The sequence below is a fragment of the Paenibacillus sp. genome (genome assembly GCF_035645195.1).
Classification (GTDB): Bacteria; Bacillota; Bacilli; order Paenibacillales; family YIM-B00363; genus Paenibacillus_AE.
Map to the genome: position 1 here is coordinate 57672 of NZ_DASQNA010000027.1, position 57671 is coordinate 115342.

Consider the following 57671-nt stretch of genomic DNA (forward strand, 5'->3'; position numbering starts at 1 on the left):
CGCGAGATCGACGAACGCGTCGCCGACCCGGACGAGGGGCTTGAACAATTCGGTCGTATGATTGAGAATGATTTCTCCCACTTGGCCGTTCGTGAGCACCGCCGTTTTGCCGATAAAGTTCGGGATCATGCGGCGGATGAACGTTTGCGCGATGAGCGGATCCAGCTCGGTGAAGCTCAGATCGTACAATTCCTTCAGCACGACGAACAAATCTTGCTTCGCTTTGTAGACGCGCGAGGAAATCATGGCGCTGTAAATGTCGGCGACCGCGACGATTTTGGACACCGGATGAACCCATTCGTACGTGATGCCGAACGGATACCCTTTGCCGTTGGCGCGTTCGTGATGCTGGAGCGCGGCGTAGGCGGCCACGCGGTCCTGAATGCTGTTCATGACGATTTCGTAGCCGTATTCGGTATGCTTTTTGATTTCGTTGTATTCTTCTTCGGTGAGGCGGCCCGGCTTCTGCAAAATCGTACGATGGATTTTGCTTTTGCCGATATCGTGCAAAAATCCGGCTTTACCGATCGCGTACGCTTCTTCGTCCGAATGGTTCAGCCATTTGGCGATATAGAAAGACAGCATGCCGACTTGGATGCAGTGCTCGTACGTATAATCGTCGTTCGAGTTCAGCGTCAGCAGCAAGTTGACGACGTCGGTTTGCTCCTGCATGGACGCGATCAAGGGATCGTACGTTCGGTCGATCGTCTCCGGCGTCACGAAGCCGAGCTGATATGCTTGGTCGAACATCGACTTCATCCCCTTGACCGCCTCGTCGTACGGCTTCTGGAACGGAGGCTCCGGCGCGGCCTGCGCTTTCGCGGCGAGCGGGCGCGCGTCGTCGACTTCGACGTATTCGATTTGGTGGCGCAGCAAGAGGCCGATATGGATGTCGTTGACCACGGTGCCCGGGGCCACGATATGCAAACCGCTCGGCGTGAACACATGCTCGCGGATCGTGTCGCCCGCTTGCAGTTTCGTGATGTGCAGCCTCATGATGGGAAGCACCTCGAATTGGAATTGTCGCCCATCTATGATATAGCACTTTCGGAGTATTGTCGATCGAAAGTTGGGGAACTGGTGAAACGATTTGCGCCGATGGTCGTAGGTCCGGACGACTCCCCTTTTTTACGGCAAATGAACGACTGATAAACGAGCAGTTTCGGGGTACGCTATGTTCGAAACGAGAGGAAACGGAGGGATCGCGATGGACGTCAACCGCGCGCAGGAAATCATCAACAGTCCGAAGCAGTACGAAGTGGAACTGGACGGCAAAAGCGTGTGGCTCGACAGCGTCGATTCGACGACGAAGACGGCGACCGTGCACGAGCAGGAAGGGCAATATCAGCGCTCGATGACGGTGCGCGTCGACCAGTTGAAGGAAATCGGCGAAGTCGAAGCGAGAATGTAAAGCGGGAAAGGGCGCCGGAAGGCGTCCTTTTTTTGCTTTTTTCGGGGAAAGCTTTTGAATTGTATGCGGCCGACGGATAAAGTAGAGTTGTACATATCGAAGGACGGAGAAGGAGGGGGACGATGAACGCGGCTAAGACAGCGGGATGGACGCTGCAGCGTAAAATCGCTAGCTTCACCGTGCTGCTCGTCGTTCTCATTTTGCTCCAAATCGCGCTGCTGACGTTCTACTCGATCTCGCGCATCGTCGAACGGCAAATCGGCGACCGCGCCCTCCATATCGCGGAACAGGTCGCCGCCGCGCCCGAAATCGCGCAAGGGTTCTCGTCGGAACACCCGAGCGCCGTCATTCAGCCGTTCGCCGAACGCATCCGCGTGTTGACCGGCGCGGAATTTATCGTCGTCGGCAACGCGGAAGGCATCCGCTACTCCCACCCGCTTCCGGAGCGGATCGGACAGGAGATGGTCGGGGGCGACAATGACAGGGCGCTGGCGCAGGGGGAGTCGTACGTCTCGAAAGCGAGGGGCTCGCTCGGGCTGTCTCTCCGGGGGAAAGCGCCGATCCGGAACGAACAAGGCGACATTATCGGGATCGTGTCCGTGGGGTTTTTGTTGGAAGACATCCAGCAGATCCTTGTCGGGTACGGGCAGGCGATCGCGGGCGTCGCCGTCTCGGGCCTCGCCGTCGGCGCCGCCGGGGCGGTCGTGCTGGCGAGGAGCATCAAGCGGACGATGTTCGGCTTAGAACCCGAAGAAATTTCGTCTCTGTACCACATCCGGGACGCGGTCATTCAATCGATTCGCGAAGGCATTCTCGTGGTCGATCGGGAGGGCGCGATCGCTCTATTGAATCAAACGGCGCGCGACATTTTGCAGGTGCCGGAAGGCGAAGAGCCGATCGGGCGCCCCGTCACTCGTTACTTGCCGAACGGAGAATTGCTTGAGGTACTGCGGTCGGGGGATCGGCAGCTGGACGTCGAAACCGTCGTCGCCGGGAAGCCGGTCATCGCGAACCGCATCCCGGTGCGGTCGAACGGCGAAACGATCGGCGTCGTCTCGAGCTTCCGGCTGAAATCGGAGATCGACCAGCTGACGGAGGAGCTGTCGCAGGTGCGCCGGTATACGGAAGCGCTGCGCGCCCAAACCCACGAGTACAACAATTTCCTATATACGATTTCCGGTCTGCTGCAGCTCGGCGCGCACGAGGAGGCGCTGGAGCTCATCCACAGGGAATCGTCCGCGGCGCGGGACGCGATCCAGCTCATTTCCGAGCGCATTCGCGATCCGTCGCTCGGCGGCATCCTGCTCGGCTTCATGAACCGCGCGCGCGAGCTGAAGGTCGATTTGACGCTGGACCCGGAAAGCTCGGTCGGGCGGCTGCCCGACCGCATTCCTCCGGAAGCCGTCATTTCCGTGCTCGGCAACCTGGTGACGAACGCGTTCGAGGCGGTGGCGAGGAACGACGAGGCGGACCGGCGCGTCCGCATCTTTCTGCTCGATATCGGGGACGATCTGCTGCTCGAAGTCGAGGATTCGGGGCCGGGCGTCGACGAGGCGGAGGCGCCGCGATTGTTCGAGCTCGGCTACACGACGAAGGACGCGGGAAACGGCAAGCGGGGGTACGGCCTCGCGAAGGTGAGGGAGACGGCGGCGCGGCTCGGCGGCGACGTCGCCGTCGAGCGGGGCGAGCTCGGGGGCGCGCTGTTCATCGTGGCGATCCCGAAGGAAGGGAGGACGCAGGACGGATGGAATCGGTGATCGATGTATTGATCGTAGAGGACGAGCCGCGCATCGCGGACATCCACCGGCGGTTCGCGGAGAAGCTGGAGGGCTTCCGCGTCGTCGGGACCGCCGCGACGGGCGAGGAAGCGAAGGAATGGCTGAGCGCGTGCCGGCCGCATTTGGTGCTGCTCGACGTGTATTTGCCGGATATGCGCGGCGTCGAACTGGTGGCGTTCCTTCGCGGGGAGGGGATCGACGCCGACGTCATCATGATCACGGCGGCGTCGGAGACGGACGTCGTCCGGCAGGCGCTGCAAGGCGGCGCGTTCGATTATATCGTGAAGCCGCTCACGTTCGAGCGGTTCAAGAGCAGCCTCGAGAGATATAAGCGAGCGCGGGATCGGCTTCGCGGGGAGGGGCGGCTCACGCCGGAGCAGATCGAGGAGCTGTGGCCGGGCGGCGCGGTCCGTTCCGCCGAGGAGGAGGCCGTGCCCGGCGACGCGCCGAAAGGGATCGATCCGCTGACGCTGGAGCGGGTGCTCGAGCATATTCGACGCGGCGGGGAAGACGGCGTCACGGCGGAAGCGCTCGGCGCCGCGGCCGGTCTCAGCCGTTCGACGGCCCGGCGGTACCTCGAGTATCTCGTGTCGGCGCGGCGGCTCGCCGTGCGGTTGAACTATGGAACGATCGGCCGGCCGGAGCGGCGATACGTCGTCAAGACGCAGCCGTAACCCCCTGTTCGCCGGCCGCCGAACCGGCGCGTGACCAAAATGAACAAAATGAAAAAAACGAACTCAATGCGACTTATGACCGCAAACTAGGTGCGGTCATTTTTATTTGGTACATTGAGATAGCGCTTACAATAAAGCGCATACATCCGATGAAAACGGGGGATTTACTCATGAAGACACTACGGTTCGGCAAAATGCCGGCATTGATTCTTGCAAGCGCTTTGACGTTAACGCTCGCGGCGTGTTCCGGCTCGGCGGGCGGCGGGGCCGCGTCGTCGTATCCGGAGCGGGCGATCACGATGGTCGCGCCGTCGGGCGCGGGCGGCGGCTGGGACAAGACGGCGCGCTCGATCGCCAAGGCGCTGGGCGAAACGAAGCTCGTCGAGCAGTCGATCACCGTCGAGAACAAGCCGGGCGGCGGCGGGGCCGTCTTCATGGCCGAGTACGCGACGGCGGACGTTAAGAACGACTACAAGCTGTTCGTCAATTCGCCGCCGATTTTGATCAACCACAACAAGAAAGAAGGCAACAGCCCGTACGGGTACAAGGACACGACGCCGCTCGCGCAGCTGACGGAGGATTTCGGGGCGATCGTCGTCGGAGCGGACTCGGCGTTCGACGATTTAGCGGAGCTGCTTGCAGCGATCAAGAACGACCCGTCGTCCGTCACCGTCGCAGGCGGTTCGGCGCCGGGCTCGATGGACCATCTGATCGCCGTTCTGCCGGCATTCAAGTACGGCATCGACCCGAAAGCCGTGAAATATGTGTCGTACGACGGCGGCGGCGAAGCGGTGGCGGCGCTGCTCGGCGGTTCGGCCGACGTGATCGCGACCGACGTTTCGGGCGTCGGGGAGTACTTGAAAGCGGGCAAGGTGAAGGTGCTCGGCATCAGCTCGGCGGAGCGGCTCGGCGGCGAGCTGAGCGAATTGAAGACGTTCAAAGAGCAGGGCGTGGACGCGGAATTCGTCATTTGGCGCGGCGTGTTCGGTCCGAAGAACATGTCGGAAGGCGCGAAGGCGTACTGGACGGAAAAGCTGCAGGCGCTGTCGGCAAGCGACGCGTGGAAGGCGGAGCTCGCGGCCAACGGCTGGGCGAGCGAGTACAAAAACGCGGACGATTTCGCGGCGTTCCTCGGGGAGCAGGACGTCTTGATCCAAGAGCTGCTCGGCGCTCTCGGCATGGCGAAGTAAAGGGGCGAGAAAATCATGAACCATACGTTCAGCCGCATCGCCGGCGCCGCCTTGTTCGTTCTGGGCGCGGCGTTCGTGTACGAGAGCCGCGGCATCTCGGAAAGCGCCTACGGCAGCAGCGTCGGGCCGAATTTGTTTCCGACGGGGCTCGGCATCGTGCTGATGCTGCTGTGCGCGCGCCTCATCTACGAAACGTTCCGCGAGCCGAAGCAGGCGAAGACGTCGGGGGGCGACGCGCCGCCTCCCGATTATAAGCGGTTCTCGCTCGTCTTGGGCTCGGCGCTGCTCTATGCGGTGCTGCTGCAGCCGATCGGCTATTTGATCACCACCTTCTTGTTCTTGACGTTTTGTTTTCAAGTGATGGAGAAAGGGAAGCTGTGGATGAGCGTCTTGATCTCCGGAGCGTTTACGCTCGGCGTCTACTATTTATTCGTCGAAGTGCTGCAAGGCTCGCTGCCCGGTCTCCCGGTCTGGTTCCGGTAACGCGCGGCCGCGCCGCTAGAGCATGAACGCGGAAGGGAGTTTCGCATGAATACATTTCAATTTTTGATGCAGGGCTTCGCGGAGGCGCTGCAGTGGCATAATCTCGTCTTCGCCTTCGTCGGCGTCCTGATCGGGACGGCGGTCGGCGTGCTGCCGGGCATCGGGCCGATGAGCGGCGTGGCGCTGCTCATTCCGGTGACCGCCTCGCTCACCGCGGGCCAGGACCCCGAGTCGGCGGCGGCGAGCGCCATCATTTTGCTGGCGGGCGTCTACTACGGCGCCATGTACGGCGGCTCGACGACGTCGATCCTGCTGAACACGCCGGGGGAATCGTCCTCCGTCGTCACCGCGCTGGACGGGTACCAGATGGCTCGCCAAGGGCGCGCCGGCGCGGCGCTCGCGATCGCGGCGATCGGCTCGTTCGCCGCCGGCATCGTCGCCTTGATCGGGCTCGTCGCGCTCGCGCAGCCGCTGTCGGCCGTCGCGCTGAAGTTCGGGCCGGCCGAATATTTCTCGCTCATGATTCTCGGTTTGTGCGCGGTCAGCGGCCTCGCCGGCAAATCGATGACGAAGGCGCTGATCATGACCGTGCTCGGGCTGCTGCTCGCGACGATCGGCATCGACAACGTGTCGGGCGTGGCGCGGTTCACGTACGGCGTTCCGGTGCTCTACTCGGGTCTCGAGTTTCTGACGGTCGCCGTCGGCTTGTTCGCTCTCGGCGAGGTGTTCAAGACGATCCTCGAGCGGGACGGCGGCGGCGGCGCCGCAGTCGCGCGCGTCGGGCGGATTTTGCCGACGAAGCGGGATTTGAAGGACAGCGCCGGCCCGATCATGCGCGGATCGCTGCTCGGCTTTTTCATCGGCATCCTGCCGGGCGCCGGCGCGACGCTGGCGTCGTTCTTCTCCTACATTCTGGAGAAGAAGCTCAGCAAAAACCCCAAGGCTTTCGGCCATGGCACGATCGCCGGCGTCGCGGCGCCGGAGTCGGCGAACAACGGCGCGTCGGGCGGCGCGCTCATCCCGCTGCTGACGCTCGGCATTCCGGGCTCCGGCACGACGGCGATTCTCATGGGCGCGCTCATCATGTACAACGTTCAGCCGGGACCGCTGCTGTTTTCGGACCACCCGACGATCGCCTGGGGGCTGATCGCCAGCATGTTTATCGGCAATCTGATGCTGCTGCTTTTGAACATGCCGCTCGTCAAAGTGTTCGCGAAAATCATCGAAACGCCGGCGAAATATTTGCTGCCGATCATTATCGCGATTTCGATTTTCGGCGTCTACGCGGTGCAGTTCACGACGTTCGACTTGGTGCTCTTGATCGGCTGCGGCGTCGCCGGCTACGCGCTGTCGAAGCATGATTTTCCGATCGCGCCGCTCGTCCTCGGCCTCGTGCTCGGACCGATGATCGAGAACAACCTTCGCCGCGCGCTCACGATCTCGAACGGGGATTTTCTTATTTTCGTGCAAAAGCCGGTGTCTCTCGCCTTTCTCGCGATCGCGGCGCTGTGGATGCTGATCCCGCTGCTGCTGAAACGCCGGGGGCGCAACGTCATCGTTAACGAGGAAGCATGAACGTCCTGCCGCTGATTTTGCTCGAGGTGATGCTGCCGTTCCTGTTGCTGGCGGGGCTCGGCGCGCTGCTGCAGCGGAGGCTTCGGTTCGACATGCGCACGCTCTCGAAAATCGTCAACGTGTATTTGCTGCCGGCGGTCTGCTTCGCGAAGCTGTACGAAAGTCCGATCGACGCTTCGGCCGCGTTCGTCGCGGTCGGGTTTTGGCTGCTGCTGAACGGGACGCTGACGGCGCTCGGCGCCGGGGCGGCGAAGCTGTGGCGCATCCGAGAGGACGACCGCCCGGTCGTGCGCAACGGCTTCGTCCTCAGCAACCAAGGGAATTACGGGCTGCCGGTGAGCGAGCTCGTGTTCGCGCACAGCCCGCTTGCGATGTCGGTGCAGGCGCTGCTGTCCGTCGTCCAGAACGTCTATACCTACACGTTCGGGACGGCGCAGTTCGCGAAACGGGGGAGAGGCGCGGCATTGTTGGCGCTGTCGACGGCGGCGCGAATGCCGGTGATGTACGCGCTGGCGGCGGCGCTGCTCTGCCGAACGTTCGGCTGGCGGCTGCCGGAACCGGTCTGGGAGCCGATCGCCGGCGTGGCGGACGCGTTCTTCGCGATCGCGATCTTGACGCTGGGAGCGCAGCTCGCGGACGCGAAAGCGCTCCGCTTGGGGCGCTCGCTGTGGGTCGCCGCGGCGGGGAGGCTGCTGCTGGCGCCCGCGGCCGCGCTGCTGCTCATCTGGTGCTTCCGCATGGACGGCCCGCTCGCGCAGGCGCTGTTCGCGGCCAGCTCGTACCCGATCTCGCGGAACAGCTCGCTTATTGCGCTAGAATACGGGAAAAGTCCGGACCTCGCCGCGCAGCTCGTCGTCGCGACGACGCTGCTCAGCGGCGTCACGGTGACGGCGGTTATCGCCGCGTCGCAGCTGTTGTGGTGATTTATTTTGAAGGGATGGGATTCTTATGGCAATTCCGGCGAACGCCAGCACGACGATCGTGCTTCGTCTTGAAATCGAGAAAGAGAAAGCTTCGTTCGGCCACATCGCGACCGCCATCGGGGAAGCCGGCGGCGACATCGTCGCGGTCGACGTCAATCGGCCGGGCAAAACGACGACCGTCCGCGACATTACGGTGAACGTCGCGGACGCGCTGCAGACGAAGGCGATCGTAGAGGTGCTGCGCGCTCTGGACGGCGTCACCGTGCTGCAGGTGTCCGACCAGACGTTCCTGCTTCATCTCGGCGGCAAAATCGAGGTGACGCCCAAAATCGCGATCAAGACGCGCGACGATTTGTCCCGCGTTTATACGCCGGGGGTGGCGCGCATTTGCACAGCCATCCACGAGGAGCCGAGCCGCGCCCACTCGCTGACGATCAAGCGGAATACGATCGCGGTCGTCTCGGACGGCTCCGCGGTGCTCGGCCTCGGCAACATCGGGCCGCTCGCGGCGATGCCCGTCATGGAGGGCAAGGCGATGCTGTTCAAGCAGATCGCGGGCGTCGACGCGTTCCCGATCTGTCTCGACACGCAGGACACCGAGGAAATCATCCGCACGATCAAGCTGATCGCGCCGGCGTTCGGCGGCATCAACCTCGAGGATATATCGTCGCCGCGCTGCTTCGAAATCGAAGAGCGGCTGACGGAGGAGCTCGACATTCCCGTGTTCCACGACGACCAGCACGGGACGGCGGTCGTGCTGCTGGCCGGGCTGTACAACGCGGTGCAGGTCGTGCGCAAGCGGCTCGAGGATTGCAAAATCGTCCTGTGCGGCGTCGGCGCGGCCGGCATCGCGTGCACGAAAATTTTGCTCGCGGCGGGCGCGACGAACATTATCGGCGTCGATCGCGGCGGCGCGCTCGTCCGGGGGCAGACGTACGGCCACGACGCCTGGAATTGGTACGCCGAGCATACGAACCCGAACCGGGAAGCCGGCACGCTGTCCGACGTCATCGCCGGCGCCGACATTTTCATCGGCGTATCGGGGCCGGGCGTGCTGACCCGCGAGGACGTGCGGCGCATGGCGAGGGACCCGATCGTGTTCGCGATGGCGAATCCGACGCCGGAAATTTCGCCGGAGGAAGCCGAAGGCGTCGTGCGCGTCATGGCGACCGGCCGGTCGGACTATCCGAACCAAATCAACAACGTGCTCTGCTTCCCGGGGCTGTTCCGCGGCGTGCTGAACTGCCGGGCGTCGCGGGTGACGGAGCGGATGAAGCTGGCGGCGGCGCGCGCGATCGCTTCGGTCGTCACGGACGAGGAGCGGAACGAGCACTATATCATCCCGAGCGTGTTCAACCAGTCGGTGGCGGATCGGGTGCGGGACGCGGTCATCGAGGCGGCGATCGAGGACGGCGTCGCGCGCCGCAGGCCGCGCTGATCGCCGCGCCGCCGATTTACCCGCTGCTAATTGATGCGCTGATTTACGGCTAATTCGGTATTCGGACGAGGGAACGGGGGGAGCGCGGTGAGCGGCATCGGCGCGAGCGCGATCGTGAGCATTAACCAGACGGCGAACCGGTTCCAATCCAGCATCGTGCTGCGATGGAAGGGGAAGGCGATCGACGTCAAAAGCATTCTTGGTCTCAGCCTGACGCTGCTGAGCTCGCAGGAGTATACGCTGGAGGTGCATGGGCCCGACGAAGCGGAGGCGAAAGCCGCGATGATCGCGGCGTTCGAGAAGCACGGGCTGCGGGTGATCGCGGGATAACGAGAAGGGCGCCGATGTTCGGCGCCCTTCTTTTTTGGTTCGGTTACGGGGAACGATTGGAATGCGGTATGTTGCGGCTTGTTGCGGCGCGGCTTATTGCGGTGACGCTTCGACGATGCTCCACGGCGTCGGCGTCGGCACGACCCGGTTCAAGCGGAAGCCCGCCCGCTCCAGCAGCGTCTTGTATTCCGCTTCCGTTCGTTCCTTCCCGGACGTGATCGCCAGCATCTCGAGATCGATCCACTTCGCGGGATGCGGCGCGTCGCCCGGCGGCACGACCGTCTCGATAAGCAGCAGCTTGGCGTCCGGGAGCATCGCGCGCCGGCAATTCGTTAAGATGAGCGCCGCTTCCGCGTCGTCCCAATCGTGGATGACGGCTTTGAGGACGTAAGCATCTCCGCCGCTCGGCACCGAAACGAAGAAGTCGCCCGCGACGCAGCGGCACCGCTCCGCGAGCCCTTGCGCCGCCGCGATGGCCGACGCGTCCGCGGCGACGGGCGCAAGGTCGTACAGGGTGCCTTGCGCGGCAGGGTGGGCTTTCAGAATTTCCGCCAGCAGTCCCCCTTGGCCGCCGCCGACGTCCACGATATGGCGGAACGGGGCGAAATCGTAGGCGGCGACGAGCGCCGCTTGAGAGCCGGTTAGGCTCGTCATCGCCCGCTGGAAGACGCCCGCGGCTTCCGCGTCGCCCGCGAGAAATTCGAACAGCGGCTTCCCGTGGACGCGCGCGAAGGCCGTCTCGCCGGTGCGCACGCTGTGCAGCAGCGACGTCCACGCGTCGCGGTGCCACGGCTCCCCGAACATGACGGCCGTATCGCGCAGCGATGCGGGATGGTCGCTTCGCAGGTAGGTGCCGAGCGGCCCGAGCTCGAATGCGTCCGCCTCGTTGCGGCGGACGATGCCCGCGCTCGCCGCCGCCCGCAGGACGCGGTACAGGCTTGGCGCGTGCGCCGCGGTCGCCTCCGCGAGCTCCTCCGCCGTCCGCGGGCCGTCCCGCAGCAGATCGGGAATGCCGAGCTTGGCGACGACATACAGCCCCTGCTGCACCATGCCGCCCATGATCATTTGATACAGCTGCCCGATCTCGTGGGCCGCTTGCTCTTGCGCCTTCCTTTGCGATTGCACTTGCGTTTGCTCTTGCGTTTGCGCGTTATCGTTCGACAATGTCCTCGCCCTCCGTTTTCGTCCCGGCCTTCGCCGCGATGAGTTTGCCGATTTCCCGTTCGATGTCGTCCCAGCTGTAGGAATAGTTATAAAATCCGAGGAATTTCCGCGTCGCCTCCGCGTCGGCGCCGACGAGCGCGTATGCCGCCTCCTGCTCCGGCGCGATCGGCGTATTTTTCGTCAGCTGGCAGCCCAGGAGGAAGTGCGCCATAAGCCGCTCCTCCATCGTTCGTTGGTATGCGGCCGCCATTGCTTCCCAGCTGCCGGTCCATTCATTAGGAGTCATGGAGGCGAGCAGTTCGGCGAGCGTTCTCGCCCCGAACAAGGCATCGTGCAGCCCGGTGCCGACCGTCGGGTCCTTGAACGTCAGCGCGTCGCCGACGAGCGCCCAGCCGGCGCCCATGCCTTGGTGCCAGTCGTTGTCGTAACCGACGAGCCCGCGCACCGGTGCGTCGAAGCGGGCGGCGCGCAGCCGCCGCGGCAGCGTCGTGGCGGCGAAGCCTTCGTCCACGAGCGCCCGTACGGCGGCCTCCGGATCGCGCTTCATCCGCTCGGCCCATTCCTTGTCCGTCAGCGGGAACATGACGCCGAGCGCGTATTGGCCGTCGCTCGTCGGGAAGGCGATCGCGTATTTATCGCCTTGGCGGTACAGCTCCGCGTGAAGCGGCCCGTCTTGCGTAAACCCGCTGACGTAAGCGACATAAGAGGCGAAGTCGGAAGGGACGTTCCGGAGGCGGGCGCTGCCCGCTAGCTTCCGCACGGTCGAGAGCCGGCCGTCGGCCCCGACGACCAGCTTCGCGGCGAACGCGGCGTTGCCGCGGCTGCCGCGGCGCTGACCGACGACGCCGGATACTTCGTCGCCGCGCTTCGTCAGCTCGGCGACGCGGAAGTTCTCGAGCGCCGTCACGTTCGGATGCGATTTCGCCCGCTCGAAGAAGATGCGGTCCAAGTGCGTGCGGCGGATGCACAAGCAATCGGCGTAGCCGCCGACGGCCGGGACGACGCCGTCGATGACCGCGCCGCCGAACTGGATGCGCAGTCGATTGTAGGTCGGGGTGTTCGTCGCGAGCAGCTCGTCGAGCACGCCGAGCTCCTGCAGCATGGCGAGGGAATTATTGAAAAAATTGTGCGTGGACAAGATGTCGCTGGGGAACGAGCCGCGGTCGCACAGCAACACGTCGAAACCGCGGCGGGCCAAATGACAGGCGAGCGCCGACCCGGCGACCCGGGCCCCAACGATAATGACGTCGTATTCCGTTTTCAAGCGATACGCCTCCGCTCTTCATTCCCGCGCGCCGAGGCGCGGGTACGTTCCAGTATATCGAGACGATGAGGAGATCTTCGTGATGCGCGATACGAAAATTATGAAGAACCGGCGAAGATTATTCGAAGAAAAACCCGGCTTCGCCGGAGCGGGGCGGGTGCCGATCGCCGACGCACGCGTGGGCGCAGGGGGCACTATGGGAAGGAAGTATGCAAAAGAAGAGGAGGGTGTTGTCTTCTTATGCATACGTGGTCCCCATAATGGGTTTGGATGCGGACGTTCGCGTGGACGCAGGAGGCACTATGGGAAGGAAGTATGCAAAAGAAGGGAATGGTGTTGTCTTCTAATGCATACGTGGTTCCCATAATAGGTTCGAATGCGGACGTTCGAGGGAACGCGGGAGGCACTATGGGAAGGGAGTATGCAAAAGAAGGGAATGGTGTTGTCTTCTTTTGCATACGTGGTTCCCATAATAGGTTCGATTCGTCAAGCTCCGCGGAAAGCCGAGGCGTGATGATGGCAATGCTAGGAATATCGGTTCCGCCGCTTACGGGTCGATGCGCTTTTCGCACACCGTGACTTGGAACACGGGCTTCATTCCCGCCTTCTCGTAAAGACGGTACGCGCCCGTCGGGTTGTCGGCGTCGACGCCGAGGGACACGACCGGCTGTCCCGCGCGGTACGAAGCCGCGAACGCTTGCCGGAGCAGCGCGAGGGCGAGACCGCGCCCGCGGTGCGGCCGGCGGACGCCGATGTGGTCGATGTAGAGCGTGTCGTCGTGCATGCGTCCGAGCGCGAAGCCGGCGACGCCGCCGTCGCCGCCGCGGGCGATCAGCCACCAGGCGGGCGAGAAGGACGGCCGGCGTGTCCGCTCGACCCAATCGTCGAAGGCCGGCCGCGCGAAATCCCAATGGTCCGCGAACGCCTCGGTGAAGGCTTCGTACACTTCGCGCTCGTCGCGGCCGGGGACGAACGCACGGACGACGACGCCTTCGGGCAAAGACGGCTCGGCCGGCGGCGCGTCCAGCTCGATGCGCATCCGGCGGAAATAGCGCGCCGGCGCGAAGCCTCGCGCGCGGAGCAGCGCCTGCGCGTCCTCGCGGGGCGTCGGGATGACGTTCTGCAGCCGTTGCGCCGCGCCGCTGTCCGCCGCGATCGCCGCCGCGCGCGCCTCGAGCAGCGACAGCAGCAGCGCGCCGACGCCTCGGCCCCGCGCCTCCGGCAGCACGAAGCCGTAGCTGGACAGCTTGTCGCCGCCGTCCTCCTCCAGGAAGGCGTAGCCGACGAGGCGGCCGTCGCCCGCGGCTTCAATGAGCCAAACGTTGTTGTTCAGGTCGAATTCCGACCACATGTCGAGCACGTCCTGCAGCACGATGTCGGGCGCGCCGACGTCTTCGAGGTCGCAGGCGGCGACGAGGTCGCATACCGCTTGCGCGTCTTCCGGCGTCGGCCGGCGCACGCGCCATTCGTCGTTCGTCGTCAAAGGCTTCGTCTCCTCGCATTTTCGAATCGTGACGTCTTCGACGCGGGGACGCGCTTCTCCTGCCGCTACGGCGCTTGCTTGCTTGCGGCGGCCCGCAGTCGCTATAATGTAGGGAAAGTTTGTCGGAAGCGGGCGGTGGCGGTGGACGAGTTTGCGTTAATCCGGCGGTTGACGGGCGGTCGCACGGGAGCGGAAGGGCCGCGCGGCGAGCGCGTCGTCGTCGGGATCGGCGACGATGCGGCGGTCGTCGCGCCGACGCCCGGGAAGCATATGGTTTTGACGGTCGACGCGATGGTGGAGATCGTCGATTTTCTCCCTTGGACGATGGACGACGAATCGATCGGCTGGAAGGCGATGGCGCAGAACGTCAGCGATTTGGCGGCGATGGGCGCGGAGCCGCGGTACGCGCTGGTCGCGCTCGCGGCGCCGAAGGGCTTCCCGCCGGAGCGGCTCGCGCGCTTGTACGCAGGCTTGTACGCCTGCGCGGACTTCTACGGCGTCGCGGTCGTCGGCGGCGATATGTCGACGTCTCCGGAGCGGGTGAGCGTCACGATTACGGCGGTCGGCGAAGTCGAGCCGGGCCGGGCGCTGCTGCGTTCGGGCGCGCGTCCCGGCGACGCCGTGTTCGTGACGGGGCCGCTCGGTCTCTCCGCCGCCGGGCTCGATTGGCTGCTGCGGCGCGAAGCGCCGGCGGAAGCGTGGGCGCCGCTCGTAGCGGCGCATCAGCGGCCGCGGCCGCGCCCGGAAGCGGGCCGCGCGCTCGTCGGGCTCGCGAACGCGCTCAACGACGTGAGCGACGGCCTCGCGAGCGAAGCGGGCGAAATCGCCGAAGCGTCGGGCGCGCGAGTCGTGCTGGACCTCGCAGCGATCCCGGTCGCTCCGGCTCTAGCCGACTACGCGGCGTTCGCGGGGCGCGACCCGCTCGATTTTATTTTGAGCGGCGGGGAAGATTACGAGCTCGTCGGCACGGTCGCGCCGGAGCGCGCGGAGGAGCTGCTTGCGGCGCTGCGCGAGGCGGGGGCGGAGCCCGCGATCATCGGCTTCGTCGAAGCGGGCGAGCCGGGCGCGGCGCTGCGCCGTCCGGACGGGAACATAGAGCCGCTCGGGAAGCGGGGGTACAACCATTTCGGTTGATCTTTCGCCGGAGTCGGGGTTGACGCTCGCAGGCTGCGTTCCGCGGGAACATTTTCATCATAAAAGGGGTTGTCGGTGTTGACGGAGTATCGATTCGAGGCGCGGGACGAGGCGGATACGGAACGGCTGGCGGCGCGGCTTGCGGCTCGGCTCGGTCCGGGCTCGGTGCTGGCGCTCGACGGCGATCTCGGGGCGGGGAAGACGCGGTTTTCCCAGGCGCTCGCGAAGGCGCTCGGCGTGAAGGAGCCGGTCAATTCGCCGACGTTCACGATCATTAAGGAGTATGAGGGGCGCGAGCTGCCCTTTTATCATATGGACGTGTATCGCATTTCGCAGGAAGAAGCGGAGGAGCTCGGTCTGGAGGAATATTTTTTCGGGTCCGGGGTGTGCGCGGTCGAGTGGGCGAGCTTGATCCCGGATGTGCTGCCGGCGGATTATTTGGAACTATACATCGGCACGGCGGGGGCGACGGAGCGGTCGTTCCTCGTGCGGCCGCACGGCGAGCCGTATGCCGCATGGTGCGCGGCGCTGGCGGACGAGGGGGTGCTTACGCGTGAGTGAGGAGCGAATGACGGCGGTTCCGGAAGGGCCGATGCTGGCGATCGATACGTCGACGGCGGCGCTGACGATGGCGCTCGTCGACGGGGAAACGGCGCTGGCCGAACGGACGGTGCAGGCCGAGCGCAACCATTCGGTGCGGCTGCTGCCGGAACTGGACGAGCTGCTGCGGTCGGCGGGGATGACGCCGCGCGATTTGCGGTCGATCGCGGTCGGCTGCGGACCCGGCTCGTACACGGGCGTGCGCATCGGCGTGACGATGGCGAAGACGTTCGCGTGGGCGCTCGGCTTGCCGGTGTACGGCGTATCGTCGCTGGCGGCGCTCGCGCTCGGCGGCTGGCGCGACGCGCTGGCGGGCACGGCGTCGGTGGACGCGCCCGCTTGGGTGGTGCCGGCGCTCGACGCGCGGCGCGGCCAGGCGTATACGGCGCTGTTCGCGGCGGACGACGCCGAAGGGCGCGCGCTGCGGCGGCTTCATGCGGACGCGGTGCTGCCGTTTCGCGAGCACGCTGCGGCATGGCTGCGGTCGGCGGAGCGGCCGGGGACGGTCGTGTTCGTCGGCGACGTAGAGGGCGGCTTCGCCGACATGCTCGACGCCGAAGCGGCGGGCTCCGGCGCGGTCGTGCTGCGGCGGGCGTGGACGATGTCGGCGCGGGACGTCGCCGCGGTCGCGCGGCAGCTCGGCGCGGCGGCTTTCGTACGCGATCCGCACGCGCTTGCGCCGAATTACGCGCAGCTGGCGGAAGCGGAAGTGAAGCTGATCGAAGCGGCCGCGGCGGCGGCGAAGGAGCGGGAACAGCTGTAGGCGGCGCCGGCTGGCTGCCTTCGAATCCGGCAGTCGTACGGCTGCAACGGATCGGATTGGGACGGTTTCGGAGAAAGGGGCGACGGCATGACTGCGGCGAAGGCGCCGGACGTGACGTTTCGGATGATGCGGTACGAGGATATACCGGAGGTGTGCGCGATCGAGATCGAGTCGTTCGCGACGCCGTGGTCGGAGCAGGCGTTCATGAACGAGCTGACGCATAATCAGTTCGCTCATTACGTCGTCATGGAGCACGAAGGGCGCTTGATCGGCTACGGCGGCATGTGGGTCATCATCGACGAGGCGCACGTGACCAACATTGCGGTGACGGGGGAGTTTCGCGGACGCAAGCTCGGCGAACGAATGCTGGCCGAGCTGGGCGATCGGGCCCGCCGTCTCGGCGCGAACCGAATTACCCTCGAGGTGCGGCCCAGCAACGTCGTCGCGAGACGGTTGTACGAGAAGTTCGGCTTCGAGGCGGTCGGCATTCGCCCGGGCTACTATTCCGACAACGGCGAAGACGCCATCATCATGTGGGCGGAGCTTCCGTTCGGGAACCACACGTAACGCCGCTTCCGGTCCGCTAGGATCGGGGGCGTTCTTGCTTCTATAGGAGGAATGGAAACCATGCAATCGAACGCGCGTAAGCGTGAGCTGATTTTGGCGGTGGAGACGAGCTGCGACGAGACGTCGGCGGCCGTCGTGGAGAACGGGACGACGATTTTGTCGAACGTCATCTCGAGCCAAATCGAAACGCACAAAAAATTCGGCGGCGTCGTCCCCGAAATCGCGTCCCGCAAACATGTGGAGACGATTACCCGCATTCTGGAGGAAGCGGTGCGCGAAGCCGGCGTGGAACTGCGGGACGTCGGCGCCGTCGCCGTGACGCAGGGCCCCGGCCTCGTCGGCTCGCTGCTCGTCGGCGTCATCGCCGCGAAATCGCTCGCGTACGCGCTCGGCGTGCCGCTCATCGGGGTGCATCATATCGCGGGACACATTTACGCGAACGCGCTCGTGCAGCCGCTGGAGTACCCGCTGACCGCGCTCGTCGTGTCGGGCGGCCATACCGAGCTCGTGCAGGTGGAGCGGGAGGGCGCGTTCCGCATCATCGGCCGGACGCGGGACGACGCGGTCGGGGAGGCGTACGACAAAGTCGCGCGCGCGATGGGGCTGCCGTACCCCGGCGGGCCGCACGTGGACAAGCTTGCGCAGCAGGCGGACGAGGAAATCGAGCTGCCGCGCGCCTGGCTTGAGGAAGATTCGTACGACTTCAGCTTCAGCGGCATCAAGTCGGCGGTGCTCGCGCAAGTGAACCAAGCGAAAATGAAAGGCGACGTCGTCAATAAGGCGGGCCTCTCGCTCGGCTTCCAGCGCTCCGCGATCGACGTGCTCGTCACGAAGGCGATGCGGGCGGTGCGGGAGCACGGCTCGCGGCAGCTGCTGCTGTGCGGCGGCGTGGCCGCCAACCAAGGCTTGCGTAAGGCGCTTGCCGAGGCGTGCGGGCAGGCGGGCGTGCCGCTCGCCGTGCCGCCGCTGTCGCTGTGCACGGACAACGCCGCGATGATCGCCGCCGCGGGCTATTTGAAGTGGAAGCGCGGCGAGTACGCCGCGCTCGACATGAAGGCGGAGCCGCTGTTTTCGCTCGAGGACTGGTCGGTTTCGGAGGGGTAAAAAGCGGCGCGTCACTGGGTAGTCGGCACTGGATAGCCGTTCCAAATTTCCCGTTGACGGGCCTTACGACCCATGCTACATTTAAATTAATCGAATCAACGCACGGAGCGAAAGCATCGCCCGGTTACTGCTTAGGAATAAGCGGTAGCTGGGCGTTTTTTGTTTTCGGCGTCCGGGAACCACGGGCTGTCAAGACGGAGGAGAGAGGCATGAGGAGATGGAGCGCGACGGGGCTGGGGCTGCTGCTGATGGCCGCCTCGGTGTTCGGTTTCAACCGGTACGCGGAACGGGTGGAACGGCAGGCGGCGACGGTAGAGGCGATCATGCCGACCCGGTTGATCGCGAGCGGGGAGACGGTGGACGCTTCGCTGCTGCGCCGCGTGCGCATCCCGAAGGAGGCGCTGCCGGACGACGCGCTTCGAGATGAAGGAAGCATCGTCGGCCGCACGGCGGTCGCGCCGATCGGCCCGAACGAGACGTTCGCCGCTTGGAAGCTGGCGAATCGGCAGCTGACGCCGAAGCCGGGAGAGCGGTACGTCAGCTTCCCGACGACGGACGTCACGAACGTCGGCAATATGCTGAGGCGCGGCGACCGCGTCGACGTGTGGGTCGAATTCGAGTCGCCCGTCATGCTGGGCGGAGCGGCGAAGGGCGCGCTGAAGGTGGCCGAGGGGGTGCGCGTCGCCAGCGTTCGGACCTCGGAAGGCGCGGAGGTCGGGGATACGTACGGGTACGACGCGCCGTTCCAGTCCGCTTCGACGCAGCGAGAGCGGGTGAGGGCGAGCGCGAACGGGAAGCCCGGCATGAATACGTTCATCATGACCGAACCGATTTACGAGGCGTTCGCGCTCGCGTCGCTCGTCGGCACGATCAAGCTGGCGCTGCCCGAGCCTTCGCTCGAGAGCGAAGCCGACGCGCGGGTCACCGACGAATTCGAAGCATATCGGAATCAATTGATGGCGGGGGAGGAGCCGACATGAGCCTATTGATCGGAATGAAGGAAGGCGAGGAGCTGGACCGGCTGCTCGAGGCGCTGCCGGCGGGGGCGGACCGGCGGACGGTCGCCCGTTCGAAGGAGTCGTTCTGGCGCGCGGCGGAGCAGCGGTTCGACGCCGTCCTGCTCCATGCGGAGCTCGTCGCGGACATGTATCCGTGGGAGTGGGCGGCGCGGCTGCGGGAGCGGCAGCCTTACGCGAAGATCGTTGTGTTTTTATGCGAAGAAGTGTACGACTCGCTATGGCTTGAGGTGGTTGAGCGGCTGTCGACGGAAGCGGGATTCGTCGCGACGCCGGTCGGGTGCGGTATGGAAGAACGGCGAGGCATCGCGCTGCAGACGCTGCTCGGGGAAGCGCCGCCGGCGGACGTCTCCCGAACGGGCGTCGTCGCCGCGGTGTGGTCCGCCGCCTGCAAGGACGGGGCGACGACGGTCGCCGCGAACGCGGCGTTGACGCTGGCCAGGGAAGCGCCCGGGCTCAGCGTCGGGCTGCTCGATTTGAACTTGAAAAATCCGGAGCTGCGGCTGCTGCTCGGCCATGCGGACGCCGGGCGGTCGAACGCGTCGCTGCGGCCGAAGCTGCAGACCGGGTCGCTGACGACCGCGGAGCTGCTCGCCGCGACGGCGCCGTTCCGCAGAACGCCGAATTTGCGGCTGCTGTGCGGCACGCACCGGCGCGACACGGCGGGGGACGTGAGCGCCGATATGATGGGCACGCTGCTGGCCGTGTGCCGCCGGACGTTCGACGTGACGGTCGTCGACGTCTCCTCGTACCCGGACAACGCCGCTACCGTCTGCGCCGTACGCGGAGCGGACGCGCGTTGGCTTGTGGCGTCCAATCGGCCGAGCTCTTACCTCTGGAGCTGGGGCGAATGGTACGAGTGCTACTGGAAGCACTGCGGGATCTCTCCCGCGGACGCGGAGCTCGTCTGCAACCGGTACGACCCGGCGGGCGATCCGCCGGAGAAGGCGGCCGCGGCGATCGGCATGAAGCTCGCGGCCGTGCTGCCGAACGTGCCGGGCGGCGCGGGACTCCGGCTGTCGGAGCTCGGGAAGCCGCTGGCGGACGCGCCGCAGGCGGAGCCGTTCGCGGCGGAAATGTACCGGCTCGCGAGCCGGCTGCACGTGCTGGCGGGCAAGGCGCCGCTCCCGGAGCGGCGGTCGGCGCGCCGGCGCTACGGCTTCATGTCGATGATTTCAAGCTTATTTTAAGGAGGCGGGAACATGACAGGGTTGTCGATGCGGCCGAGGGCCCGGTTCGATCCCGCCAAATATCGGCGCGAGCTGCTTCAGGCGGAACGGTCCGCTCCCGGCGGCGAAGCGCAGCGCACGGTGTCGCTGCAGGAGGCGTCCCGCATCGTATATGAGCGCCTGACCGAACGATCGAAACGAGACGAGAGCTTGTATAACGATATTTTGAACGCCGGACTCGGCGAGCCGGGGGCGCAGGCGCGAATGAAGGCGACGATCGATACGCTGTTGTCCGAATTTCGGCTGGAAATCGACCCGAGCACGATGATCGACGATTTGTCGCCGACAGACTGCGTGTTCGCCACCGCCTGCGGCGCCGGCTTGATCGAAGATTTGAAGCAGCAGCCGGACGTGGAGGAGGTGCAGGTGATCGGCCGATCCATCTACGTCATTCGGGAAGGGAGGCAGACGCTGCACCATCGGACGTTCTCGAGCCTCGAGGAGGTGCGGCTTGTCCAAGACCGGTTGGCGCTTTGCGGCAAGAAACCGATCAGCGAACGTCAGCCGTTCGTACAGTCGTACTTATGGAACCGGTCCCGGCTGGTTATGACGAGGGAGCCGTATACGGACGTGCCGAGCATTCATATCCGCAACTTTATCGTGAAGGACGTCACGCTCGCCAAGCTGGTCGAGCTCGGCACGATCGATGCGCGAACCGCGGAACTGCTGGCGCTGCTCGTTCGTTACCACGCCAGCTTTCTGATCGGAGGCGGGACGAACACGGGGAAGACGACGTTCTTGTATGCGCTGGCTTCGGAAATTCCGGAGGAAGAGCGGATTCGGACGCTGGAGAAAGAGTTCGAAATCGCGCTGCGGGAGCGGCTCGGCGGCCGGAGGAACATTTTGGCCGCGCGCGAGACGCTCGAAGCGGATCTGCCCATGGAGGAAGCCTTCAAACCGCTGCTCGTCATGAGCCCCGAGTGGGTCATCGTCGGCGAGGCGAAAGGGGCGGAAGTCGCGCAGATGGTGCAAGGCGCGCTGCGGGGGCACGACGTGATGGGGACGATGCATACGAAGTACAGGGAGTCGTTCCTCTCCGACGTCGTCGACATGTTGAAGCAGGACGGGAGAAGCCACGATACGCTAGATGCGAAACGGCGAATCGCGCGAGCGTTCAATATCCTGATCTTTCTGCGCCTCGTGAAGGACGGCGAACGAATGCGGCGGGTCGCGACCGAGGTGACGGAGCTGCACGTCGACGAAGACGGGAAGCCGGCCGCCAAACCGCTAGTGCTGTGGGACTACGAACGCAAAACGTGGACCTTCACCGGGACCTCGCTCAGCGCGCCGCTGCGAAATCACTTGCTATCTCGCGGAGCCGACCCGGAGCCGTTCCGCAGACTGGGGGTATGGCCGTGACCGAGATGTGGATCGCCAGGGCCGCGTTCACGGCGATGTGGCTGGCCGGTTCCGGCGTCGCCGTCGTCGTTTGGGTGTCTTGGCTGTCGATGCGTTGGAGGGATTGGCGGCTCCGTACATCGTTATTGGGACCGGTGCGACGGCAGACGGGCGGCTCGTTTCGCGAAATGGCGTTCGTGCGCAAGCTGGCCGACGATATGGAAATCGCCGGGGTGCGGCTCCCGCCGGAGGCGGCGATCGGAATGATGCTGTTGATCGGCGCGATCGGCTGGTTCGCCGTCGACGGCGCGATCGACGGCATGCAGCGGAGGTACGCGCTGGATGCCGATCGGCTGACGCCGGTCAACTCCTGGCTGCTCAATTCGGCGTCGGCGGGGCTGGCAGGGTCTCTCCCGTATTTTTACGTCAAATTCCGTCTCCAGCGCAAACGGCATCGGATCGCGCTCGATATGATCAAGCTCGTCCAAAATGTCGTCGGCCACTACTCGGACAAGCGTACGGTGCAGGAGCTGATCAGCCGTTCGGCGAACTCCATGCCCGAGTACGTCCGCGACGAATGGAAGCGGCTCGAGCTCCGCTCGCATATGGGCGCTTCCTTGGAGGAGGCGCTGTACGAGTTCGCGAGGCGGGCCGACAACGAGTGGGCGGAAGATATAGCCGATATTTTGCTCATTAAGCATAAGTACGGCAATGACGTCATCGACGCGCTTCATAAGCTGATCGTCGACATGCAGCGAGCCCGTAAGAACGAGGAGCGCCGGCTCGCGATGGTGACGGTGTACCGCATCGGCACGGCGGTCATGGTGGCGTTCGCGTTCGGCATCGTGTACTTCAACGTGTACGCGGACGGCTCGAACTACCGCCATTATTTCGTCAACCCGACCGGGCAATGGATCATGCTGGGTTCGGCTGCCGTGCTGTTCGCGTCGATGGTGCTCGTCGTCAAATCGGGCCGACGCACATTCTGATTTGCGGGAGGTGATGCATGTGAAGTGGGTGTGGCTGACGCTGTTCGGCGTCGGGGCGTTCGCCGCAAGTTATTCGGCGCTGCAGCCGCTCGCGCGGATGCGGACGAACGCCGTGCATGCGCTGCTGGAGCGGATTTGGAAGCGCGATTCGCAGGACGAGCTGGCGCTTCCCGAGCTGTCTTCGGCCGAGCGGCAGTTTCTCGAGCGGGCACGTCTCGCCGGCGTGAGCTGGTCGTACAGAAACTATACGTGGGGCTGCCGGGGAGCGGCGCTGGCCGGCGTGTATTTGTGGTCGGCGGCGATGCTGCCGAATGCGGCAGGTTGGGCGGAGGCGGTCCGTTTCGCCTTCGGCGCCGTCTTGTCGGCGGCGATTTGCCGCCTGCTGCCCCCTGCAGCGATCGCGCTGCTGGCGGCTAGACGCCGCATGCTGATGTTAAGCGAAATTTCGAAGTTCGCGCATCGTCTGTCGATTTGCATGACGGAGCAAACCGATATGCGGGAGCTCATTCTTCGCGCCGGGAGGCCGCTGAGGTTATTGAAGCCGCCATTGCAGCAGCTGGCCGCGCAGTGGGGTAACGACCAGCGGGAGGCGATTCTCGCATTCAAGGACGCCGTCGGCATATCAGAGGTGTACCCGCTCGTCAACGCGTTCGCCGCCGTCAGCCGCGCGAAGCCGTCGGACGTCAGGAGGCTACTCGTCGAACATTCGAAAGCGATCGACGCGACGTTGGAGGCGGAAATTACCAAACGAATCGAAAACGCGCCCGTTTGGATCAGTTTCTATATCATGATCCCGTTCCTAGTGTGTTTGGTGCTATTCGTGTACCCGTGGATGCTTACCGTGCTGGAGCAGATGGCCGTAAGCTTCTCGTCGCCGGGGTAACGGCGGGGTACGCAGGGGAGGGAGATCGGCAACGGTTCGCTGATCCGGCTGGGGCGGGAACTTGGTAGGAAACGGCACGGCAGCCGGGGTGGATCGGCGTCATATCCTTTAGGCGCGGCGGAAGCGGGAGGGGGGATTGAACGATGGGAAAGCTGGTAACGGCGCTGGCATTGACCGTGCTTGTGTTGGGCGCTGCGTTGTACACGTTCGGCGAAGTCATCTTGCCTGCGGCAGGGGAGGCGGGACGATCGACGGCGGCGCAAATCGAAGCTTCTTTTTGACGACGATGTCGAGTCCGTATTCATTATCCATTTAAAATATAGGAGGAATGGTTCATGAGTAAAATCGGGGTAGCTTTGGCGTTGTGCGTGCTGTTGTTAGGAGCGGTGCTGGTCATCGGCAACGGGGTGGCGACCCAAGCGGTCGACCGCGGCAACGATATCGGCGCGTCGCTGTCGGATGCGAACTTGGGCGTGAACCAAACGAGCGGCGCGATCACGATCGACACGCCGTAACGTCATGTCGAAGCTGCTGGTTTCGTTGTCGCTGCTGGTGCTCGTGTTCGGCATCGCCCTGTACATCTTTCAAGGAGGCGCCGGCGTGAACGACGCCGTGCGGGAGGGTCACGCCTCCGTGTTGGACGCGGCGCGCGGCTTCGATTACGTTTCGAATTGATGTTTGCGATACGGGGGGAAATTAGGTGCGATTGCGGAACGAACGGGGAGGAGCCGATACGATGCTGGTCACGCTGTTCGTGTTCCCCCTGCTTTTGTTTGCATGCTTTGCGGGCGTCCCGTTCTTCGTATACTTGATGAAAGGGACCCATGTGAACGTCGCGGCCAACCATGCGCTGAAGGAAGCAGAAACCGTCGGGTACGTCAGTCCGGAGGTAGCGGATCGGACCGTCGCGAGACTGGCCTCCCTCGGCATAGAGCCGATTACGCTCAATGGCGTGACGTATCCGTCGTTCGCGGGCAGCACGATGCAGAAGGTGCTGCGTGACGACGCCGACGCGGTCGTCACCGTCGTACTCACGTACCCTGCGCCGAACGTAGCTGCACTGCTCGGTCTCGTCGGAGGCGGCGGAGGAGGCGGGGAGACCGAGGGATTTTACCGGGTCGTTCTCCATGGGAAAAGCGAAGCGTATGAGTAAGCGGGGGGCGCTGCTCGCCAACGAACGCGGCTCGGCGCATGTGCTGCTGTTCGCGCTGCTTGCGGCGGTATTCGGCGTGCTGCTGTTCGTCACGTCGATCGAATGGATGCTTCAGTCCGCGAACAAGACGAAGTCGAAGCTGGCGCTGGACCGCGCCGCGCATGCTGCGGCGGTACACGTCGATTTGACGGAAGCCGCCTTCGGACGATTGGCTTGGGACGAGGACGCCGGACGCGCCGAATTCGATCGGTTCATGAGGTTGAATTTCGGGCTCGGCGCGGACGGTCGGCCGACGGACGGCAGCTGGCTGGAATTTCCGCCCGTCGTCCATCGGCTCGAGTTCGTCGAAGCTCCCGCGTATCCGGCGACGATTCGCCGAACCGTCGTGACGCACGAGGGAGAGCGGACCGAAACGACGCGGCATGTCGACGTTACCGTATACGGTCCTTCCGTTGTGGCGATCGTAGAGGTGCACCAACGCGTGCGCGGAGAGCCGGAGCCGATCGTGCTCTCCAGCGTCGCCAGCGTGCGCTTTCGATGAAGAAAGGCTTCGCGATTCGATGGTCGCGAAGCCCTTCATTTTTTGTCGAACTATCCACAATGACAACTATGCATTTAACGCCGTAAAGAATCGGTTACCCACATTATCCACAGCCAGTTACCCCAATATTGTGGATAAGTGGTGCGGATAAAGCTGCAGTATTAAGATCATGCGTTACTGCATCAACCGTTCCCACTCTTCATACCATGCGCCGACTTGCGCCTTGCGCGCCTCGATGTCCGCTTGCAGCTGCTGTACGGCGACGTAGTCGTTGTAAACGGCCGGATCGGCTAATCGTTCCTCCATTTGCGCGATATCGGCTTCCGCCGCTGCGATGTCCGCTTCAAGCTGCTCCAACCGCCGCTGCCGGTTACGTTCTTCCCGTTTGGACTGTTTTTCCGCTTCGTAGGAGGATGCCGGCGAGTCGCCAGACGCCTGAGCGGTACCAACGCTTTGTTTCGCTGACGGAGCGTCCTTCGGACGGTTGCCGTCGGAGTTGAAGCGCTGGTTCCCTGCGGCGGAGGCTCCGGCGTTTATTTCCGCCAGTTCCTGCTGTTTTTCGAGAAACTCGTCGTAATTTCCCAGGAAATGTCGAATGCCGTCAGGGTGCAGTTCCAAAATTTGCTCCGCCATGCGATTCAAGAAGTACCGGTCGTGCGAGATGAACAGCAGTGTGCCTTCGTAATCGAGCAGGGCCGATTCCAGCACTTCTTTGCTGACGAGGTCCAAATGGTTCGTCGGCTCGTCCAAAATGAGCATGTTCGCGTTTTTCAACATCAGCTTCGCCAGCGCTACGCGCGCTTTCTCGCCGCCGCTCAGCGACGATATTTTCTTCGTGACGTCTTCTCCGCTGAACAGGAAGTTGCCGAGCACGGTTCGGATGCGTACCTCTTCCAGGTGGGGGTATTCATTCCAAAGCTCGTCCAGCACGGTGTTCGTTGGCGTCAGTCCGGTTTGCTCCTGATCGTAATAACCGATGGTCACGTTCGTGCCCCAGTCGATGCTTCCGGCGACCGGCTGCATTTGTCCGACCAACGCCTTCAGCAGCGTCGATTTGCCGATGCCGTTCGGACCGATCAACGCCACGGCGTCGCCGCGGCGGAGGTGGAAGCCGGCGTTCCGGAACAGCGGCGTTTTCCCGCTGTCGTACGACATGCTCAGATTGCGAACCTCGAGCACCTCTTGTCCGGACATGCGTTCTACTTCAAAGCTGAAGGACGCCCGCTTCAGCTCGCCGCCGGGGCGGTCGATGCGCTCCATGCGTTCGAGCATTTTGCGGCGGCTTTGCGCCCGCTTCGTCGTCGTGGCCCGAACGATGTTGCGTCGAATGAAATCTTCGATCCGCGCGATTTCGTCCTGCTGCTTTTCGTACAGCTTCAAGTTGCGCTCATAATCGGCGGCTTTTTGTTCCATGAACTTCGTGTAATTGCCGACGTACCGCTTGGCCGACGTTCGTTCGATTTCGTACACGGTGTCGACGAGCGCGTCCAGGAAGTACCGGTCGTGGGAAACGACGAGTACGGCTCCCGGATAGCTCTTCAAGTACGACTCCAGCCAAGTGAGCGTTTCGATGTCGAGATAGTTCGTCGGCTCGTCCAGCATGAGCAGATCCGGCTTTTGGAGCAGCAGCCGGGCGAGCGCGAGGCGCGTTTTTTGACCGCCGCTGAGCGTCGAGACGATCGTCTCCGGCGCCATGTCCCCGAAGCCCATCCCGTGCAGGACGCCGCGGATCGTCGCTTCGATCGCGTAGCCGCCTCGCTCGCGGAACGTTTCGGACAGCGTCGCGTATTTCGAGAGCACTTGCTCGTAGGCGGACTCGTTCTCTGCGAGGCGCGGATCCGCCATCCTCGCTTCGAGCTCTCGCAGCTCGTTCTCCATGGCGAACAGGTCGGCGAAGACGGCGCGCATTTCGTGTATGATCGATCGATCGGACTGGAGCCCGCTGTTTTGGGCGAGATAGCCGATCGTAGTGCCTTTCGCGAGGAACAGCTGCCCTTCGTCGTAAGACGTTTCGCCCGCGAGGATGCGGAGCAGCGTCGATTTGCCCGCGCCGTTGGCGCCGACGAGCCCGATTCGTTCGCGTTCGCCCACTTGCAGATGAATATTGGAAAGAATGACGGTCGCTCCGTACTGTTTGCCGATCCCGGATGCTTGCAGCAGCATGAAAGTTCCCTCCGCGTCTTGCGTAAATCGCTGTTTCCAGTGTATCGGAATCGACGGCGGCGCGCCAGTCGCGGATTCGGCGCAACTCCCCGCGTCTCGTTGCAGCCTGCGTCCCACAATATGTTACAATAAGGACAACATCACTGTCGGGGAAACCGAACGCTGGGGGGCGTCCACGAATGAACGAGGCGAAGCGGGAGCTGCGCGCGCGCATGGCCGCGGCGCGGAACGCGATCGCGCCGGAGGCGCGGGCGGCGCGTTCCGAGGCAATCGCCCGGCATGCAATCGCCGCTTGGGAGGCGGGCGCGTTCGCCTGGGGCGCCGCGCCGGAGGGCGAGCGGCCGCTGCGGCTCGCCTGCTACATCCCGATCCGCTCGGAAGCGGATCCGCTGCCGCTCGCGCGCTGGTGCTGGTCGCGCGGCATCCCCGTGGCGGCGCCGCGAGTCGACGCCGCCGCGCGGACCATGACCCTGCACGACATTGCAGGGGAAGCGGAGCTGCGGCCTGGCGCGTACGGCATCCGGGAACCGGATGCCTCATCGCCCGAGGCCGCGCTCGCGCCGGGGACGCTCGTGCTCGTCCCCGGCCTCGCCTTCGACGCCCGCGGCGGGCGTCTCGGATACGGCGGAGGCTACTACGATCGCCTCCTCGCGCGCCACCGCGCCGCCATCGACGCCGGCGCGGTGCAGCTCGCCGCGCCGGCGTTCGCGGCGCAGGTCGTCGACGCGGTGCCCGTCGAACCGCATGACGTGCGCGTCCGTTTCGTCATAACGGAGAACGGCTTGATCGATTGCAGCAAGGGAGTATAGGGGAGGAGATGCGCATGGAATCATTGACGCATTTTAACGAACAGGGCAGGGCCAGAATGGTCGATATTTCCGACAAAGCCGAAACGACGCGCACGGCGGTCGCGACGAGCGCCGTCGTCATGCGGCCGGAGACGCTGCAGGCGATCAAGGCCGGCACGGCCGCCAAGGGCGACGTGCTCGCGGTCGCGCAAGTAGCAGGCATCATGGCGGCGAAGAAGACGTCGGACCTCATCCCGATGTGCCATCCGATCCGCATCACCGGCGTCGACATCGCCTTCGAGGACAACGGCGCCGACACGCTGCGCATCGCCGCGACCGTCCGCACGACCGGCGGCACCGGCGTCGAAATGGAGGCGCTCACCGCCGCGTCCGTCGCCGCGTTGACCGTGTACGACATGTGCAAGGCGATGGACAAGGCGATGACGATCGGGCCGACGCAGCTGGAGAGGAAAACGGGCGGCAAGAGCGGGGACTTCATCCGCATATAAAAGGCGCCGGCCGACAAGAGAAGGAGAGGGGAGAGAAATGATGCGGTGGAAGGTAGCGATATTGACGACCAGCGATCGCGGCGCCCGAGGAGAGCGGGAATCCACGAGCGCGCTCGTCATCAGGGAGCTCGTCGAGGAGGAGCTGCACGGGGACATCGTCGAAGACCGCGTCGTGCCTGATGAAATCGACGACGTCATGGCGGCGCTCATCGAAATGTCCGAATACCACGAAGCCCACCTGATCTTAACGACCGGCGGGTCCGGGCTCGGCGCCCGCGACATTACGCCGGAGGCGACGCGCCAAGTGATCGACCGCGAAATTCCGGGGTTTCCCGAGCTGATTCGCGCCAGCCAAGCGGCCCGGAACATCCGTCCCGCGCTGTTTCGCGGCACGGCGGGACAGCGCGGCCGCACGTTGATCGTCAATCTTCCGGGGCGTCCGAAGGGCGTCAGTACGGCGATGATGGCGATCATAGCGGACTTGGAGGCGGCGATGCGGAAGCTGTCGGGCAAGGAGGATGATTTCGAGGAATGAAGGATCAACCTTTTTTAAAGGAAGTTCCGGTTCGGGAGGCCGTGGGCTTGCGACTCGGGCATGATCTCACCCGCATCGTGCCCGGCGAATTCAAAGGGCGGGCGTTCCGCAAAGGTCACGTCATTGCGGCCGAGGATATTCCGCTCTTGCTCGACATCGGCAAGGAGCATATTTACATCATGGACCTGCCCGAAGGCTGGGTGCATGAGGAAGACGCGGCGCTGCGCATGGCGCGGGCCGCGGCCGGCGACAACGTCGAGCTGTCCGAGCCGAGCGAAGGCAAGGTCATGCTGAAGGCGGCCATCCCGGGGCTTGCGAAAATCGACGAAACGTTCGTCCATCTCGCGAACGACATCGAGCACGTCGTGTTTAGCACGATCAAAACCGACGCCGTCGTCCGAGCGGGCGCTTCGCTCGCGGCCGCCCGCGTCGTTCCTCTCGTCGTCGAAGAAGAGATCGTCGCCCGGTTCGAAACGACCGCGCAGCAGCACCGCTACAGGACGAACGCGGCGCCGATCGTCGCGGTGAAGCCGTTCCGCGCGCTGAAGGCCGGCGTCGTCACGACCGGCGGGGAAGTGTTCTCCGGCCGCATCGAGGACAAGTTCGGTCCCGTCCTGCGGGACAAGCTCGCCGCGCTCGGCTCCGAAATCGTCGAGCAGCGCTTTTCGGCCGACAACACGGAAAGCATCGCCGAACAGATCCGCTATTTCCAAGGGAAGAACGTCGATTTGATCCTCGTGACCGGCGGCATGTCCGTCGACCCCGACGACCGAACGCCCGGCGCGATCAAGCAGGCGGGCGCCGACATCGTCTCCTACGGAACGCCGATGCTGCCCGGCTCGATGATGCTGTTCGGCTATTTGCCGGGCGGCGTGCCGATCTTCGGATTGCCCGGCGCCGTCATTTACGAAAACTTTACATCCTTCGATGTGCTCCTGCCGCGCGTTTGCGCCGGAGAACGTATCGAACGAGCCGATATCGTGAAGCTGGGATACGGCGGATTGTTGAAATAATCGCTTAAAGGAGGCAACAACGCCATGCAAAGCATCGGTGTCCCGGGATTAATCCTCATCCTGCTGGTAGCGCTCATCCTGTTCGGCCCGAAAAAGCTGCCCGAGCTCGGCCGCGCGTTCGGCCGCACGCTGCGTGAATTCAAAGAAGGCACACGGGAGCTATTGAAAGAAGAAGACGACGACGACAAGCCGAAGCCGAACGCGTCAGCCGCCGCGCCTTCCGCCGTCGTCGAAGCCGAACGCGTCGAGCCGAAGAAAGACGACAAGCGGCTGCCGGAATAACCGGCGACGAACGCATCGAACGAGATGCGTTTTTTGTTGCGTCTAGCAGGATAAACCGTTCCTGCGAAGGCAACAATGGGTGAGGTGACAAATCACGGAAAATTTTTTTACCTGTCCCCTTGAAATCGGAAATCAAAATGAGTAAAATTTGAATCGTGAGTGTTAGCACTAACCACTGTCGAGTGCTAACAGAAGGTAAATTATTGAAGACCCATTTTGAAGGAGGCCATTTAGTCATGATCAAGCCTTTGGGAGACCGCGTAGTCATCGAAGCCATCGCCAAGGAGGAAACGACGGCAAGCGGGATCGTTCTGCCGGAGACGGCGAAGGAGAAGCCGCAAGAAGGCAAAGTCGTAGCCGTCGGCGCTGGCGTTTACAAAGACGGCGCTCGCGTGCCGCTGGACGTGAAAGAAGGCGATCGCGTCATTTTCTCGAAATACGCGGGCACGGAAGTGAAATTCGAAGGCCGCGAACTGTTGATCATGCGGGAGAGCGACATCCTCGCCATCCTCGGCTGATCCGGATTACACATACGCACGAACCTTTTTCCGATCTAACAATCTAGGAGGTAGAGTTTACGATGGCTAAGGAAATCAAGTTCAGTGAAGACGCCCGCCGCGCGATGCTCCGCGGGGTCGACGCTCTTGCGAACGCAGTGAAAGTTACGCTCGGTCCGAAAGGCCGCAACGTCGTCCTTGAGAAGAAGTTCGGCAGCCCGCTCATCACGAACGACGGCGTTACGATCGCGAAAGAAATCGAACTCGAAGACGCATTCGAGAACATGGGCGCTCAGCTCGTGAAAGAAGTCGCTACGAAGACGAACGACGTCGCCGGCGACGGTACGACGACGGCGACGGTTCTCGCGCAAGCGATGATCCGCGAAGGCCTCAAGAACGTAACGGCAGGCGCTAACCCGATGGTCGTCCGCAAGGGCATCGAGAAAGCGGTCCGCGCCGCTGTCGAAGAGCTCAAGAAAATCTCCAAGCCGGTCGAAGGCAAGCAATCGATCGCGCAAGTCGCTGCGATTTCCGCCGCTGACGAAGAAGTCGGCCAGCTGATCGCGGACGCGATGGAGAAAGTCGGCAACGACGGCGTCATCACGGTCGAAGAATCCAAAGGCTTCACGACGGAGCTCGAAGTGGTTGAAGGTATGCAGTTCGACCGCGGCTACGTTTCGCCGTACATGATCACGGATACGGACAAGATGGAATCCGTTCTCGACAACCCGTACATCTTGATCACGGACAAGAAAATCTCCAACATCCAAGAAATTCTTCCGGTGCTCGAGAAAGTCGTTCAATCCGGCAAGCAATTGCTCATCATCGCGGAAGACGTCGAAGGCGAAGCGCAAGCGACGCTCATCGTGAACAAGCTCCGCGGCACGTTCACTTGCGTAGCCGTTAAAGCTCCTGGCTTCGGCGACCGCCGCAAGGCAATGCTGCAAGACATCGCGGCTCTTACGGGCGCGCAAGTCATCACGGAAGAGCTCGGCCTCGACCTCAAATCCACTCGCGTGGATCAGCTCGGTTCCGCTCGCCAAGTTCGCGTTTCGAAAGAAAACACGATCATCGTCGACGGCGCCGGCGACAAGGCCGACATCCAAGCTCGCGTCAACCAAATCCGCGCGCAGCTCGAAGAGACGACTTCCGAATTCGACAAAGAGAAGCTCCAAGAGCGTCTCGCGAAGCTCGCCGGCGGTGTAGCCGTCATCAAAGTCGGCGCAGCGACCGAAACCGAACTGAAAGAGCGTAAGCTCCGCATCGAAGACGCCCTGAACTCCACGCGCGCAGCTGTGGAAGAAGGTATCGTTTCCGGCGGCGGTACGGCGCTCGTGAACGTATACAACGCTGTTGCAGCGGTCAAAGGCGAGAACGACGACGAGCAAACGGGCATCAACATCGTCCTCCGCTCCTTGGAAGAGCCGGTTCGCACGATCGCGTTCAACGCTGGTCTCGAAGGCTCCGTCGTTGTCGACCGTCTCAAGAAGGAAGACATCGGCATCGGCTTCAACGCAGCGACGGGCGAGTGGGTGAACATGTTCAACGCAGGCATCGTCGACCCGGCGAAGGTTACGCGTTCCGCGCTGCAGCACGCTGCATCCGTTGCGGCAATGTTCCTGACGACCGAAGCGGTCATCGCCGACAAGCCGGAGCCGAAAGGCGCAGCTGGCGGCGGCATGCCTGACATGGGCGGCATGGGCGGCATGATGTAATAAGGGATTAAACCCTTATTATATGAATGTCTAACCAAATAAAAAGTTAACCATACAAGAAGGTCCCTCATCAGTTGACGCAACTGTTGGGGGCCTTTTTTTGTATATTGGCGGGGAAGCGGCGAAAATTTGTTTTTGCCAGGGGGTTTGCTAAGATGGTAAGGAAATATTTTTAATCGATAGTGAATTGGGGGTTTCCTGTTGTTGTCCGTTCAAACCAAAATGGAGCAATTGCGATCGCTTGCCGAAAGAACTTTACTGTTTCGGATTCTTTTCTTGAGCTTCTTGCCGGTGGCATTGTATATAGATTCTGTTACTCATAAACCGATGAGTGCCTTTTATATCATTCTCATGATTTTTGCAGGCTTTTCTTTCCGCCACATCGGATTTTTAATAATGCTCAGCGGAATGGTGACCTTCTTTCGGTTTTACCTTGAGTCAACGGTAGTTCTGGAATGGGATACATTCGTATACCAGTGGATTTCTTTTTTCTTCATTTCTTTTTCCATTAAGACGCTGCAGCAAAAATATATGAATCAAAAGACCAATGTCGTCCAACTCACTACTGTGTTGGCGAAGGCGTTAGACTCAAGGGATCCTTACACTGCAAATCACTCGGAGAATGTAGCGCGCTACTCGAAAATGATCGCAGAGGAAATGGGTATTCCAAGTACTCAATTAGAGGATCTGTATTATGGCGGACTTCTGCACGACATCGGAAAAATTGGAATATCGGAATCCGTTTTGACCTAACCTGCGCGTTTGACGGATGCGGAGTTCGAGCAAATCAAAAAACATCCCGCGATCGGATACAACATTATAAAAGCGGTACCCACGTTTAGGGAAAAGGGGATATTAGACATTGTCCTGTACCATCATGAGAGAGTGGACGGCAAAGGATATCCGAAAGGATTAAAAGGCGAAGAAATACCTCTTCCTGCCCGGATTGTATCCCTTGCCGATGCGTTCGATGCGATGACGACAAGACGCACCTATAGAGATAAGCAAAACTTTGAATATGCGATCAACGAAATTAAGAAAAGCAGAGGTACTCAATTTGACGAAAAAGTTGTGGATGCTTTTTTGAAGGTAGTAGCCAAACGGGGTCCAGAGAGCGCAACGAACGATCCATTGTAGTGCTCGGTGAGACCGAGCGGTACGCTGTTTGTCCGCTACATTGGGGTCCTCCGGCCGGAAGAGGACGCTTCCTAGCCTAGTCCGCCCGCGCTTATTTCGCCTTTTGCCTTCTAAAGATTTTCTTTAAGACCATACCGAACGCATCGTTATTTGCTGATTGAACGCCTCCTTTGAAAATACCTTCCTGCCACTTTTGGTAAAGGAAAATAGTTAATGCAAGTCCAACCATCAGGAGGAACACCTGGAACTCATTAAAGTTGACCAGTTTGTAAATCCGTCCTTCGAAGAAATGGTGTAGCACAAACGCAAACACTCCATCAATAACCACGTTAGTAGCCATGTAAAGCCAAAAATTACGGTATGTGAGATGGAAGATCCAGATGGTTCCAACTAAGAAAACGCCGTATACAAACGAAACGTTGGTGATGTATCCCCAAGGAACTATACGGTCTATCATCACCCACCATTTCAGGGCGTGAGCCGCTTCGAAAAGAATGGTAACCAGCAGAGAGACAAATATCGCTACCGGCATGTACCGTTTGACGGTTTCTTTGCTCAGGAAAAACAAGGTTGGCCAAGGGGCGATCAAGAAGGCCCATAGCATGATTTTGTTAAACATCGTATTCGTACCTTCCATAGTAAGGTGATTAACTACATTATTCACCCGGAACAAGAAGAGTAAACATTTTGAGAAAGTGATGGAGTCGCAAAAAAGAGAGGCTTTTCAGAGCTGTGCTCACGAAAGCCCCCCTTTTATTTCCACCGGTGCGGGAGAGTGCTCTCCCCGGGTCGGCTCAAACAAAACTTGTGCCGTTATAGTTGACCGTATACGGTCTCCGTCACCGTCGTCGGCGGCGGAACAGGAACCGGAATCGCGATCGGCGGTTGAGTCGGAAGCGTCCCCGGCACGCCCGCTGGGAGCGGAAATTCTACTTTGACCCGGTTAGCCTGCTGCTCCGTTTTCGTATCGCTCCCGAATTGATAAGCTCGGTGCAGCATAGCGGCCGCTTGGGCGCGAGTGACGGGCAGTTGCGCCCGGAACGTATCGTCCGGAAAACCGGATACCAGTTTCGATTCCACCGCGATCGAGACGTAATTTCTCGCATACGACGATATACTCGAAACATCCGTAAACATGGCATCCAAAATACTGTGATCCGGAAAATGCGTAGCGTCGTAGCCTTTTAGTTTAACGATCGCTACTGCAAGATCCTCCCGGAGAGCGGGCGCATCCGGATCATAAATCAAACGACCGTCGGGCAGCGCGTACCCGTTCAAATAAAACTTAGCCGCTTCCACGAACGGCGCATGCCAATCTCCCGGTTTCACGTCCGCGAAGGACGTTTGCGTGACCGGCTCTACCGTTAGCCCTGCGGCCAGTACCATGATCTTCGCCAGCTCTGCGCGGGTCACCGTCCGTTCAGGCCTAAACTTGCCGTCCGGATAACCTCCCAAGACGCCTCGGCTGGACAGGTCGTTAATCGAGGAGAGAGCCCAGTACGACGCATCGACATCGCTGAACAATTGTTGGGCCGGTTTGTTCAGCAGGTTAGGGTCGATGTCGCTCCCGTAATCTAACGGATTCCGAGGTGGCTGGGGATTCGCCGGCGGCTGCTGCGGAACCGTCCCGCCATTTTCCCCGACTTGAAATACGTCCTCTCGAAACCCTAACGGTTTGAACTCATTATCGTACAGAATCGTTAATGCGTAAGTTTGCCCCGAACGCGGAATCGAGGATCCGTACCCTGTTTGATCGTTATACACCTCGGAAAAATTTGTAAACTGGTGGATCGTGCCGCTCGAACGGATGTTCAAGTCGCGGTCGGAGCTCATCACCCGAATGCGAGTAAACCGTTTCATAGATTCAGGAAGCTTCGATCGGTCGACGTACGTCTTAAACGATTTCGGTCCTTCCGGTACATGCGTCACCCCCGATTCGATCCACGGGACTGCGCCGCTCGTCACCGGCGGTTTGCTTCCGCTGACTCTAATCAACGTCACATCGCTTGCCACTTCCCATCGGTACACGGTGCTCGCGGAGGGAGCGATCAACCGGTAAGCCGTACCGACTTCCATGGAATCGATATTGGCGATCTCGAACCCGAAGCCGCTGATGGTGTTCGTGCTGAACCCTCCGGTAATTTGCGCGTACACTTCAGGCTTGCCGTCGGCTTGAAGCACGAAATTCGTCCCGGCGTAATTAATGAAATCCATGTCTTCCCCGTGAATGACTTGGGCGGTAGCTACGATAAAATCGTACATCGTGTGCGCCAGTTCCGGAGGCATGTCGGAGGAGTTACCCCAGATCGAATCGATGATTTGCACGGTGCGAAGGTTCGTCCCTTCGGCGTACGAATTCCCCGGTACGGAGAAAACCGAGGCGAATAATGTCAATATACAAGCTAGGACTAGGGGCACAATCTGTTTGCTTACCATAAATGATGACGTCCTTTCCTACCTTTTTCATAGTCTAGTAAGTATTTTATACCAGAACTTAACAGAAATGAATGAATAATTCACTTGTTTTAAAAAGGGGCCTATTTTTTACACGTCTCAATTTCAAAAACTATTAACGTCATAAGGTAGCGAAAAAGGCACCGATTCTGGTAAGGTGGAACTAGAGATATTTTTTGTAAGGAGAGGTCGCAATGCCCACAAGAAGTTGGCTTCGGATGATCACGGCCTCCGTCGTCGCTTTCGCGGTGTCGGTTCCTGTTACCCAAAGCGCGAAGCCGACCTTCGCCGACGTCGCAAGGGATGCTTCGTGGTCGCTGCCGTCCGTCGTCGAGCTGACGCATCGGGGCATTTTCACCGGATACGAGGACGGCAGCTTCGCGCCGAACCGCGCGGTCACGCGCATCGAGGCGCTGGCGGCGATCGTTCGTCATATGGGTCTTCGGGCGGAGGCCGAATCGGACAAAACGCGGAGAGCTCGGTTGTCCGCCGCAGACACCGATCTGATCAAGCGGGATTACGACTGGGCGACGGGGTATGTCGAAATCGCGGAGAAATACAACCTGTTGGACGACGAAAAGGCTGCATTCGGACCCGGGGAGCAGGCGAATCGCCTCTGGACGACGAAACTGCTTGTCCGCGCTCTAGGCCTTCAGAGGGAGGCGGAGCGGACTATGGCCGCTGTACTGCCCTTTCAAGACCGTACGGCGGTCGCGGAAGGCGACATCGGGTACGTCGCTGTGGCGGTGCAACGCGAGCTGTTGACGGGATATGAAGATGGCACGTTCCGTCCTTCCCGCCGCGTCAGCCGCGCCGAATTGGCCGCGCTCCTCGACCGGGCCGGCAATCTATATCCAGACCCGACGGGGGAGTTCGGGCAGCTGCAAGGAACCGCGATGAGCGCGAGCGGCGGCAACATTACCGTAAAGCAGCTTCGCGCCGAGCAAACGTTCCCGGTCGATCCGGCAGCGACGGTGGTGCGGGGAGGGAAACTGGCGTCCATCGGTGACATCATTCCCGGCGATGAAGTCAGCGTACTTCTGAAAGCAGGGAAGGCCATACACCTGGCCGTCACCGCCTCGGCAACCGTTACCGACGGCACGAAGAGCGGCACGGTTTCGTCTTTCGGCAACGACTACATCACCCTTTACGAGCAGGAAGGGGTGACCCGAAGCTATAAGGTGGGCAGCGCCGTCGCCGTTTCTCTGAAAGGCAGCCCCGCCGTATGGACCGACCTTCGAATCGGAGACGAGGTGGCCGTTACGGTAGCCGCAGGAACAGTCACGAGTGTAGATGTGCTTCGGTCGACCGCATTGGACGGGCGCTACCAGGGCAAGGTGAAATCGATTGAAGCCGACCGCCTGACGTTGACCGTGAACGGAAGCGACATGACCTTCGATGCAAATAAGGAGGGCGTTACCGTCCTTTTCAACAACATCCCGGGTGACTGGACCAACATTCAAATCGGCAGCGATGCGGCAATCATCGTATCCGGCGGAGTGGTCTACCACGTCAGCGTAACGCAAAACACTCCGGTCACGCAGGACGGGGAGGGGCATGTTACCGCAGTATACCCGAAGCTGCAGCAAATCGTGGTGTTCCGAAACGGGGTTAACGAATTGTATACGATCTCCAGGTCAGCGGATATTTTCCGAAGCGGCGTTGAATCCAGTCTGGACAAGATCATGCCGGGCGACAAAGTCGGTCTGGTCGTGGAGAACGGGGTCGTCACGTTCATCGCCGTCTCCGAACCGGCGAAAGAACAAGTTCGGAACGGGATCGTCAAGGGGATCTACATGTCGCATACGTATACGGGCCGGAGCATCGCTCAGGTCACCATCCGGATGGATCAGGACGGAATACCGATCCATTACACGTACGAAGCATTGCCTGACGCAACGGTCGTCGGAGGCGTGGAGAAGCTGTATTCGGATCGGACGGAAGTCGAGCTGCTGTTGTCCGACGGCAAGGTGTCGCACATCTTCGTTCGTTAACGCCTCCTCTAACAGGAAGAACCCCCGCGCACTAGGCACAGGGGTTCGTTCGGAGACGGCGTCAGACTTATTTCGCTTCAGCCGCGAGCGCTTCCTGAAGATGCTCGCCTTCGACCAGCTGGCGCTCAATATCCACGCTGTGTCGTTCGAAGCACTTGCAGTAGTAATCCTTGCGGCAGATCGTGCATGGAATGTTTAAGAGCCTGTTGATACTGGTGATTTTCCAAGCCGGATCCTTCCGCATAAAGACGCGCGCTTTCGTTCGGTCCTTAAACGTTACGATGAACTGATACAGACCGAGCTCCTCGTTATGATCGGACAGGGAGACAGTATCGACGACAAGTTTCGTTCTCAAGGCAGATGGCTCCTTTGTTTAATGAATGTACTGTAGCCGATACATTAGTTTAATCATTTTCTGAGGCTAAAGTCAAAGCCTGCAGCGGCAAGCAGGGACATTATTCGTCCTGATCTTGCGCGGAGGTCAGAATCGGAAAGCCGAGCACCTTCTTCAGATCGTTCAGCTCTCTGCGAAGCGCTCGAACCTGCTGGCGAAGCGACAGCACCTCTTCCTCGAGCCGGACGACGTGCGGATCGACCATCGTGGGCGTCCCGTCCGGCCCGTCGTGGGGCTGCTCCAACCGCAGCTGAAGCGTCACCGAAGGCTTCCTTCGCTGCTGCAGTTCTTCGAACTCGCCGGCTTCGAATCGTTGAATGAACGTTTGAAGGGCATCCGCCCGTATTTTCCATCCGATTCTGCGGTTTTCCGGAGGATCCGCTTGAATGTAGCCGGCGTTGAGCCACTTGCGGACCTCCTGCTTGTCCCTTGCGATGCCGCGTTCCTTGAGCAATTGGAATGCATCACGGACGCTGTAGATGGTCATTATAAACCCCCTGACGTATCGTAAAATGTTAATATAACTATTATAGAAAAGTATGGTGGTTTCATCAATGAACAGTTCATTATCGATATTAAACCTTTTTCCATCATTAGGGATAACTTACGACTAAAGTGGTAGATTATCCCTAATGATGGAGTCGGGCTTTAATACTTTTTAGTTAAAGAAATAGGTAAGTAGTTGGTTAGATGAAAAGATTTTTGCGCTTAGAGTAGAAAGTGGACACACCGTAAGAGCGAACCTGTTAGAATAAAAACAACGAAAAGGTCGAGGTGTGCCACGAGGGAGTACCGCCAGCATTTTGATGAGGAATTTAAGGCGGGAACACGGCCGGCATGAAAATCGGGTAAAAAGACTCGGGCATGCGTTTATTCGCAAACATAGCTCCCGGTTTCGCGTTGATCTACGGATTATTCATGGAGAAAGGTGATCTTATTGATTGATATACATTGCCATATACTCCCCCAAGCTGACGATGGACCGGATACGCTTGAAAAATCTCTTGCTATGGCTAAAAAAGCAGTTCGCGATGGTATAAAGACGATTGTTGCGACACCTCACCATTTAAACGGGAGGTATACAAATAATAAGTTTAATATCGAAAAGGATGTGCGTGAACTTCAAACGAATCTCGATAAACATGGGATAGACCTTAATGTCCTACCTGGGCAAGAGTTGCATTGTTCTTCATCGTTATCTAGTTACATATATAATGACTCTGGGATCCTAACATTAAATAACTCTCGGTATTTATTGCTCGAACTTCCATCAGGCGAAATTCCCTTGGGATTTTGGGAAATTATCCATGAAATACGAGTTATGAACTTAACCCCTATTATTGCTCATCCGGAGAGAAATAAGGAGATATTAGGTAAAGTTGATATCCTTTCATCATTTGTAGAGGAAGGTGTCTTGATTCAAGTAACAGCTCAGTCCCTATTGGGGGGATTCGGGCCAACTATTCAGAAAGCGGCAAGGAGAATGTGTCAACAGAACACAATTCACTTTATTGCTTCTGATGCCCATAATAATTCTACAAGACCGTTTTTAATGAAGGAAGCCTGCAACTGGGTTCTTAACGAGATGGGGAATGATTACGTAGAATATTACCTTGATAATGCAGAAAGGGTTATACGTAATCAGGAGGTAGTCCCGATGACACCTCAACTTAAAAAAAAGAATCGCTTATTCTTTTGGATGAAATAATTCTTTAATTTTGTCGAATTCATTGCCCGCTAAAGAGAAACTGTGTTATTCTGTATTTAACCAAGTTACATAAAAATGGAATTTCGTAGTTTGCTGATACGACCATAAGAGGTGAAGAGATGAAGAAAGTACTAAAGACGACAGTTGCAGCTTCGCTCGTATTTGGGACAGTGACGGGGTTGCCGATTGCTGGATTGCACCCGATTACTGGGGCAAAGGTCGTACATGCAGCCACTACATATACGCCGGTAGCACTGCCGGAGTCTGCAAAGAATTGGCTTAAAAAGTTGGAAGCTGCCTATGATCTCCTAGATGCTGATGAGAAGCAAGCTATCGAACAAGCACGTACGAATTTGTTGCAAAGTAATCCGGGTACTGGGGTAGTTGACCCGATCGTTGAGTTTCTGAATGCGAATTCCCAAGGTGTAACCTTTACCCGGGACGAAGTGGCAAGCGTGGTCTGGTCATTCGCGCATTTCCTTTCGACGACGGATGATGCGCAGTTGGAGACGTTCCTCGACCAGTTCCGTCAATCCTCGTCTGTTCGCGCGTTCTTTACGAAGTTGCTTGAGCCTACGGATATTGATTTGAACGGAGCCAACGGCTTGGACGTCGACGACGCAATTGAATTCTTTGTTGCATACCAAGCAGCTCTCTTGAGCTCTGTAAATCCATCCGACGCTTTAAAATATTTGGCTGGCACGACTACAGGGAATGACTTGACAAATCTTAAGACACAGCTTAAATCCGATATTCAGGAAGCCTTCACACAGGTGATGGCCAATAATACTTTAAATCTTTCCAAAGTATTAAGCTATTACGCACCAAATACAGCAGATAAAGCTGAACTGGCTGAAGCATTCGCAGAGACGATGCTGGCTATGACGAATCAATACGATCCTCAATTGAAAGCGACGCGTGCATTCGTTAAGGCGTCCGTCCTTAGCGAAGTCCAATTTTCGACCTCCGTTACGAATAATGGCCGCACTTTAACGCCACAGTTGAAGATTTCGAATGTAAACATCCCGAACACGTTAGTAACTTGGTCCGTAGTCCAAAGCACGAACAGTATGATTGCCGTTAGCAACAATACGTTCGTTCTTGCAACAACTGCTCAGGCCAATCAAGTGTATACGGCAACAGTGCGGGCGGTTGACTCGATGTTCAATGTAAAGTTGTATGAAGGCAGCATCTCTATGACATACGTACCGCCAGTTGATAACGGTGGTAATAACAACGATGGCGGTAACAATCCTGGTGGCGGAGTTCCAGTAACAAACACGCCCACACCGGTAGTTGATCGCCAAGAGGTCGCAACCCGGGTTACGAACACGATTAACAACTTCAAGAACCAAATTGATACTGCGGCACCGGCTCAACGGGCAAGCCTAGTGAAAGAGGCCGTCAAAGAGGTTAAAGAAGCCCTTAAATCAATTGGTAAGTTGAATCTGTCCAATGCCGTTACCCGCACGGGGAACCAAGCAACGGTCGCGGTCACTGCCAGCGCCATTATCGAGCAAATCAACCAAATTAAAGAACAGGCGGAAGCTCTCGCAGTAGCGTTGAGGGAGCTTGACCCGAACGCGAAAGTGAAGCCGGTCCTTGTCCTAGATCTCGGAACCGTTGATGCGTCAAGCTTGTCCGTGCCGCTCGCCAAAGAAATTCTAGATGCAGCGAAAGCTGCAGGTTTAGACGTAAGCATCGCTGCGAACGGTGTCAGCATCGCATTTAATCCGTCGGTCTTCTCCGATACAACGACGCTGACGATTGAAACCCAAGACGAGAGTGTCGCTACGGAAGTGACGGATCTGCCTCTCGCATCCGACGTTTACGAGTTTACATTTACGGACGAGTCCGGAGAAATCGAAAACTTCGAACAACCGGTAGAAATGGTACTTACGTTGGAAGACAACGGGGACTTGGAAGAGGACTTCTTGACGGTTGCTAAGATCGATAATGGAAGTTTGATTATCTACGGCGGCAGCGTGACGGAAGGCTCGATTCGCGTCCACAGAACCTCGTTCTCGACGTACACGGTCGTTGAGAATAAGGTGACATTCGAAGATACGGCATCCGTTAATGCATGGGCCGGTCGACAAATTCAGTCGATCGCTGCGAAAGGGATCGTTGAGGGACGCGGGGAAGGGCAGTTCGATCCGAATGCCTATGTAACGCGCGCAGAATTCGCGAAAATGATCGCGAAGACGCTGGGGATCGAAGGCGGGGAAGAGAATTTCAGCGACGTCTCCTCGACGGATTGGTTCCAGCCGTATGTCGGAGCGGTGCAGAAGTGGGGCATTACGAACGGTCGCTCTGCAGGGCAATTCGCACCGAACGAAAATATTACTCGCGCGGAAATGGCGACAATGATCGCGCGTGCGCTTGAGCAAGTTCGCGGCGTACAAAGCTTTGCGGAGAGCGAAGCGATGTTGGAACAGTTTACGGATGCCGATTCCATCCACGCGACGCTCCAGGACGGAGTTGCTTATGCCGTTGACCAAGGCATCGTTATCGGTCTCCCGGACGGCAATTTCGCGCCTGATAGCTATACGACTCGAGCACAGGCCGCCGTTATGATTTACCGAGCATTAAACCTCGAATAATTGAAGGAATCATCCAAACTAGCCTTCCTCCTTGCAGGGGGAAGGCTTTCTTAATCTAAGTTTTCTCACTATCTATTCATCCCTGGATCAGTTAGAATGGTAGAAACACGAGAGATTATTAAGGGAGTTAATAGGCAATCATGGAACTCGATCTGAAAGACTACTTCAAAATTATCCGGAAGCGGCTGGCTTGGATTATAGTGGTGGTATTGTTGGCGAGCCTGGCCTCGGGTGTCGTGAGCGCCTTCTATTTGAAACCTGTATATGAAGCTTCTACGAAATTGATTGTCAATCAATCCAATGACACAAGTTCCATGGGGCAGTTGGACATCAATCAGGTCAATCTAAACCTTCGATTAATAGATACATATAAGGAAATTATCCGTACGCCGGCGATTATGCAGGTTGTAGCCGAGGAAAATCCTGAATTCGATTTGACTGCAGACCAATTGATCGCGAAGGTGAGAGTCAGTTCGGTAAATAATACGCAAGTGATGACGCTAGTCGTCGAAGACGGATCTTATGAAAAGGCGGCAGCTATCGTGAATGCGATCTCCTATGTGTTCCAAAGGGAGATCCCAAAGATCATGAACGTAGATAACGTCTCGATATTGAACGAAGCCCCCCTTGAGGTCAACCCTTCCCCAGTTAAGCCGAACGTCCTTTTGAACATAGCAATAGCGTTCATCGTCTCGTTAATGGCAGTCATTGGATGGGTGTTCCTTATGGAATATTTGGACGATACGATAAAAACCGAGAATGATGTCAGCGAAATCATCGGACTTCCGACGTTGTCGTTGGTCGCTCGGACGACGAATGAAGATTTTGTACCCCACGGCGGGAAAAGCTTAAAACGGAAGGTGACGGACAGCCATGCCGCTCCAAACCAATAACAACCAGAGAAAAATCATAACGGTATCCAACCCGAAATCCCCCATCTCCGAATCGTACGTAAGACTCCGTACCAATATAGAATTGTCAGCTGTCGACGAGCCGATTCAGGTGATCATGGTCACATCGGCCAACCCTGGAGAAGGGAAGTCGACGACGGCGGCAAATCTAGCGGTAGTCTATGCTCAAGCTGACAAACAAGTGTTGTTAATCGATGCCGATTTGCGGAAACCGACGATGCATCATCATTTCATGCTAAGCAACCGGAACGGCCTGACAAGCGTGCTTACTAACCAAGTTTCAATCGGTGGAGCGATCAGAGAAACGAGCGTTCCTAATCTGCGGGCGTTGACCTCTGGTCCAATTCCGCCCAATCCTTCGGAGCTTCTTTCTTCGAAAAGAATGGAGTCGCTGATCGCGGAGTTGCGCAGCGAGTTCGATATTATTATCATTGACACCCCCCCGACACTTGCCGTAGCTGACGCGCAAATCATTTCAACGCGGTCGGACGGTGCAATCTTGGTGCTTAACTCCGGAAATGTTAAGCGCGAGCTTGCTTTGAAGGCGAAGCAAAGTTTGGAGCATGCGAAGGCCAGAATCCTAGGTGTCGTCCTCAACAATGTAGACCGGAAAAACGCCGATTCTTATTACTATTATTATTACGGCGAGGGACAATAAACCGGCTGCGTAACTATCTAGTATGGTCGAAGTAAAGAGGTTTAATAAAACATACTCGGAATGGTGAAGAAATGACGACGGCACAAAGGGTAACTCTTCTTGTCTTTCTCGATTCAATTTTAGTCGGGATATCGGTTATAAGTTCTTATGTAATTAAGTATTATGGAGAGATCACGCCAGCCATTTGGTATGAAGCATCCATTTCCACTTTAGTATCGGTTGTTTGTTTAGGGGCATGTCTCTACAAATTCGGCTTATACCATCGGGTTTGGCGATATGCAAGTATTGGCGAGATCGTATCGATTCTACGCGCTACCGTTATCGGTTGTATTATTGCTTATTGCGTAGGTTCGTTGATCGTCATGCAATGGATGCCATGGCAAGTAGCCACTCGTTCCTTCGAAACGACGATCTTGCTTGTGGGCGGAGCGCGATTCGTTTGGAGAGTTTACCGTGATCACTACATAACTGAAAAGCAAACTGCGCAGCGAAGGGCATTGATTGTAGGAGCCGGCGACTGCGGTTCGATCATCGTGAAAGAGTTGAGAAACAATCCCTCCTCGAATCAAAAACCGGTTGCCTTCATCGATGATGATCCTCATAAACAAAAGATGCAGCTACACGGGCTTCCCGTTATTGGCACCCGCGAAACGATTGCTCGGACCGTCGAAAGTTTGCATATCGACGACATCATTATCGCAATGCCGTCCGTTTCGCAACGACAAATTGTCGATATCATTGAAGTCTGTAAGCGCACGTCTGCCAAATTGAAAATCATCCCGCCGTTAAGCCATCTGTTCGAAGGCAAAGTGAATATTCGTTCGATTCGGGACGTTCAGGTCGAGGATTTGTTAGGCAGAGATCCGGTTAACGTCGACCTGAAAGGAATAACCGAGTATGTAAAAGATCGCGTCGTTTTGGTTACCGGAGCCGGCGGCTCGATCGGTTCGGAACTTTGCCGCCAGTTGCTGTTTTTTAAGCCTTCTAAGTTGCTCCTGTTGGGCCATGGGGAGAACAGCATTTATCAAATTGATAATGAACTGAGCCAATTGAAGATGAACATCCCAGTGGAGACCATCATCGCCGATATCCAGGATAAAAAGAGAATGCAGGATATTTTTACGCATTACCGGCCACAAGTGGTGTTCCACGCAGCTGCGCATAAACATGTGCCGTTAATGGAACAAAACCCCTCGGAATCTATTAAAAATAACGTTTTCGGGACCAAAAACGTTGCAGACTGCTCTGTGAAATTTGGGGTTGAACGCTTTGTACTGATCTCTTCCGACAAGGCAGTCAACCCAACCAGCGTGATGGGTGTCACCAAACGGATCGCGGAGATGATCGTCCAGTGTATGAACGTGAACAGCGCGACGAAGTTTACGGCAGTCCGGTTCGGCAATGTGCTCGGCAGCCGGGGCAGCGTCATTCCGCGGTTTAAAGATCAAATCGCTAAGGGCGGTCCCGTCACGGTGACGCATCCGGAAATGGTCCGTTATTTTATGACTATTCCGGAAGCGGTACAGCTTGTGATCCAAGCCGGGGCTTACGCGCAAGGCGGGGAAGTGTTTATATTGGATATGGGGAAGCCGGTAAAGATTAACACGCTCGCTGAAGATTTAATCCGCTTCTCTGGTTTTGAGCCCCATATCGATATTAAAATCGAGTATACGGGGATCCGCCCCGGCGAGAAGCTGTATGAGGAGCTCCTTACGGAAGAGGAAGGGCTGACGACGACAAAGCATGATCGAATCTTTATCGGGAAACCGACAAATTTGAGCCGCTCGGAGCTTGATTTCGAATTGAAACGTTTGGAGCAAGTATTAGGCGAGGATCAAAAGGTGATACGGGATTTGTTAAAGATGATCGTTCCGACGTATCAAAATGTTTCATAACTAAAGGAGTCATTATGAATATAAAGGAGTCATTATGAATATAAAGCGGTGGACGATGGTTGCGGGTGTCGTTGCGGGCGTTGCAGTAGGCGCAGGCAATCGGATACTGGGCGTTGGACACCGCTGTTTCGTATACGCTGAAGCAGCTCTCCGCCTCGGCGGAGGCAGAGTCGGTGCTTGGCGACGATGCAGCGGTGGTTGACCAGGAGCAGGTGGTAAGTAATGCACCGAAGGACCGCCCTACTCATAAGGCAGCGGAAGAGGCGACGGAGTCCGTAGAAGTTGTAGTCGACCAAGGGGGTTCGGCAGCCTCGCAGGAGAATCATGATGAACAGCCGCCGCCTTCAGCTCCAAACGCGCGGTAAGTGATACAAACACAACCGGAAACATCAGGGGAAATCACTCCCGTGCTTGCCGACCGTGCGGAAAAAAATCACTGCAAAGGAAAAAGCGGTAGTTGCCAACGTACTGCTGAAAAGTTTCTCCCCGAATGAATTGCGTACATTTGCTGAAATTGCTAAAGACGGAATCACCGTGGAGGAGAAAAAGGCAACCCGGGGGATGTTCATAGAACGGTTAAGCGAAGAGGAATACAACCGGTTAATTGCCATAGCCGCAAAATATGGGTTAAGCCAAGGAAAGCAATACAAGGATGTAATTCAAGAAGAGACAGCGGAGGGAACGCCATAAATGAACATCCGATGGAGAAAGACTTGTTTAGCGTTAGTAGTCGTATCATCCCTGTTGGGGGGGGCTCTAATCACTCACGCAGCGGAAGACGTTGGGCAGGCGATTATAGTCTCGGCAACGGTCAAATCCCTGCAACTCGAGTTTGACGGACGGCAATTGGCGCCAACCGAGGGAGAGTCCGCTTTCGTGATCGACGGGGTCACTTACGTTCCGCTTCGGTTCATGGCCAACACGGCGGAATTGAGCGTTTCTTGGGATGAGGCGACGTCTACAGTAAAGGTGAAAGAGCCGTCTACAGCGGAACGCATTGCCCTTAAAGAACGGAACATGAACATGTCGTCCGTCTCTGAAAACAAGAAACCGACTGACGCGGTCAAAAATCTGGTCGTCTATCGGCGTGCGATAACGTATCATTTCGGCGATATTCGCAAGGAAACGTCGCAAGGTAAAGAGGGTCTAATCTATAGTAACCGGTTATATATTCCGCTTCGTTTCTTCAGCGAGTCGATTGGGAAACAAGTCGCATGGGATCCGATAACGTTCAAAATTACGATTACAACACCTGAACGCATGCCCGAACCAACGATAGCAGAATCCGACAAAGCCAAAGCGGAGGACAAGAAATCTGCACCTGTAACGCCAGCCCTGCCAATCGGCGCGATAGGAGGCGTAGGCGGGGGAAGCAAGCCGTCTTACGAGTCGTTAACAGCGACTGCGGAAGTTCAGCTGGAGCAGCTAAAAACTCGGTGCGAAAGTAATATGACTTCGATATTAAACCGGTATAATGAAACGAAGGATATGCAATTAATGGCGGAAGGTTACGCGGAGTTGGCTGCTTGCAATAGTGCATTCAACCAAATCGTGAATGCTTTGCAAAGCGAGTTGACGAATAACGGTTACGATACGGCCATTATCATCCAGTACCGCACTGCTTATGATCAGATGAAAGAACAAAAGAAGAAGGAAATCTTGGGGAATTAGATATGAATACAAGATGGGATGTCATAGGAAGCAAAACCACAGAATTCCGCCATTTTGAAATCGTAGAGGAGCACGTCGTTACCTCGCAGGGCAACTCCATGAATATGGAGTATGTGAAGATGCGTCCTGGCGTCTGTATTTTACCTCTGCTGGACGGGGGAACCCGAGTTGTGTGCATTCGCCAGTACCGTCATATCCTGCGAGAGTGGCAATGGGAGCTTCCAGCCGGCGGCCTTGATGAAGGTGTGGAACCATTGGAAATGGCAAAAGGGAGTTAGCTGAGGAGACAGGCTACATAGCCCAAAAATGGACGTCATTAGGCTCGGTATATCCTTCATTCGGCTCCACGGATCAAATCATTCATCTCTTCGCTGCAGAAGATCTGACAATGGGACAGCAGCGGTTGGAGCCCGGGGAAGAAATCGAAGTGGTCACCATGCCAATCGAACAATTCCGTGAACTTGTACAAAATGGGCAATTTCAGCATGGCGCTGGGTTAGCCTGCGTTGCGCGTTGGTGGGCAATGGGCAAATAATGAATATAATATTAAGATACCCCTTCACCAAAAATTGACTGGCGAATATATTCTATCCATTGGGATGGTTGCTTCGCAGCTATTGATGAAGGGGTTTCTCTAATTGAGGGGTGATGAAGTGGCTATTCTGGTTACAGGCGGGGCAGGGTATATTGGAACGCATGTATGCTTAGAGTTGCTCGAGTCTAGTTACGATGTCGTTGTGATGGATAATTTCGTTAACAGTCATCCGGAGGCTTTAAAACGTGTCGAGGAATTAGCGGGTAAACGAGTAACATTGTATGCGGTCGATCTCCTGAATCGGGAAGAGATGGTCCGCATTTTCGAGAGAGAAGAGATTGAGGCCGTTATCCACTTAGGCGGTTTAAAGGCGGTAGGAGAGTCGGTAGAGAAGCCGCTGGAGTATTATCATGTGAATGTGACCGGTACCCTTCATTTATGCTCGGTCATGAAACAATTCGGGGTTAAAAAGTTTGTATTTAGTTCTTCAGCAACCGTGTACGGGATGCCGGAACAGGTGCCGATTACCGAAGATGCGGAGCTTAAGGCATTGAATCCGTACGGATGGACAAAATTAATGATTGAGCAAATCTTAACTGATTTGTCGTCGTCTGATAGGGATTGGAGTGTGGCTTTGCTTCGTTACTTTAATCCAATTGGAGCACACCCTAGCGGAAGGTTGGGCGAAGACCCTAGAGGGACCCCCAATAATTTAATGCCTTATTTAACACAAGTAGCTGTTGGAAAACGTGAATATCTCCAAGTGTACGGGGACGACTATCCCACTGTGGACGGCACAGGGGTAAGGGATTATATCCATATCGTCGATTTGGCGAAGGGTCATTTAGCCGCACTGCGGTATGTGATGAAGGTGAACGGAGTGGAAGCATTTAATTTAGGTACTGGTCGTGGGTGCAGTGTTCTAGAAGTCATCACAACGTTCGAGGAAGCATCGGGCATAAAGATCCCGTACCAGGTCGTGGAGCGACGAAAGGGAGACGCAGCGGTATGTTACGCTAGTCCCGAGAAAGCGAAGCAAACGCTCGGCTGGAAGGCGAAGAAGAGCCTGAAAGAGATGTGCGAGGACGCCTGGAGATGGCAGAGAGAAAATCCTAACGGTTATCAATAAAAAAATCCCCGAAGCATTCGCTTCGGGGATTTTCGTTATTACTCGTTGATGAAGCCTGCGTTTACCAAGAAACGTTGGATCATCGTGGAAGCTTCTGCGCGCGTCGCCGTTTTCACAGCGCCGAACGAACCGTCCTCGTAGCCTTCTACGATGCCGGCATTGATTGCAGCCGCGATTTCAGCGCGAGCCCAAACGATGCTGCTAGCATCCTTAACACCAGCGAGGATGGAGGAAACTTGGCTTGCGTTTACGGACAACTCCGTACCAGCGAATGCGCTAGCGCGAACGACCATCGCTGCGAGTTCTTCGCGAGTGATGACCTTGTTCGGCTGGAACGTACCGTCTTCGTAACCGTTGACGATACCAGCTTCAGCTGCAAGCGCTACTGCGCCAGCGAACCAATCGTTGGACGAAACGTCCGAGAAGTTCGCTTCGCCAGCTGCTTTACCGCTCAGGCCGAGGGCGCGAACGATCAGCGTAGCGAATTCCGCACGAGTGATTTGACGGTCCGGACCGAAGGTGCCGTTCTCGTAGCCTTCAACGATGAGCTTGTTAGCCATCGTTTCGACATACGATTGAGCCCAGTGGCCGTTCACGTCAGCGAAGCTGTTGTCGAGTTCGAGAACAACGTAGATGGAGTTCGTCGTGCTCTTCAATGTAGCAACGCCGTCTGCAAACGTAGCAGGAATGAAGGAGAACTCACCAGTTGCAGGATCGTAAAGTACGCCCGTTGCACTCGAGTCAGCGTCAACGTTGATCGTACGCTCTACGTACGTCGAACCGAAGTCGGAAATCGCAACCGTTTCGTTACCAGCTACTGCTTCTACGGAGAATTCAACGGAAGCAAGCGCTTCGCCACCGAATTCCTCGGCTGCTGCAGCAACTTCTTCTGCTTCTTCACCTTTCAGCGCTGCGATGATAACACGGATATCGAGATCCTCTACATCCACGCCAAGCTCTTCAGCCAAAGCGTCGAAGTCGATCGCGGATACAGGGAGCACGTAAGAACCAACGCTGCTCTTAACTACAACTACGGCACCTTCCGGAGCGTTACGCAACGCGGATACCGGAAGCGTAGCGGATTCGCCGGAAATCTCAACCGTTACCGTTGCGCTTTGAGCAAACGCAGCGGAAAGCTGAGAAGCGCTGACGACACCGTTGCTGCCGACCGTGATCACTCCGTTGCTAGGCGTCAGGACAAAGCCCCCGCCAGTGTTACCGGAAGGCGTAGTGTCGTACACACGCTTCGTTACGGAATCGTAGTAAACGCTATTGGATACCGATTGATATTGCGCGAACAAATCGAGGTATGTAGCACCCGTGACAGTTTGACTGAAATCGTAATATACGATGCCATTTACAGTGTTGCGGTAAACAGCTTCGTATACCGACCACGTACCGTTGTCATTCTTTTCGATTTGCACCCAGATCTTCTTATTTACCGCATCATCGTAGACCGCTTTGGTAACGTAGACCTCACCTGTTACCGTACCATTTTGGTAAGTGAAAGTACCCAGGTTTACTCCAGCGAAAGCCAAAACTGGGAGGAGAGCCGACAACATCAAAAAAGTTGCCAACAGTCCAGAAGTTTTTCTTAAAAACGATGGTTTCAAGAACAATTCACTCCTAGTAATAGTGCTATTATTATGATAAGTCTCAGTTTGCATATTGTTTTCACCTCCTTTCAAAGAGAACATGTAGGTTATTTCACAAGCGTTTAACGATAACATAAATATAATATCACTTTGTAAATAACATTCATAGAGTTGGGTTTACCAAAAAACTATTGTATGGATATGCTTAAGGTTCTAATTTAGGGAGTAAGTTTAATTTCAACGGGTGATTGGTTAATCATCGCATCGTATCTGTTTTGGTATTCAGAATTTTTTGAAACTAAACCTTGGAGTAAGTTAGGATCAGGGTCGTTACCAATCTGATGTTGAGCTGCAAGATTTAGCAAGACAATTTCATGATCGATGGGTTCGGTGAGCTCTGGATTGACTAACGGCATGATAGTTTCCAAGGCGTTTTCGTAAGATCCGGTTAGATAATAAATGTGACTAACGTTAAGAGCTATCGGCTTGGTAACGGAAAAAGGTCTACCTTGGTATTGTCCTGCGGGAAGATTTTCCAAGGTTGCGATTTTATCGAGCACTTCTGAATATTTTTGAATCGATTTTCTCCAGTACTTTTCCGCCCCTCCAATGTCATTGGTTTGCAGTTTTGAGTATCCGATCTGGAAAGCGTGGGATATAAAATATTCGTACATTTGGATATCCCATTGATAATTGGATATGTTTTTTTCGAGCAACTCGAAAGATGCCTCCGACTGGCCACCCGACAGTTGGTATTCCATCAGGAATAGATCCTTATTATAAGGTTCTCGGTTTCTTGCTTCAATGATCGTATCTAGTGCCTGCTGTAGATACTGAGGGTCGGAGGTATGTTGGTACGCCTGAGCAAGAAAGTAAGTTTTTTGATAATAAACTTCGGGATGCTTTATTTTGCTTAATGCTTCGTTGAATGTCTTTATAATTTGCGGGAGTGGATTTGATTCTGCCATCATTTTTCTAGCTTGGGAATAAGTTTGCATTCCCGATAATAAGCTCACGCTGATGGCGAAAATCACCAATGAAATACTAAATAGGAATCCAGGATAGATAAATCTTTTAACCGATGTTATCGTTTTAACATTCCCTTCTTCCACGTGAACAAACGGACTAGTAGAAAATGCCCCCAAACAAATAAACGCAATAAATGATAGGTACACGTAACTGAAATCAAAGTCAATTAAACTATGGATGAACAAACTTAAGAAAATTGAGAAGTAAAGTAGTGTTTTCTGATTATCGAATATCTGATGATTACTGTAACTCCTTATTAGTTGGCGAATCGAGAAAAATAAAACTGTGAGCAACGAAACAAGTCCTATCATCCCTGTTTCAACAACCAGTTGGAGTATGAAGTTATGTGCCTGTCTACTTGTATAAGGGTTACCCTGGTATTTCTCATATAGCTCAGACCATGCGCCACCACCCGCGCCAATAATTGGTTTGTCTTGAATCATTTTAACAGCGTCTTTATAAAATGCAACACGTTCCAATAAACTATGTTGTTGTAAGTTGATGTTTTTGATCCTATTTTCCAATGCATCGGGTAACGGAGTCAACAAATGCGGTTGGGTAAAAAGCAAAACTGCCGTTAGCGCCGAGAGTGCAACTAAAGCAATAGGAACAATGATCCGCTTAAGTATAGGAGAGGAAGTCTCCTCTGCATTTGATGAAAACCACTTCTCAACAACGTAAACGATAACTGAAAAAACCAATGAAAGACCTATAAAAATTAACCATGCAATCAAGTAGTTTGTCGGATTATAATTCTGTTGAAGGGCAAGCCCCTTCGCTTCTATCACCTTGTACGTCACAAAAGAAATAATTGCGTTGCTAAAAAGATAAATAAGAAACTTATACTGTTTTTTTAGATGTAGAAACGGCAAAATCATTACTATAACGATTGGTGCAATTAAATATGCCCCTCTAGATAGCGTCAAAAGGAGTGAGACAACTATGGGAGTTACCATAAAAGCACAGATTATTTGTAGTTTGAATTTATTAGATTGAACCAAAAACAATAAAGATGCAATCCAAAGCGCAATCAAGAAAGCCGCATAGCTATTAGAGTATTGAAACACAGAGGTCAACCTTGCACCCTCGTACCCGTACATTACAGCATCAGTGTAAACTTTTGAAGATGTGAAAGGATCGTTGGACCAATCGATTAACCCAAAAAATGACGCATTGCCAAACCAGTTTGCCATACCGAATAATACGACCAAGTAACCTGATGAAAAAATGACCGTTAACAACGTTCTACTTCCAATATCGGATTGATTCCAATGCAACCCAATAAGAAAGCCAACTGCTAGGATCAATGCAATAAGAAAAGAAATATTAGAATTTGATTGAGATGCCGGTTGCATTGTGGAAATTAAATAACTTAAAGGAATTAACCATATCGCCGACTTCCACACCCCTGACTTCCAATCCCATTTTGCGAAATAAATGGAATAAATAGCGATACAAAAAAGAATTATAGAGACCCAAAGCGCTGTGTTAAGGATCGGGGTTAAAAAGGTCAATCCTTCACCGTTAAAGAGACCTCTAGAGAAAGGCGAAATTAGCAGAACCCCTGCAAGTACGAAGGAAGCTACCCAAAAGTTGATGGATTTTCTCACCTCCATATTTTGTTTAGAAGTTCTAATTACACTGGTTCCCATTTTGATAAACTCCTTTTGTAAGATCGTTTACAATAAATACAATTATCCGGATGAATAGATTTTGACTTTTTCGTCTGTTAGAATAAAAATACCTTAACTATATAAAAGATACACTTTCGCACTACGCTAGGGCAAGGCTTATAGGAAATCGGAGGAGATTATCGATGCAAGACGAAATCAACCTGAAGGCATTCATCACTTTACTTTGGTTGAAGAGGAAAATTATTGCAACAGTAACATTTGTTGGATTGTCGACGTCTGTTTTGTTGGCTTTTGTGCTTCCAGAAACTTATGAAACAGAGACGCTGGTGATGGTAAATGAGATTGAAGATGTAAAAAGAAACTATAGTGCGATTGCCGAACAAGTGAAGAGTAATTTCATCCTAAATAAACTGATGGTCTCTTTGGAACTAGACAAGGAGGGATATACTCTTAACGGCTTGAAGGATAATATCCAAGTGTCACCAAGCGCGGATGGTGCTTCCGTTACTTTGAAAGTTACCGGTACATCGAAAAAAATAGTATCAAACGTGGCAAACAGCTTGGCTAACGAGATGGCGACAATCATTCAAATTTCGTCCATGTTAGACTCGACTATTTTAAACAAAAAGAGGTTAAGGGAAGTTGAGGATGAACTTACAGTTGCTCTAATGGAACTTGATCAGATCAACAAAGAGCTGGAGACGACTGAAAAAGTTTTAGTGACCAAAAAATCTTTGACTGACGAAAACTTCCTGCTAGATGTCAGTATGGATGAAACCGAACGCTCGGCCTCTGCCGTAGGTGGTATAGAGTATTCGGACGAGGAAATCAACCCGGTATATACGGCGCTTAAAGGAAAGCAGGCCGAAACTTCCATATTAATTACCAAGTTGGAAACGGAAAAGGAATATCTCCAAAGCAAGATTACGACGGACGAACAGAAAATAGCCGAGTTGCAATCGCAACAACGCTCTTCCGAAGCCGTTGGTTATGGCAATTATTCCAACAAGAATAACGCAATATTTATTATTCCTTCGCAAGAAAATCTTGAAGCAATAAGCCCTAAAAAATCGGTTGTCGTCGCTTTGGGGCTTATCCTATCCTTCGGTTTAGCCGTCCTAATCGTATTGCTGATTGCACTGTTTAAACGTGATTCAAACTTTGCAGATGCGGCAACCAATACATTCTCTGGTTAGGGAAAGGGAATTCGCATGCAAACACAAGTAGACTTTAGTTTATTAGAATCTTTAGCGCGCAGTAAAAAACGTTCGGCAGCCTTACTATCTATTATTAATGTTGTATTGACTTGCATAGAGTTTATTCTCTATGCGGGCGGGTTTTATTGGCTATACTACTGGAGGGTTATAGCGCAGTTTCCAAACGGACCCCAGGAGTTGTTTTTCTTGGCTGAATATCTGTTTTTATTTGTGGTAATACATGTTTGTTTTATAGCCCTTTTGATTGATAAAGGGATTTTCCGGTTGGAACGTCAACGAAGTCTGATTGATGAACTGTTTTTAATAATCAAGAGTGCGTTCTTATCATACATGTTTGCAATTGGACTTATGTTTATTCTTCAAACTAGCGTTGTATATTCAAGGCTGCATTTGCTTATCTATTTCTTTATCATGATTTTCATCGCGACAGTTTTTCGATCAGCTAAAGCTCTAATTCTCGCGAAGTTATCGAAAAACGAAAGGTACGTCCGTAACGTCCTTATTGTTGGCGCCGGCAGGATAGGGGAGCAAGTGAAAGCTTTCTTGCTGGGCCGGAAAAACATGGGATACAACTTAGTAGGAATGCTCGACGACCACAAAGAAGGGGATTGCATTATAGGGACCTTGGATGATTTAGAGCAGCAGTTGTGGGACAGGGGTGTCCATGAAGTGTACATCACTATTCCATCAGAAAAGAAGGTCATTCATGATCTGCTGATGAGAATTAGAAAATACGATGTACAAATTAAAGTGATTCCCGAAATGTATGACTATCTGCCTGGTACTGTTAACTACGAAAAGAACGATGCATTCCCTTATATGGAGTTTTACAAAAGTCCCCTTCGGGGAATGAAATTTTATGGTAAACGTCTGTTCGATATTATTGTTTCGTTGATCGGGATTATATTGTGTTTGCCCGTATTTAGCGTTATTGCGTTGTTAATAAAGCTAGATTCGAAGGGCCCCGTAATTTTTAAGCAAAAGAGGATTGGACAACATGGGGTGCCTTTCCAGATGTATAAATTTCGGTCTATGGTCGTAGACGCGGAAGAACTGAAAGCGAAGTTGGTAAGTCAGAATGAAGCCGACGGTCCGGTGTTTAAAATCAAAAGCGATCCTAGGGTTACGCGTGTCGGGCATTTTATTAGAAAGTATTCCCTCGACGAGTTACCTCAACTTTTTAATGTTTTGTTTGGGAGTATGAGCTTGATCGGGCCCAGACCACCGCTTCCCCAGGAAGTGGAGCAGTACAGCGATCATCAGTGGAGACGACTCGATTTACTTCCAGGGATCACAGGGCTGTGGCAAGTCAGCGGTCGAAGCGATTTGAGCTTTGAAGAATGGGTGTCTTTGGACATTTACTACATCCAGCATTGGAGCTTTGGGTTGGATCTTAAAATATTACTTAGAACAGTACCTGTAGTTCTTTTTAGCAAAGGGGCTTACTAATACTCGGGGGTGCACATTGTGAAGGTTGTAATATTAGCGGGTGGTTTTGGTACAAGGATTAGCGAAGAATCGCATTTGAAACCCAAACCGATGATCGAAATCGGTGGAAAGCCGATTCTATGGCATATTATGAAATCATATTCCCATTATGGTTTTAACGATTTTGTGATTTGTTTAGGGTACAAAGGGTATTATATTAAGGAATATTTTGCTCATTATTTTTTACATGAATCCGATGTAACCTTTGACTTTAGGAATAATAACGATCGCATAATCCATAACCATTCCGCCGAGCCTTGGCGGGTAACATTGGTCGACACCGGTATGGATACAATGACGGGTGGGCGCGTCAAAAGGGTCCAGCCTTACATCGGAAACGAAACGTTTATGATGACATACGGGGATGGAGTGGCTGACGTCAATATAACTGATTTAGTCAGATATCATAAAACCCATGGTAAGTTAGCAACTGTTACTTCGACGCAACCTGGCGGAAGATTTGGAGCGCTAGATCTGGATGGAAGCAGCCAAGTGTTGGGTTTTCAAGAAAAGCCGAAGGGTGACGGAGCTTGGATTAATGCGGGATATTTTGTTCTAGAGCCTGAGGTGTTTAATTACATTGATGGAGACAGTACCATTTTTGAGAAAGAGCCTCTTGAAAATTTGGCCAGAGACGGAGAATTAGTCGCCTATAAACACCAAGGCTTCTGGCAACCTATGGACACATTACGGGACAAAACTCTTCTGGAATCCTTGTGGCAAAGCAAAAAGAGCCCGTGGAAAGTATGGGGAGAAAAGGGTAAAACGGTGAATGTATGATTAATAATGCGTTCTGGTCAGGGAAAAAAGTTTTTCTTACTGGGCATACTGGCTTCAAAGGCGCTTGGTTATGCCTTTGGTTGCATAGTCTTGGCGCGAAGGTTACCGGTTATGCGTTGCAACCCCCATCAAAACCGAATTTATTTGAATTGGCAAGGGTAGACGAGTTGATTTATTCTGTAATCGGAGATATCACGGATGGACCGTTTTTGAAGAAAGCGATGATGGAAGCCGATCCGGATATCGTCATTCATATGGCGGCACAACCCCTGGTCAGGGAGTCGTACCTCTTACCCGTAGAGACTTA

Annotated in this window: 57 protein-coding genes and 1 pseudogene (2 of these 58 cut by a window edge); 47 read left to right on the forward strand and 11 right to left on the reverse strand. The window is 56.5% G+C overall.

From position 1 onward, the window contains the following. Positions 1 to 996, reverse strand: partial view of an HD-GYP domain-containing protein gene (locus VE009_RS14580; protein ID WP_325008801.1) — the 5' portion only. Its footprint begins 36 nt before the window's first position; only the first 996 of its 1032 coding nucleotides appear in the window; it begins with the start codon at positions 994 to 996; its stop codon lies off the left edge, out of view. 211 nt (positions 997 to 1207) lie between these two features. On the opposite strand from VE009_RS14580, the gene VE009_RS14585 reads away from it, so the two are divergent. The 9 genes from VE009_RS14585 to VE009_RS14625 all read left to right on the forward strand — a co-directional run bounded on the left by VE009_RS14585 (position 1208) and on the right by VE009_RS14625 (position 9802). Further along, positions 1208 to 1411, forward strand: a complete 204-nt coding sequence (locus VE009_RS14585) for an H-type small acid-soluble spore protein (protein WP_325008803.1) — start codon at positions 1208 to 1210, stop codon at positions 1409 to 1411. Between the two features lie 122 nt (positions 1412 to 1533). Then, positions 1534 to 3168 (forward strand): sensor histidine kinase, encoded by a 1635-nt coding sequence (locus VE009_RS14590; RefSeq protein ID WP_325008805.1) that lies wholly within the window; start codon positions 1534 to 1536, stop codon positions 3166 to 3168. After that, entirely contained in the window at positions 3156 to 3863 is a 708-nt protein-coding gene (locus VE009_RS14595; protein ID WP_325008807.1) for a response regulator, read from the forward strand. The genes VE009_RS14590 and VE009_RS14595 overlap by 13 nt, the downstream gene beginning before the upstream one ends. A 170-nt stretch (positions 3864 to 4033) precedes the next feature. Then, positions 4034 to 5053 (forward strand): tripartite tricarboxylate transporter substrate binding protein, encoded by a 1020-nt coding sequence (locus VE009_RS14600; RefSeq protein ID WP_325008809.1) that lies wholly within the window; start codon positions 4034 to 4036, stop codon positions 5051 to 5053. A 15-nt stretch (positions 5054 to 5068) separates the two neighbouring features. After that, positions 5069 to 5536, forward strand: a complete 468-nt coding sequence (locus VE009_RS14605) for a tripartite tricarboxylate transporter TctB family protein (RefSeq protein WP_325008811.1) — start codon at positions 5069 to 5071, stop codon at positions 5534 to 5536. A 45-nt stretch (positions 5537 to 5581) separates the two neighbouring features. Continuing rightward, positions 5582 to 7111: a tripartite tricarboxylate transporter permease gene (locus VE009_RS14610; protein WP_325008812.1), complete on the forward strand. Its 1530-nt coding sequence runs from the start codon at positions 5582 to 5584 to the stop codon at positions 7109 to 7111. Continuing rightward, complete coding sequence (locus tag VE009_RS14615; protein WP_325008814.1) at positions 7108 to 8034, forward strand: AEC family transporter; 927 nt, start codon at positions 7108 to 7110, stop codon at positions 8032 to 8034. The genes VE009_RS14610 and VE009_RS14615 overlap by 4 nt, the downstream gene beginning before the upstream one ends. Positions 8035 to 8059: 25 nt before the next feature. Beyond that, on the forward strand, positions 8060 to 9472 hold the full coding sequence (locus tag VE009_RS14620; RefSeq protein WP_325008815.1) for an NAD-dependent malic enzyme: 1413 nt from the start codon (positions 8060 to 8062) through the stop codon (positions 9470 to 9472). 87 nt (positions 9473 to 9559) lie between these two features. Further along, positions 9560 to 9802, forward strand: a complete 243-nt coding sequence (locus VE009_RS14625; RefSeq protein ID WP_325008817.1) for an HPr family phosphocarrier protein — start codon at positions 9560 to 9562, stop codon at positions 9800 to 9802. A 93-nt stretch (positions 9803 to 9895) separates the two neighbouring features. On the opposite strand, the gene VE009_RS14630 is transcribed toward VE009_RS14625, so the two are convergent. From VE009_RS14630 to VE009_RS14640, 3 genes are all read right to left on the reverse strand, one after another. After that, positions 9896 to 10966 carry a methyltransferase gene (locus VE009_RS14630; protein WP_325008819.1) on the reverse strand — a complete coding sequence of 357 codons (1071 nt, stop codon included), beginning with the start codon at positions 10964 to 10966 and terminating at the stop codon, positions 9896 to 9898. Beyond that, positions 10953 to 12230, reverse strand: a complete 1278-nt coding sequence (locus VE009_RS14635) for an NAD(P)/FAD-dependent oxidoreductase (protein ID WP_325008821.1) — start codon at positions 12228 to 12230, stop codon at positions 10953 to 10955. The genes VE009_RS14630 and VE009_RS14635 overlap by 14 nt, the downstream gene beginning before the upstream one ends. 547 nt (positions 12231 to 12777) lie before the next feature. Next, positions 12778 to 13713 (reverse strand): GNAT family N-acetyltransferase, encoded by a 936-nt coding sequence (locus VE009_RS14640; protein ID WP_325008822.1) that lies wholly within the window; start codon positions 13711 to 13713, stop codon positions 12778 to 12780. A gap of 141 nt (positions 13714 to 13854) precedes the next feature. Here VE009_RS14640 and thiL point away from each other — a divergent pair, with 141 nt between their 5' ends. From thiL to VE009_RS14715, 15 genes are all read left to right on the forward strand, one after another. Then, positions 13855 to 14847, forward strand: a complete 993-nt coding sequence (gene thiL / locus VE009_RS14645; protein WP_325008824.1) for a thiamine-phosphate kinase — start codon at positions 13855 to 13857, stop codon at positions 14845 to 14847. A 78-nt stretch (positions 14848 to 14925) separates the two neighbouring features. After that, positions 14926 to 15408, forward strand: coding sequence for a tRNA (adenosine(37)-N6)-threonylcarbamoyltransferase complex ATPase subunit type 1 TsaE (gene tsaE / locus VE009_RS14650; protein ID WP_325008826.1), 483 nt, complete (start codon positions 14926 to 14928; stop codon positions 15406 to 15408). Beyond that, positions 15401 to 16210, forward strand: a complete 810-nt coding sequence (gene tsaB / locus VE009_RS14655; RefSeq protein WP_325008828.1) for a tRNA (adenosine(37)-N6)-threonylcarbamoyltransferase complex dimerization subunit type 1 TsaB — start codon at positions 15401 to 15403, stop codon at positions 16208 to 16210. Before tsaE ends, tsaB begins: the two co-directional genes overlap by 8 nt. A gap of 87 nt (positions 16211 to 16297) precedes the next feature. Further along, the gene (rimI, locus tag VE009_RS14660; protein ID WP_325008830.1) at positions 16298 to 16777 is read left to right on the forward strand and encodes a ribosomal protein S18-alanine N-acetyltransferase; all 480 of its coding nucleotides are present in this window, start codon (positions 16298 to 16300) and stop codon (positions 16775 to 16777) included. Positions 16778 to 16837: 60 nt separating this feature from the next. After that, positions 16838 to 17881: a tRNA (adenosine(37)-N6)-threonylcarbamoyltransferase complex transferase subunit TsaD gene (tsaD, locus tag VE009_RS14665; protein ID WP_325008832.1), complete on the forward strand. Its 1044-nt coding sequence runs from the start codon at positions 16838 to 16840 to the stop codon at positions 17879 to 17881. Between the two features lie 209 nt (positions 17882 to 18090). Beyond that, positions 18091 to 18861: a Flp pilus assembly protein CpaB gene (gene cpaB, locus VE009_RS14670; RefSeq protein WP_325008834.1), complete on the forward strand. Its 771-nt coding sequence runs from the start codon at positions 18091 to 18093 to the stop codon at positions 18859 to 18861. Then, positions 18858 to 20087 carry a hypothetical protein gene (locus tag VE009_RS14675; protein ID WP_325008836.1) on the forward strand — a complete coding sequence of 410 codons (1230 nt, stop codon included), beginning with the start codon at positions 18858 to 18860 and terminating at the stop codon, positions 20085 to 20087. The genes cpaB and VE009_RS14675 overlap by 4 nt, the downstream gene beginning before the upstream one ends. Positions 20088 to 20099: 12 nt before the next feature. Beyond that, positions 20100 to 21485: an ATPase, T2SS/T4P/T4SS family gene (locus tag VE009_RS14680; RefSeq protein WP_325008837.1), complete on the forward strand. Its 1386-nt coding sequence runs from the start codon at positions 20100 to 20102 to the stop codon at positions 21483 to 21485. 5 nt (positions 21486 to 21490) lie between these two features. Continuing rightward, complete coding sequence (locus VE009_RS14685; RefSeq protein ID WP_325008970.1) at positions 21491 to 22453, forward strand: type II secretion system F family protein; 963 nt, start codon at positions 21491 to 21493, stop codon at positions 22451 to 22453. Between the two features lie 19 nt (positions 22454 to 22472). Further along, a complete protein-coding gene (locus VE009_RS14690) occupies positions 22473 to 23336 on the forward strand; it encodes a hypothetical protein (protein WP_325008839.1) in 864 nt (287 codons plus the stop codon). A gap of 143 nt (positions 23337 to 23479) precedes the next feature. After that, a complete protein-coding gene (locus tag VE009_RS14695; RefSeq protein ID WP_325008841.1) occupies positions 23480 to 23617 on the forward strand; it encodes a hypothetical protein in 138 nt (45 codons plus the stop codon). Between the two features lie 54 nt (positions 23618 to 23671). Then, on the forward strand, positions 23672 to 23851 hold the full coding sequence (locus tag VE009_RS14700) for a hypothetical protein (protein ID WP_325008842.1): 180 nt from the start codon (positions 23672 to 23674) through the stop codon (positions 23849 to 23851). A gap of 4 nt (positions 23852 to 23855) precedes the next feature. Next, on the forward strand, positions 23856 to 24011 hold the full coding sequence (locus VE009_RS14705; protein WP_325008844.1) for a hypothetical protein: 156 nt from the start codon (positions 23856 to 23858) through the stop codon (positions 24009 to 24011). Between the two features lie 25 nt (positions 24012 to 24036). After that, entirely contained in the window at positions 24037 to 24489 is a 453-nt protein-coding gene (locus VE009_RS14710) for a hypothetical protein (RefSeq protein ID WP_325008846.1), read from the forward strand. Further along, positions 24482 to 25030: a hypothetical protein gene (locus VE009_RS14715; RefSeq protein WP_325008848.1), complete on the forward strand. Its 549-nt coding sequence runs from the start codon at positions 24482 to 24484 to the stop codon at positions 25028 to 25030. Before VE009_RS14710 ends, VE009_RS14715 begins: the two co-directional genes overlap by 8 nt. A 174-nt stretch (positions 25031 to 25204) precedes the next feature. Here the strand turns inward: VE009_RS14715 and VE009_RS14720 are convergent, their stop codons facing one another. Continuing rightward, entirely contained in the window at positions 25205 to 27193 is a 1989-nt protein-coding gene (locus tag VE009_RS14720) for an ABC-F family ATP-binding cassette domain-containing protein (protein ID WP_325008850.1), read from the reverse strand. A gap of 179 nt (positions 27194 to 27372) precedes the next feature. On the opposite strand from VE009_RS14720, the gene VE009_RS14725 reads away from it, so the two are divergent. The 8 genes and pseudogenes from VE009_RS14725 to VE009_RS14760 all read left to right on the forward strand — a co-directional run bounded on the left by VE009_RS14725 (position 27373) and on the right by VE009_RS14760 (position 33669). Next, positions 27373 to 28002 (forward strand): 5-formyltetrahydrofolate cyclo-ligase, encoded by a 630-nt coding sequence (locus VE009_RS14725; protein WP_325008851.1) that lies wholly within the window; start codon positions 27373 to 27375, stop codon positions 28000 to 28002. Between the two features lie 14 nt (positions 28003 to 28016). Beyond that, complete coding sequence (moaC, locus tag VE009_RS14730) at positions 28017 to 28490, forward strand: cyclic pyranopterin monophosphate synthase MoaC (RefSeq protein ID WP_325008853.1); 474 nt, start codon at positions 28017 to 28019, stop codon at positions 28488 to 28490. A 40-nt stretch (positions 28491 to 28530) separates the two neighbouring features. After that, positions 28531 to 29025, forward strand: coding sequence for a MogA/MoaB family molybdenum cofactor biosynthesis protein (locus tag VE009_RS14735; RefSeq protein WP_325008972.1), 495 nt, complete (start codon positions 28531 to 28533; stop codon positions 29023 to 29025). Then, positions 29022 to 30038: a molybdopterin-binding protein gene (locus VE009_RS14740; protein ID WP_325008855.1), complete on the forward strand. Its 1017-nt coding sequence runs from the start codon at positions 29022 to 29024 to the stop codon at positions 30036 to 30038. The genes VE009_RS14735 and VE009_RS14740 overlap by 4 nt, the downstream gene beginning before the upstream one ends. A 24-nt stretch (positions 30039 to 30062) precedes the next feature. Continuing rightward, positions 30063 to 30320 carry a twin-arginine translocase TatA/TatE family subunit gene (gene tatA, locus VE009_RS14745; RefSeq protein WP_325008856.1) on the forward strand — a complete coding sequence of 86 codons (258 nt, stop codon included), beginning with the start codon at positions 30063 to 30065 and terminating at the stop codon, positions 30318 to 30320. 236 nt (positions 30321 to 30556) lie between these two features. Further along, entirely contained in the window at positions 30557 to 30838 is a 282-nt protein-coding gene (gene groES / locus VE009_RS14750; protein ID WP_325008858.1) for a co-chaperone GroES, read from the forward strand. 62 nt (positions 30839 to 30900) lie between these two features. Next, positions 30901 to 32532 carry a chaperonin GroEL gene (gene groL / locus VE009_RS14755; RefSeq protein WP_325008860.1) on the forward strand — a complete coding sequence of 544 codons (1632 nt, stop codon included), beginning with the start codon at positions 30901 to 30903 and terminating at the stop codon, positions 32530 to 32532. Between the two features lie 531 nt (positions 32533 to 33063). Continuing rightward, a pseudogene (locus tag VE009_RS14760) lies at positions 33064 to 33669 on the forward strand (HD-GYP domain-containing protein). A gap of 91 nt (positions 33670 to 33760) precedes the next feature. Here the strand turns inward: VE009_RS14760 and VE009_RS14765 are convergent. Beyond that, entirely contained in the window at positions 33761 to 34288 is a 528-nt protein-coding gene (locus VE009_RS14765; RefSeq protein WP_325008862.1) for a hypothetical protein, read from the reverse strand. Positions 34289 to 34482: 194 nt separating this feature from the next. Beyond that, the gene (locus VE009_RS14770; protein WP_325008863.1) at positions 34483 to 35994 is read right to left on the reverse strand and encodes an S-layer homology domain-containing protein; all 1512 of its coding nucleotides are present in this window, start codon (positions 35992 to 35994) and stop codon (positions 34483 to 34485) included. Between the two features lie 323 nt (positions 35995 to 36317). On the opposite strand from VE009_RS14770, the gene VE009_RS14775 reads away from it, so the two are divergent. Further along, entirely contained in the window at positions 36318 to 38117 is a 1800-nt protein-coding gene (locus VE009_RS14775; RefSeq protein WP_325008865.1) for an S-layer homology domain-containing protein, read from the forward strand. A gap of 67 nt (positions 38118 to 38184) precedes the next feature. Here VE009_RS14775 and VE009_RS14780 read toward each other — a convergent pair whose 3' ends face one another. Both VE009_RS14780 and VE009_RS14785 read right to left on the reverse strand, forming a co-directional pair. Beyond that, a complete protein-coding gene (locus tag VE009_RS14780; protein WP_325008867.1) occupies positions 38185 to 38472 on the reverse strand; it encodes a hypothetical protein in 288 nt (95 codons plus the stop codon). Between the two features lie 100 nt (positions 38473 to 38572). Beyond that, positions 38573 to 38998, reverse strand: coding sequence for a hypothetical protein (locus VE009_RS14785; protein WP_325008869.1), 426 nt, complete (start codon positions 38996 to 38998; stop codon positions 38573 to 38575). Positions 38999 to 39439: 441 nt separating this feature from the next. Here VE009_RS14785 and VE009_RS14790 point away from each other — a divergent pair, with 441 nt between their 5' ends. The 10 genes from VE009_RS14790 to galE all read left to right on the forward strand — a co-directional run bounded on the left by VE009_RS14790 (position 39440) and on the right by galE (position 49621). Next, positions 39440 to 40219 (forward strand): tyrosine-protein phosphatase, encoded by a 780-nt coding sequence (locus VE009_RS14790; protein WP_325008870.1) that lies wholly within the window; start codon positions 39440 to 39442, stop codon positions 40217 to 40219. Between the two features lie 119 nt (positions 40220 to 40338). Continuing rightward, the gene (locus tag VE009_RS14795) at positions 40339 to 42822 is read left to right on the forward strand and encodes an S-layer homology domain-containing protein (protein ID WP_325008872.1); all 2484 of its coding nucleotides are present in this window, start codon (positions 40339 to 40341) and stop codon (positions 42820 to 42822) included. 140 nt (positions 42823 to 42962) lie between these two features. Continuing rightward, positions 42963 to 43715, forward strand: coding sequence for a YveK family protein (locus VE009_RS14800; protein WP_325008874.1), 753 nt, complete (start codon positions 42963 to 42965; stop codon positions 43713 to 43715). After that, entirely contained in the window at positions 43696 to 44391 is a 696-nt protein-coding gene (locus VE009_RS14805; RefSeq protein ID WP_325008876.1) for a CpsD/CapB family tyrosine-protein kinase, read from the forward strand. Before VE009_RS14800 ends, VE009_RS14805 begins: the two co-directional genes overlap by 20 nt. 71 nt (positions 44392 to 44462) lie before the next feature. Beyond that, complete coding sequence (locus VE009_RS14810; RefSeq protein WP_325008878.1) at positions 44463 to 46286, forward strand: nucleoside-diphosphate sugar epimerase/dehydratase; 1824 nt, start codon at positions 44463 to 44465, stop codon at positions 46284 to 46286. A gap of 411 nt (positions 46287 to 46697) precedes the next feature. After that, positions 46698 to 46976 carry a hypothetical protein gene (locus tag VE009_RS14815; RefSeq protein ID WP_325008880.1) on the forward strand — a complete coding sequence of 93 codons (279 nt, stop codon included), beginning with the start codon at positions 46698 to 46700 and terminating at the stop codon, positions 46974 to 46976. Further along, positions 46977 to 47957, forward strand: a complete 981-nt coding sequence (locus VE009_RS14820; RefSeq protein ID WP_325008882.1) for a copper amine oxidase N-terminal domain-containing protein — start codon at positions 46977 to 46979, stop codon at positions 47955 to 47957. A gap of 2 nt (positions 47958 to 47959) precedes the next feature. Then, positions 47960 to 48235 (forward strand): NUDIX domain-containing protein, encoded by a 276-nt coding sequence (locus VE009_RS14825; RefSeq protein WP_325008884.1) that lies wholly within the window; start codon positions 47960 to 47962, stop codon positions 48233 to 48235. A gap of 17 nt (positions 48236 to 48252) precedes the next feature. Then, positions 48253 to 48492: an NUDIX hydrolase gene (locus tag VE009_RS27275; RefSeq protein WP_414694866.1), complete on the forward strand. Its 240-nt coding sequence runs from the start codon at positions 48253 to 48255 to the stop codon at positions 48490 to 48492. Between the two features lie 118 nt (positions 48493 to 48610). Next, entirely contained in the window at positions 48611 to 49621 is a 1011-nt protein-coding gene (gene galE, locus VE009_RS14835) for a UDP-glucose 4-epimerase GalE (protein ID WP_325008887.1), read from the forward strand. A 38-nt stretch (positions 49622 to 49659) separates the two neighbouring features. On the opposite strand, the gene VE009_RS14840 is transcribed toward galE, so the two are convergent. Further along, complete coding sequence (locus tag VE009_RS14840; protein WP_325008889.1) at positions 49660 to 51234, reverse strand: S-layer homology domain-containing protein; 1575 nt, start codon at positions 51232 to 51234, stop codon at positions 49660 to 49662. A 200-nt stretch (positions 51235 to 51434) separates the two neighbouring features. Beyond that, complete coding sequence (locus VE009_RS14845) at positions 51435 to 53897, reverse strand: O-antigen ligase family protein (RefSeq protein WP_325008891.1); 2463 nt, start codon at positions 53895 to 53897, stop codon at positions 51435 to 51437. A 164-nt stretch (positions 53898 to 54061) separates the two neighbouring features. Here VE009_RS14845 and VE009_RS14850 point away from each other — a divergent pair, with 164 nt between their 5' ends. The 4 genes in view from VE009_RS14850 to rfbG are tightly spaced (at most 18 nt apart) and all read left to right on the forward strand, a layout consistent with a single transcriptional unit that may run on beyond the window. Beyond that, on the forward strand, positions 54062 to 55075 hold the full coding sequence (locus VE009_RS14850) for a Wzz/FepE/Etk N-terminal domain-containing protein (RefSeq protein WP_325008893.1): 1014 nt from the start codon (positions 54062 to 54064) through the stop codon (positions 55073 to 55075). A gap of 15 nt (positions 55076 to 55090) precedes the next feature. Next, positions 55091 to 56545 carry a sugar transferase gene (locus tag VE009_RS14855; protein ID WP_325008895.1) on the forward strand — a complete coding sequence of 485 codons (1455 nt, stop codon included), beginning with the start codon at positions 55091 to 55093 and terminating at the stop codon, positions 56543 to 56545. 18 nt (positions 56546 to 56563) lie between these two features. Further along, a complete protein-coding gene (gene rfbF / locus VE009_RS14860; protein WP_325008897.1) occupies positions 56564 to 57364 on the forward strand; it encodes a glucose-1-phosphate cytidylyltransferase in 801 nt (266 codons plus the stop codon). Further along, positions 57361 to 57671: the beginning of a CDP-glucose 4,6-dehydratase gene (gene rfbG, locus VE009_RS14865; RefSeq protein WP_325008899.1), read on the forward strand. The gene runs 772 nt beyond the window's last position; only the first 311 of its 1083 coding nucleotides appear in the window; it begins with the start codon at positions 57361 to 57363; its stop codon lies off the right edge, out of view. Before rfbF ends, rfbG begins: the two co-directional genes overlap by 4 nt.

Bases quoted from the DNA above. Each gene is read 5' to 3' on its own strand.
- VE009_RS14585 (WP_325008803.1), top strand. From the start codon at position 1,208: ATGGACGTCAACCGCGCGCAGGAAATCATCAACAGTCCGAAGCAGTAC.
- VE009_RS14590 (WP_325008805.1), top strand. From the start codon at position 1,534: ATGAACGCGGCTAAGACAGCGGGATGGACGCTGCAGCGTAAAATCGCT.
- VE009_RS14595 (WP_325008807.1), top strand. From the start codon at position 3,156: ATGGAATCGGTGATCGATGTATTGATCGTAGAGGACGAGCCGCGCATC.
- VE009_RS14600 (WP_325008809.1), top strand. From the start codon at position 4,034: ATGAAGACACTACGGTTCGGCAAAATGCCGGCATTGATTCTTGCAAGC.
- VE009_RS14605 (WP_325008811.1), top strand. From the start codon at position 5,069: ATGAACCATACGTTCAGCCGCATCGCCGGCGCCGCCTTGTTCGTTCTG.
- VE009_RS14610 (WP_325008812.1), top strand. From the start codon at position 5,582: ATGAATACATTTCAATTTTTGATGCAGGGCTTCGCGGAGGCGCTGCAG.
- VE009_RS14615 (WP_325008814.1), top strand. From the start codon at position 7,108: ATGAACGTCCTGCCGCTGATTTTGCTCGAGGTGATGCTGCCGTTCCTG.
- VE009_RS14620 (WP_325008815.1), top strand. From the start codon at position 8,060: ATGGCAATTCCGGCGAACGCCAGCACGACGATCGTGCTTCGTCTTGAA.
- rimI (WP_325008830.1), top strand. From the start codon at position 16,298: ATGACTGCGGCGAAGGCGCCGGACGTGACGTTTCGGATGATGCGGTAC.
- tsaD (WP_325008832.1), top strand. From the start codon at position 16,838: ATGCAATCGAACGCGCGTAAGCGTGAGCTGATTTTGGCGGTGGAGACG.
- cpaB (WP_325008834.1), top strand. From the start codon at position 18,091: ATGAGGAGATGGAGCGCGACGGGGCTGGGGCTGCTGCTGATGGCCGCC.
- VE009_RS14675 (WP_325008836.1), top strand. From the start codon at position 18,858: ATGAGCCTATTGATCGGAATGAAGGAAGGCGAGGAGCTGGACCGGCTG.
- VE009_RS14680 (WP_325008837.1), top strand. From the start codon at position 20,100: ATGACAGGGTTGTCGATGCGGCCGAGGGCCCGGTTCGATCCCGCCAAA.
- VE009_RS14685 (WP_325008970.1), top strand. From the start codon at position 21,491: ATGTGGATCGCCAGGGCCGCGTTCACGGCGATGTGGCTGGCCGGTTCC.
- VE009_RS14695 (WP_325008841.1), top strand. From the start codon at position 23,480: ATGGGAAAGCTGGTAACGGCGCTGGCATTGACCGTGCTTGTGTTGGGC.
- VE009_RS14700 (WP_325008842.1), top strand. From the start codon at position 23,672: ATGAGTAAAATCGGGGTAGCTTTGGCGTTGTGCGTGCTGTTGTTAGGA.
- VE009_RS14705 (WP_325008844.1), top strand. From the start codon at position 23,856: ATGTCGAAGCTGCTGGTTTCGTTGTCGCTGCTGGTGCTCGTGTTCGGC.
- VE009_RS14715 (WP_325008848.1), top strand. From the start codon at position 24,482: ATGAGTAAGCGGGGGGCGCTGCTCGCCAACGAACGCGGCTCGGCGCAT.
- VE009_RS14720 (WP_325008850.1), bottom strand. From the start codon at position 27,193: ATGCTGCTGCAAGCATCCGGGATCGGCAAACAGTACGGAGCGACCGTC.
- VE009_RS14725 (WP_325008851.1), top strand. From the start codon at position 27,373: ATGAACGAGGCGAAGCGGGAGCTGCGCGCGCGCATGGCCGCGGCGCGG.
- moaC (WP_325008853.1), top strand. From the start codon at position 28,017: ATGGAATCATTGACGCATTTTAACGAACAGGGCAGGGCCAGAATGGTC.
- VE009_RS14735 (WP_325008972.1), top strand. From the start codon at position 28,531: ATGCGGTGGAAGGTAGCGATATTGACGACCAGCGATCGCGGCGCCCGA.
- VE009_RS14740 (WP_325008855.1), top strand. From the start codon at position 29,022: ATGAAGGATCAACCTTTTTTAAAGGAAGTTCCGGTTCGGGAGGCCGTG.
- tatA (WP_325008856.1), top strand. From the start codon at position 30,063: ATGCAAAGCATCGGTGTCCCGGGATTAATCCTCATCCTGCTGGTAGCG.
- groES (WP_325008858.1), top strand. From the start codon at position 30,557: ATGATCAAGCCTTTGGGAGACCGCGTAGTCATCGAAGCCATCGCCAAG.
- groL (WP_325008860.1), top strand. From the start codon at position 30,901: ATGGCTAAGGAAATCAAGTTCAGTGAAGACGCCCGCCGCGCGATGCTC.
- VE009_RS14765 (WP_325008862.1), bottom strand. From the start codon at position 34,288: ATGTTTAACAAAATCATGCTATGGGCCTTCTTGATCGCCCCTTGGCCA.
- VE009_RS14775 (WP_325008865.1), top strand. From the start codon at position 36,318: ATGCCCACAAGAAGTTGGCTTCGGATGATCACGGCCTCCGTCGTCGCT.
- VE009_RS14785 (WP_325008869.1), bottom strand. From the start codon at position 38,998: ATGACCATCTACAGCGTCCGTGATGCATTCCAATTGCTCAAGGAACGC.
- VE009_RS14795 (WP_325008872.1), top strand. From the start codon at position 40,339: ATGAAGAAAGTACTAAAGACGACAGTTGCAGCTTCGCTCGTATTTGGG.
- VE009_RS14800 (WP_325008874.1), top strand. From the start codon at position 42,963: ATGGAACTCGATCTGAAAGACTACTTCAAAATTATCCGGAAGCGGCTG.
- VE009_RS14805 (WP_325008876.1), top strand. From the start codon at position 43,696: ATGCCGCTCCAAACCAATAACAACCAGAGAAAAATCATAACGGTATCC.
- VE009_RS14810 (WP_325008878.1), top strand. From the start codon at position 44,463: ATGACGACGGCACAAAGGGTAACTCTTCTTGTCTTTCTCGATTCAATT.
- VE009_RS14820 (WP_325008882.1), top strand. From the start codon at position 46,977: ATGAACATCCGATGGAGAAAGACTTGTTTAGCGTTAGTAGTCGTATCA.
- VE009_RS14825 (WP_325008884.1), top strand. From the start codon at position 47,960: ATGAATACAAGATGGGATGTCATAGGAAGCAAAACCACAGAATTCCGC.
- VE009_RS14845 (WP_325008891.1), bottom strand. From the start codon at position 53,897: ATGGGAACCAGTGTAATTAGAACTTCTAAACAAAATATGGAGGTGAGA.
- VE009_RS14850 (WP_325008893.1), top strand. From the start codon at position 54,062: ATGCAAGACGAAATCAACCTGAAGGCATTCATCACTTTACTTTGGTTG.
- VE009_RS14855 (WP_325008895.1), top strand. From the start codon at position 55,091: ATGCAAACACAAGTAGACTTTAGTTTATTAGAATCTTTAGCGCGCAGT.